Annotated in this window: 62 protein-coding genes and 1 other annotated feature (2 of these 63 only partly in view); of the genes, 49 read left to right on the forward strand and 13 right to left on the reverse strand. The window is 37.9% G+C overall.

The genetic code is table 11. The features are described from left to right. The 15 genes from murC to aroF form a co-directional block, all read left to right on the forward strand. Positions 1 to 567: the 3' end of a UDP-N-acetylmuramate--L-alanine ligase gene (murC, locus tag RDV78_03545; GenBank protein MDS1029577.1), read on the forward strand. 801 nt of this gene lie to the left of the window's left edge; only the last 567 of its 1,368 coding nucleotides appear in the window; its start codon lies off the left edge, out of view; the stop codon is at positions 565 to 567. A gap of 22 nt (positions 568 to 589) precedes the next feature. Then, positions 590 to 1,498, forward strand: a complete 909-nt coding sequence (murB, locus tag RDV78_03550; protein ID MDS1029578.1) for a UDP-N-acetylmuramate dehydrogenase — start codon at positions 590 to 592, stop codon at positions 1,496 to 1,498. Between the two features lie 23 nt (positions 1,499 to 1,521). Further along, entirely contained in the window at positions 1,522 to 2,790 is a 1,269-nt protein-coding gene (gene murA, locus RDV78_03555; GenBank protein MDS1029579.1) for a UDP-N-acetylglucosamine 1-carboxyvinyltransferase, read from the forward strand. 144 nt (positions 2,791 to 2,934) lie between these two features. Beyond that, complete coding sequence (locus RDV78_03560) at positions 2,935 to 3,675, forward strand: FtsQ-type POTRA domain-containing protein (protein ID MDS1029580.1); 741 nt, start codon at positions 2,935 to 2,937, stop codon at positions 3,673 to 3,675. Between the two features lie 33 nt (positions 3,676 to 3,708). Continuing rightward, the gene (locus RDV78_03565) at positions 3,709 to 4,038 is read left to right on the forward strand and encodes a small basic family protein (GenBank protein ID MDS1029581.1); all 330 of its coding nucleotides are present in this window, start codon (positions 3,709 to 3,711) and stop codon (positions 4,036 to 4,038) included. Between the two features lie 123 nt (positions 4,039 to 4,161). Further along, a complete protein-coding gene (gene ftsA / locus RDV78_03570) occupies positions 4,162 to 5,394 on the forward strand; it encodes a cell division protein FtsA (protein MDS1029582.1) in 1,233 nt (410 codons plus the stop codon). A 26-nt stretch (positions 5,395 to 5,420) separates the two neighbouring features. Next, on the forward strand, positions 5,421 to 6,464 hold the full coding sequence (gene ftsZ / locus RDV78_03575) for a cell division protein FtsZ (protein MDS1029583.1): 1,044 nt from the start codon (positions 5,421 to 5,423) through the stop codon (positions 6,462 to 6,464). A gap of 213 nt (positions 6,465 to 6,677) precedes the next feature. After that, a complete protein-coding gene (gene spoIIGA / locus RDV78_03580; GenBank protein MDS1029584.1) occupies positions 6,678 to 7,601 on the forward strand; it encodes a sigma-E processing peptidase SpoIIGA in 924 nt (307 codons plus the stop codon). Positions 7,602 to 7,618: 17 nt separating this feature from the next. Continuing rightward, positions 7,619 to 8,344 carry an RNA polymerase sporulation sigma factor SigE gene (gene sigE / locus RDV78_03585; protein ID MDS1029585.1) on the forward strand — a complete coding sequence of 242 codons (726 nt, stop codon included), beginning with the start codon at positions 7,619 to 7,621 and terminating at the stop codon, positions 8,342 to 8,344. Between the two features lie 195 nt (positions 8,345 to 8,539). After that, positions 8,540 to 9,310 carry an RNA polymerase sporulation sigma factor SigG gene (sigG, locus tag RDV78_03590; protein ID MDS1029586.1) on the forward strand — a complete coding sequence of 257 codons (771 nt, stop codon included), beginning with the start codon at positions 8,540 to 8,542 and terminating at the stop codon, positions 9,308 to 9,310. Positions 9,311 to 9,321: 11 nt separating this feature from the next. Then, a complete protein-coding gene (gene spoIIR / locus RDV78_03595; GenBank protein ID MDS1029587.1) occupies positions 9,322 to 9,957 on the forward strand; it encodes a stage II sporulation protein R in 636 nt (211 codons plus the stop codon). Positions 9,958 to 10,084: 127 nt separating this feature from the next. Continuing rightward, positions 10,085 to 10,348 carry a YlmC/YmxH family sporulation protein gene (locus RDV78_03600; protein ID MDS1029588.1) on the forward strand — a complete coding sequence of 88 codons (264 nt, stop codon included), beginning with the start codon at positions 10,085 to 10,087 and terminating at the stop codon, positions 10,346 to 10,348. Between the two features lie 173 nt (positions 10,349 to 10,521). Continuing rightward, positions 10,522 to 10,995, forward strand: coding sequence for a transcriptional regulator NrdR (gene nrdR, locus RDV78_03605; GenBank protein MDS1029589.1), 474 nt, complete (start codon positions 10,522 to 10,524; stop codon positions 10,993 to 10,995). A gap of 1 nt (position 10,996) precedes the next feature. Further along, the gene (nrdD, locus tag RDV78_03610; protein MDS1029590.1) at positions 10,997 to 13,009 is read left to right on the forward strand and encodes an anaerobic ribonucleoside-triphosphate reductase; all 2,013 of its coding nucleotides are present in this window, start codon (positions 10,997 to 10,999) and stop codon (positions 13,007 to 13,009) included. 305 nt (positions 13,010 to 13,314) lie between these two features. Next, positions 13,315 to 14,181, forward strand: a complete 867-nt coding sequence (gene aroF / locus RDV78_03615) for a 3-deoxy-7-phosphoheptulonate synthase (GenBank protein ID MDS1029591.1) — start codon at positions 13,315 to 13,317, stop codon at positions 14,179 to 14,181. Positions 14,182 to 14,319: 138 nt separating this feature from the next. On the opposite strand, the gene trpA is transcribed toward aroF, so the two are convergent. Genes trpA through trpE form a run of 7 tightly spaced genes read right to left on the reverse strand, consistent with a single transcriptional unit; the run spans position 14,320 to position 20,697 of the window. Then, entirely contained in the window at positions 14,320 to 15,108 is a 789-nt protein-coding gene (gene trpA / locus RDV78_03620) for a tryptophan synthase subunit alpha (GenBank protein MDS1029592.1), read from the reverse strand. Beyond that, positions 15,105 to 16,289, reverse strand: a complete 1,185-nt coding sequence (gene trpB / locus RDV78_03625; GenBank protein ID MDS1029593.1) for a tryptophan synthase subunit beta — start codon at positions 16,287 to 16,289, stop codon at positions 15,105 to 15,107. Before trpB ends, trpA begins: the two co-directional genes overlap by 4 nt. Beyond that, positions 16,286 to 16,891: a phosphoribosylanthranilate isomerase gene (locus RDV78_03630; protein ID MDS1029594.1), complete on the reverse strand. Its 606-nt coding sequence runs from the start codon at positions 16,889 to 16,891 to the stop codon at positions 16,286 to 16,288. The genes trpB and RDV78_03630 overlap by 4 nt, the downstream gene beginning before the upstream one ends. A gap of 6 nt (positions 16,892 to 16,897) precedes the next feature. Beyond that, entirely contained in the window at positions 16,898 to 17,671 is a 774-nt protein-coding gene (gene trpC / locus RDV78_03635) for an indole-3-glycerol phosphate synthase TrpC (GenBank protein ID MDS1029595.1), read from the reverse strand. Then, positions 17,668 to 18,684, reverse strand: coding sequence for an anthranilate phosphoribosyltransferase (trpD, locus tag RDV78_03640; protein MDS1029596.1), 1,017 nt, complete (start codon positions 18,682 to 18,684; stop codon positions 17,668 to 17,670). Before trpD ends, trpC begins: the two co-directional genes overlap by 4 nt. A 16-nt stretch (positions 18,685 to 18,700) precedes the next feature. Beyond that, complete coding sequence (locus RDV78_03645) at positions 18,701 to 19,264, reverse strand: aminodeoxychorismate/anthranilate synthase component II (protein ID MDS1029597.1); 564 nt, start codon at positions 19,262 to 19,264, stop codon at positions 18,701 to 18,703. Beyond that, positions 19,261 to 20,697, reverse strand: a complete 1,437-nt coding sequence (gene trpE, locus RDV78_03650) for an anthranilate synthase component I (GenBank protein ID MDS1029598.1) — start codon at positions 20,695 to 20,697, stop codon at positions 19,261 to 19,263. Before trpE ends, RDV78_03645 begins: the two co-directional genes overlap by 4 nt. 594 nt (positions 20,698 to 21,291) lie before the next feature. Between trpE and nrdG the strand changes: the two genes are divergently transcribed. From nrdG to RDV78_03710, 12 genes are all read left to right on the forward strand, one after another. Continuing rightward, positions 21,292 to 21,780 (forward strand): anaerobic ribonucleoside-triphosphate reductase activating protein, encoded by a 489-nt coding sequence (gene nrdG, locus RDV78_03655; protein MDS1029599.1) that lies wholly within the window; start codon positions 21,292 to 21,294, stop codon positions 21,778 to 21,780. A 28-nt stretch (positions 21,781 to 21,808) separates the two neighbouring features. Beyond that, positions 21,809 to 22,630: a peptidoglycan editing factor PgeF gene (pgeF, locus tag RDV78_03660; GenBank protein ID MDS1029600.1), complete on the forward strand. Its 822-nt coding sequence runs from the start codon at positions 21,809 to 21,811 to the stop codon at positions 22,628 to 22,630. A 110-nt stretch (positions 22,631 to 22,740) separates the two neighbouring features. Further along, positions 22,741 to 23,751 carry an HlyD family efflux transporter periplasmic adaptor subunit gene (locus tag RDV78_03665; GenBank protein MDS1029601.1) on the forward strand — a complete coding sequence of 337 codons (1,011 nt, stop codon included), beginning with the start codon at positions 22,741 to 22,743 and terminating at the stop codon, positions 23,749 to 23,751. Positions 23,752 to 23,794: 43 nt separating this feature from the next. Next, on the forward strand, positions 23,795 to 24,490 hold the full coding sequence (locus RDV78_03670; GenBank protein MDS1029602.1) for a YggS family pyridoxal phosphate-dependent enzyme: 696 nt from the start codon (positions 23,795 to 23,797) through the stop codon (positions 24,488 to 24,490). Positions 24,491 to 24,502: 12 nt separating this feature from the next. Further along, positions 24,503 to 24,934: a cell division protein SepF gene (locus RDV78_03675; protein ID MDS1029603.1), complete on the forward strand. Its 432-nt coding sequence runs from the start codon at positions 24,503 to 24,505 to the stop codon at positions 24,932 to 24,934. A gap of 13 nt (positions 24,935 to 24,947) precedes the next feature. Continuing rightward, the gene (proC, locus tag RDV78_03680; protein MDS1029604.1) at positions 24,948 to 25,745 is read left to right on the forward strand and encodes a pyrroline-5-carboxylate reductase; all 798 of its coding nucleotides are present in this window, start codon (positions 24,948 to 24,950) and stop codon (positions 25,743 to 25,745) included. A gap of 18 nt (positions 25,746 to 25,763) precedes the next feature. After that, on the forward strand, positions 25,764 to 26,015 hold the full coding sequence (locus tag RDV78_03685; protein MDS1029605.1) for a YggT family protein: 252 nt from the start codon (positions 25,764 to 25,766) through the stop codon (positions 26,013 to 26,015). A gap of 21 nt (positions 26,016 to 26,036) precedes the next feature. Then, entirely contained in the window at positions 26,037 to 26,798 is a 762-nt protein-coding gene (locus RDV78_03690) for a YlmH/Sll1252 family protein (protein ID MDS1029606.1), read from the forward strand. Positions 26,799 to 26,891: 93 nt separating this feature from the next. Then, complete coding sequence (locus tag RDV78_03695; protein ID MDS1029607.1) at positions 26,892 to 27,362, forward strand: DivIVA domain-containing protein; 471 nt, start codon at positions 26,892 to 26,894, stop codon at positions 27,360 to 27,362. A gap of 70 nt (positions 27,363 to 27,432) precedes the next feature. Then, positions 27,433 to 27,653 (forward strand) — a binding site (T-box leader). Positions 27,654 to 27,699: 46 nt separating this feature from the next. After that, positions 27,700 to 30,474, forward strand: a complete 2,775-nt coding sequence (ileS, locus tag RDV78_03700; GenBank protein ID MDS1029608.1) for an isoleucine--tRNA ligase — start codon at positions 27,700 to 27,702, stop codon at positions 30,472 to 30,474. A gap of 10 nt (positions 30,475 to 30,484) precedes the next feature. Further along, positions 30,485 to 30,835, forward strand: a complete 351-nt coding sequence (locus RDV78_03705) for a glycine cleavage system protein H (protein ID MDS1029609.1) — start codon at positions 30,485 to 30,487, stop codon at positions 30,833 to 30,835. After that, positions 30,835 to 31,446: a SurA N-terminal domain-containing protein gene (locus RDV78_03710; protein ID MDS1029610.1), complete on the forward strand. Its 612-nt coding sequence runs from the start codon at positions 30,835 to 30,837 to the stop codon at positions 31,444 to 31,446. Before RDV78_03705 ends, RDV78_03710 begins: the two co-directional genes overlap by 1 nt. A 70-nt stretch (positions 31,447 to 31,516) precedes the next feature. Here the strand turns inward: RDV78_03710 and RDV78_03715 are convergent, their stop codons facing one another. Further along, positions 31,517 to 32,038 carry a DUF3793 family protein gene (locus RDV78_03715; GenBank protein MDS1029611.1) on the reverse strand — a complete coding sequence of 174 codons (522 nt, stop codon included), beginning with the start codon at positions 32,036 to 32,038 and terminating at the stop codon, positions 31,517 to 31,519. 156 nt (positions 32,039 to 32,194) lie between these two features. Here RDV78_03715 and RDV78_03720 point away from each other — a divergent pair, with 156 nt between their 5' ends. The 5 genes from RDV78_03720 to RDV78_03740 all read left to right on the forward strand — a co-directional run bounded on the left by RDV78_03720 (position 32,195) and on the right by RDV78_03740 (position 35,522). Continuing rightward, positions 32,195 to 32,491 (forward strand): DUF5665 domain-containing protein, encoded by a 297-nt coding sequence (locus RDV78_03720; protein MDS1029612.1) that lies wholly within the window; start codon positions 32,195 to 32,197, stop codon positions 32,489 to 32,491. Between the two features lie 12 nt (positions 32,492 to 32,503). Beyond that, on the forward strand, positions 32,504 to 33,184 hold the full coding sequence (locus RDV78_03725) for a TraR/DksA C4-type zinc finger protein (GenBank protein MDS1029613.1): 681 nt from the start codon (positions 32,504 to 32,506) through the stop codon (positions 33,182 to 33,184). Between the two features lie 283 nt (positions 33,185 to 33,467). Further along, entirely contained in the window at positions 33,468 to 33,917 is a 450-nt protein-coding gene (gene lspA, locus RDV78_03730; protein MDS1029614.1) for a signal peptidase II, read from the forward strand. Between the two features lie 12 nt (positions 33,918 to 33,929). After that, the gene (locus RDV78_03735) at positions 33,930 to 34,856 is read left to right on the forward strand and encodes an RluA family pseudouridine synthase (GenBank protein ID MDS1029615.1); all 927 of its coding nucleotides are present in this window, start codon (positions 33,930 to 33,932) and stop codon (positions 34,854 to 34,856) included. A gap of 3 nt (positions 34,857 to 34,859) precedes the next feature. Continuing rightward, the gene (locus RDV78_03740) at positions 34,860 to 35,522 is read left to right on the forward strand and encodes a YkgJ family cysteine cluster protein (protein ID MDS1029616.1); all 663 of its coding nucleotides are present in this window, start codon (positions 34,860 to 34,862) and stop codon (positions 35,520 to 35,522) included. On the opposite strand, the gene RDV78_03745 is transcribed toward RDV78_03740, so the two are convergent. From RDV78_03745 to ytaF, 3 genes are all read right to left on the reverse strand, one after another. Next, positions 35,519 to 35,878 carry a hypothetical protein gene (locus RDV78_03745; protein MDS1029617.1) on the reverse strand — a complete coding sequence of 120 codons (360 nt, stop codon included), beginning with the start codon at positions 35,876 to 35,878 and terminating at the stop codon, positions 35,519 to 35,521. The two genes, RDV78_03740 and RDV78_03745, sit on opposite strands and share 4 nt — an antisense overlap. Before the next feature lie 41 nt (positions 35,879 to 35,919). Then, on the reverse strand, positions 35,920 to 37,023 hold the full coding sequence (locus RDV78_03750; protein ID MDS1029618.1) for an AAA family ATPase: 1,104 nt from the start codon (positions 37,021 to 37,023) through the stop codon (positions 35,920 to 35,922). 259 nt (positions 37,024 to 37,282) lie between these two features. Beyond that, the gene (ytaF, locus tag RDV78_03755; protein ID MDS1029619.1) at positions 37,283 to 37,930 is read right to left on the reverse strand and encodes a sporulation membrane protein YtaF; all 648 of its coding nucleotides are present in this window, start codon (positions 37,928 to 37,930) and stop codon (positions 37,283 to 37,285) included. Between the two features lie 275 nt (positions 37,931 to 38,205). Here ytaF and RDV78_03760 point away from each other — a divergent pair, with 275 nt between their 5' ends. Continuing rightward, positions 38,206 to 38,406 carry a hypothetical protein gene (locus RDV78_03760; GenBank protein ID MDS1029620.1) on the forward strand — a complete coding sequence of 67 codons (201 nt, stop codon included), beginning with the start codon at positions 38,206 to 38,208 and terminating at the stop codon, positions 38,404 to 38,406. Positions 38,407 to 38,438: 32 nt separating this feature from the next. Here the strand turns inward: RDV78_03760 and RDV78_03765 are convergent, their stop codons facing one another. Beyond that, a complete protein-coding gene (locus tag RDV78_03765; GenBank protein MDS1029621.1) occupies positions 38,439 to 40,307 on the reverse strand; it encodes an LTA synthase family protein in 1,869 nt (622 codons plus the stop codon). Between the two features lie 276 nt (positions 40,308 to 40,583). Here RDV78_03765 and pyrR point away from each other — a divergent pair, with 276 nt between their 5' ends. From pyrR to pyrE, 7 genes are all read left to right on the forward strand, one after another. Further along, on the forward strand, positions 40,584 to 41,132 hold the full coding sequence (gene pyrR / locus RDV78_03770; GenBank protein ID MDS1029622.1) for a bifunctional pyr operon transcriptional regulator/uracil phosphoribosyltransferase PyrR: 549 nt from the start codon (positions 40,584 to 40,586) through the stop codon (positions 41,130 to 41,132). A 123-nt stretch (positions 41,133 to 41,255) separates the two neighbouring features. Continuing rightward, entirely contained in the window at positions 41,256 to 42,194 is a 939-nt protein-coding gene (locus RDV78_03775) for an aspartate carbamoyltransferase catalytic subunit (GenBank protein MDS1029623.1), read from the forward strand. Further along, on the forward strand, positions 42,178 to 43,467 hold the full coding sequence (locus RDV78_03780) for a dihydroorotase (protein MDS1029624.1): 1,290 nt from the start codon (positions 42,178 to 42,180) through the stop codon (positions 43,465 to 43,467). The genes RDV78_03775 and RDV78_03780 overlap by 17 nt, the downstream gene beginning before the upstream one ends. 10 nt (positions 43,468 to 43,477) lie before the next feature. Further along, positions 43,478 to 44,269 (forward strand): dihydroorotate dehydrogenase electron transfer subunit, encoded by a 792-nt coding sequence (locus RDV78_03785; protein MDS1029625.1) that lies wholly within the window; start codon positions 43,478 to 43,480, stop codon positions 44,267 to 44,269. Next, on the forward strand, positions 44,262 to 45,176 hold the full coding sequence (locus RDV78_03790) for a dihydroorotate dehydrogenase (protein MDS1029626.1): 915 nt from the start codon (positions 44,262 to 44,264) through the stop codon (positions 45,174 to 45,176). The genes RDV78_03785 and RDV78_03790 overlap by 8 nt, the downstream gene beginning before the upstream one ends. A gap of 44 nt (positions 45,177 to 45,220) precedes the next feature. Then, positions 45,221 to 45,946 carry an orotidine-5'-phosphate decarboxylase gene (gene pyrF, locus RDV78_03795; protein ID MDS1029627.1) on the forward strand — a complete coding sequence of 242 codons (726 nt, stop codon included), beginning with the start codon at positions 45,221 to 45,223 and terminating at the stop codon, positions 45,944 to 45,946. Beyond that, positions 45,940 to 46,515, forward strand: a complete 576-nt coding sequence (pyrE, locus tag RDV78_03800) for an orotate phosphoribosyltransferase (protein MDS1029628.1) — start codon at positions 45,940 to 45,942, stop codon at positions 46,513 to 46,515. The genes pyrF and pyrE overlap by 7 nt, the downstream gene beginning before the upstream one ends. Before the next feature lie 49 nt (positions 46,516 to 46,564). Here pyrE and RDV78_03805 read toward each other — a convergent pair whose 3' ends face one another. Then, positions 46,565 to 48,349 carry an NFACT RNA binding domain-containing protein gene (locus RDV78_03805; protein MDS1029629.1) on the reverse strand — a complete coding sequence of 595 codons (1,785 nt, stop codon included), beginning with the start codon at positions 48,347 to 48,349 and terminating at the stop codon, positions 46,565 to 46,567. 133 nt (positions 48,350 to 48,482) lie between these two features. On the opposite strand from RDV78_03805, the gene RDV78_03810 reads away from it, so the two are divergent. From RDV78_03810 to coaBC, 9 genes are all read left to right on the forward strand, one after another. Continuing rightward, a complete protein-coding gene (locus RDV78_03810) occupies positions 48,483 to 51,236 on the forward strand; it encodes a calcium-transporting P-type ATPase, PMR1-type (GenBank protein MDS1029630.1) in 2,754 nt (917 codons plus the stop codon). A 196-nt stretch (positions 51,237 to 51,432) separates the two neighbouring features. Then, positions 51,433 to 52,302: a diaminopimelate epimerase gene (gene dapF, locus RDV78_03815; protein ID MDS1029631.1), complete on the forward strand. Its 870-nt coding sequence runs from the start codon at positions 51,433 to 51,435 to the stop codon at positions 52,300 to 52,302. Continuing rightward, positions 52,280 to 53,452, forward strand: a complete 1,173-nt coding sequence (locus RDV78_03820; GenBank protein MDS1029632.1) for an LL-diaminopimelate aminotransferase — start codon at positions 52,280 to 52,282, stop codon at positions 53,450 to 53,452. The genes dapF and RDV78_03820 overlap by 23 nt, the downstream gene beginning before the upstream one ends. A gap of 40 nt (positions 53,453 to 53,492) precedes the next feature. Next, positions 53,493 to 54,746, forward strand: coding sequence for an adenosylhomocysteinase (locus RDV78_03825; protein MDS1029633.1), 1,254 nt, complete (start codon positions 53,493 to 53,495; stop codon positions 54,744 to 54,746). 133 nt (positions 54,747 to 54,879) lie between these two features. Further along, positions 54,880 to 55,758 (forward strand): YicC/YloC family endoribonuclease, encoded by an 879-nt coding sequence (locus tag RDV78_03830; GenBank protein MDS1029634.1) that lies wholly within the window; start codon positions 54,880 to 54,882, stop codon positions 55,756 to 55,758. A gap of 44 nt (positions 55,759 to 55,802) precedes the next feature. Beyond that, complete coding sequence (locus RDV78_03835) at positions 55,803 to 56,075, forward strand: DUF370 domain-containing protein (protein MDS1029635.1); 273 nt, start codon at positions 55,803 to 55,805, stop codon at positions 56,073 to 56,075. A gap of 1 nt (position 56,076) precedes the next feature. Further along, complete coding sequence (gmk, locus tag RDV78_03840; GenBank protein MDS1029636.1) at positions 56,077 to 56,691, forward strand: guanylate kinase; 615 nt, start codon at positions 56,077 to 56,079, stop codon at positions 56,689 to 56,691. A 35-nt stretch (positions 56,692 to 56,726) separates the two neighbouring features. Then, entirely contained in the window at positions 56,727 to 56,930 is a 204-nt protein-coding gene (rpoZ, locus tag RDV78_03845) for a DNA-directed RNA polymerase subunit omega (GenBank protein MDS1029637.1), read from the forward strand. Between the two features lie 16 nt (positions 56,931 to 56,946). Next, positions 56,947 to 57,671 carry the 5' portion of a bifunctional phosphopantothenoylcysteine decarboxylase/phosphopantothenate--cysteine ligase CoaBC gene (coaBC, locus tag RDV78_03850; protein ID MDS1029638.1) on the forward strand. The gene runs 490 nt beyond the window's last position, so only the first 725 of its 1,215 coding nucleotides appear in the window; its start codon is at positions 56,947 to 56,949; its stop codon lies off the right edge, out of view.

A 57,671-nucleotide genomic window follows, 5' to 3' on the forward strand; every position in this document is an offset into this window, starting at 1 on the left:
TTGGAACTCCTTATTCCTGGCCGCCATAATATAAGTAATGCATTAGGGGCAATTGCCGTTGGACATCAATTGGGAATAGAATTTTCAGCAATGGCACAGTACCTAAAAAGTTTTCACGGAGCCGGTCGCAGATTTGAAACTGTAGGAGAACATCAGGGAATACATATTGTGGATGATTATGCTCACCATCCTACAGAGGTTAAAGCGACACTGCAAGCTGCAAAACAGCTTAATCCCAAAAGGTTGTTAGCTGTTTTTCAGCCTCATAGGTACACAAGGACAAAACAGCTGTTTAAGGAATTTGGTACTTCTTTTGCTGAAGCTGATAAAGTTATTGTGACCAATATTTATGCAGCCAGTGAACAGCCAATAGTGGGAGTGTCAGCTCAATTAATTGTCAATGAAATGAAAAATCAGGGTAAAGATGTTTTGTTTTTGCCTACGAGGGAAGACGTTATAGATTACTTGAGCCAAAATGGTTCTCCAGGCGATTTAATCCTGACCATAGGAGCCGGTGATATTTGTACAGTCGGCCCCGAACTACTGGCAAAACTTAATGGCGCATAATTGACTTTTTGGAGGTTTAAGGATGGATTGGGAAAAGGCTGCTAGTTTGCTTAGACCAAGGTTGAAGGGTGAATGCAGGCTAAATGAGCCCTTAAAAAAGCATACTACCTGGAGAATTGGAGGTCCTGCTGACTTACTTATTTTTCCTAAATGTAAAGAGGATATCATAGCTGTATTACAATTCTCTAATGAGCAGCAGCTGCCTCTTTATATTCTGGGTAACGGCTCCAATGTTTTAGTTCTCGACAAAGGTGTACGAGGCATTGTTTTAAAAACTTGTGGTTTAAACAGCCTTAATGTTAATGGCGAAATAATTAAAGCAGGGGCAGGGGTTTTGTTGCCACATTTAGCTAAGGTTGCATTAGAGCATAGCTTAAGCGGTCTTGAATTCATTGCGGGTATTCCAGGTACTGTAGGCGGAGCAGTGACCATGAATGCAGGTGCATACGGAAGTACTATAGGTAATGTGCTTCAGTCTATCCAAGTTACGGATTTAACTGGGAAAGTTTTTACTTTAAACAGGGAAGAAGCTAATTTTACTTACCGTTCCAGTTCTATTAAAGATTTAGGTTATATTGTGCTGGAAGCTGAATTTATACTGAAACATGGCAACAAGGAGCAAATCAGCCATGTGATGCAGCTGAACATGGAAAGCAGAAAAAAGAAGCAGCCTTTAAACCTGCCAAACGCCGGCAGTACATTTGTAAACCCGCCTGGGTATGCTGCAGGGTATCTAATTGAACAAGTAGGTGCTAAGGGCTTAAAGAAAGGTGGTGCACAAGTTTCAGAGAAACACGCTAATTTTATAGTAAACTACGACCACGCCAGTGCCAAAGACGTGTTAGAACTAATAGCCCAAGTAAAAGACAGAGTTTATCAAAGGTACGGTATACATCTACAGACGGAAATAAAAGTATTGGGAGAGGGTTAGTTGACAGCTGGGGGTGAAAAGCTGTGGGTAAACTAATTGTCATGGGCGGTAATAGGCTAGTAGGTGAGATAGGCGTAAGTGGATCTAAAAATGCTGTTCTGCCAATTATGGCAGCTAGCCTCCTGACTAAGGGTACGTGCACATTATTTAATGTGCCGCTACTCAAAGATGTTTTAGTAATGCAAAAAGTGCTGGAACACCTGGGGGCAAAAGTAACATTTGAAAATAAAGTAATGATCATCGATTCCCGCCATGTCGAGTCTAAAGAAGTTGGGGAAAACCTTATGCGGCAGCTGAGGGCTTCCAACTTGGTAATGGGTTCTTTGTTAAGTAGGTTTAAAAAAATAAAAGTATCTTACCCTGGTGGATGTGCCATTGGTTCCCGCCCTATGGATTTACATATTAAAGGGTTTATGGCAATGGGAGCAAAGGTTACTGAAAAATATGGATTCATAGAAGCAGAGACAGAGCATTTACGCGGGGCAGATATTCAACTGGATTTTCCAAGTGTTGGCGCTACTGAAAACTTAATAATGGCGGCAAGTCTTGCTGAAGGAACAACTATTATTCGCAATGCAGCTAGGGAACCGGAAATTGTAGATCTGCAAAATTTCTTAAGCAATTTAGGGGTACGAATTAATGGAGCAGGTTTAGATATAATTAAGATTGAAGGAGTTAAGGAATTAGGTTCCATAGAACATACCATTATTCCAGATCGGATTGAGGCAGGAACCCATTTAATTGCAGCGGCTATAACAGGCGGGGATGTATTAGTTAAGGAAATTATTCCCGAACATCTGGAGTCTGTAATAGCTAAGCTGAAAGAAGTTGGCTTAAAAATAACCAAATATGACGAGGCTGTACGTATTACGGCTGTAAAAAGGCCGCAAGCAGTTGATTTTAAAACAATGCCTTATCCCGGTTTCCCAACGGATTTACAGCCCCAATTAATGGCCTTAATGACTATTGCTAATGGTACTTGTATTGCATCAGAAAGTATTTTTGATAACCGTTTCAAACACATCGATGAATTTAGGAGAATGGGTGCTGATATAAAACTTGAAGGTAAAGCAGCTATCATTAAAGGAGTACCTTCATTGACAGGGGCATTTGTCGAAGCTACAGACTTAAGGGCAGGAGCGGCTTTGATTCTAGCGGGCATGATTGCTGAGGATGCTACAGTTATCGAAAACGCAGAACATATTGACCGTGGCTACGAGAATATTGAAAATAAATATAATGCCTTGGGAGCAAAATTGTTCCGAGTTAATAATTCAAAAAATGGCAGCTGAAAAAGCTGCCTTAATTTTATGCATTAATTCATCTAATTAATTATATTTACCCGCAGATGTCTTGGACTGGCTGTAAGAGTTTGTTATAATTATAAAAACAATAAATGTAATTTTTAGTAAGTTGGAGGGATAAAGTTGACAGTTGTGCGGCGGACTAAAACCTTAGGCCGAGTTCAAAGGAAGTTGTTAAGGTTTTTATTTGTTTTGCTTCTTTTAACTTTAGCCTTATATTTTTTTGCCCAATCTAGCTTTTTTAATATTTCTCAAATCGAAACAAAAGGGTATAGTTATTTATCTTCTGCCGAAATTAAGCAACTGGCCAACATTCCATTGGGCATGAACATATTTAAAATGGATGCTCAAAAAATAGAAAAGAATTTATTACTCCATCCTATGGTAAAGAATGTTAAAGTAGCTAGAAAGCTGCCTGCCACAGTTGTTGTCTCAATTCAAGAACGCAGCCCTGCAATTATACTTTCTAGCGCCCAGGGTTTTTTTGTTTTAGATGGTTCAGGAGTTTTTCTAAAAAAAATAAATAAAATTTCCGACTTAAAATTGCCTGTAGTAACGGGAATAAATTTACCAAATCAATATGGACCAGGTCAGACCATAGTTAATGAGAAACTTGCCAAAGCTTTAAGCTTTATTTCCAAAGTGCCGGTGGAGCAAAGAAAAACAATTACAGAACTAGACATAAATGATGATGAGCACTTGGTTATTTACATAGATAATGGATTAGAAATTCGCATGGGCGACGAAACAAGAATACCTGAAAAAATGCAAATTGTAAGTAAAATAACTAAAAGCAGTACGTTGTTAGCTAGAAAAATTGATTATATAGATTTAACTGCTGTTTCTACCCCCATTATCAAATATAGTAGATAAACATGCTAAATATTCTAAATGAAGGTGATAAAAATGTGGCTTCCTATTTTAGGCTTAGTAATTGGAGTAATAGTAGGCGTAATGTTTCCCTACCAAATACCAGTTGCTTATGCAAAATACATGTCTGTAGCTGCCTTGGCTGCTTTAGATTCTGTCTTTGGCGGCCTTAGGTCAGGTATGGAAAATAAGTTTGATAGTATGATTTTTTTGACAGGTTTTTTTAGTAATACACTTTTGGCTGGAGTCTTAGCTTATATTGGAGATCAGTTAGGTGTAGAGCTGTATATGGCTGCTGTTTTTGCCTTTGGAGTTAGACTATTTCAGAATTTAGCCATTATTAGAAGATTTTTATTAAAAAAATAGTTAAAAAACTAATTGCAAAAAAAGGGAAATGCAACAGTTTGTTGAATTTTCTAATATGTAGTTATATCTTGGTCTGGGCAGGTCTGTACCAAATATCAAGCAGATAAGCTGGAGGTGCAAAAATTGCCCGAGAAAAATGTAGTAATTGGTTTAGATATTGGCAGTAGTAAAATTGTCGTAGTAGTTGGAGATATAGGTGAAGAAGGCCAGGTCGATGTAATTGGCGTTGGGGAATCAACAACTTCTGGTTTGCGCAAAGGGACTATTGTTGATATCGAAAATACGGCTAAGGCTATCGAAAAAGCGGTAGAAAAAGCTGAGCAAATGAGCGGAGTGGAGATAAATTCCGTCTACGTTGGAATAACTGGTCCCCACTTAGCCTCTCAAAATAATCGTGGAGTAGTAGCCGTAATTAGCAATAACAAAGAAATTTGCTCGGAAGATGCTGCTAGAGTGTTACAAGCTGCTCAAGTTATTGCACTTCCTTCTGATCGTAAAATTATCCACGTAATTCCAAGAGAATACATTGTCGACGGGTATGACGGCATTGTCGATCCTGTTGGCATGTGTGGGTCCCGTCTCGAAGTGGAAACAAACATTATAACGGGTGCCAGTACTTCCATCCAAAATACAATTAAAAGTGTTCACCGTGCAGGCCTGGAAGTTAACGCACTAGTTTATAATGCTCTGGCCTCGGCTGAAGCTGTATTGCTGCCAGCTGAAAAGGATTTGGGCACTCTTTTAGTAGATATAGGAGGGGGAACCACTGAGTTAGCCCTCTATGATCAAGGCAGTTTATGGTACGCATCAATTATACCCATAGGTGGAGATCATGTTACCAGTGATTTGGCGGTGGGGTTACGAACTCCTATTACTGAGGCAGAGCGAATTAAAAAGCAAGATGGATGTGTCTTACAACAATTAATGACTGATGATGATTATATTGAAGTCCCGAATGTAGGCGGCAATAATGTTCGCAGAGTTTCTAGAAAGCTAATAGCATCAATTATCGAACCCCGGATGCAAGAACTGTTTCATATGGTTAAAGCTGAATTGAATCATTCCGGGTACAAAGGAGTACTGCCTGGTGGAGTGGTGTTAACTGGCGGTACGGCGCTGATGGATGGTTTAGTACAACTTGCTGGCGAAGAATTAAACATGCCTGTCCGTATAGGAGTTCCCCGCAACGTAGGTGGAATGGCAGACATTGTAAATTCGCCTTGCTATGCAACAGCTTTGGGTATTTTAAGTTATGGAACCCGCAACCTTGCAGTGTTGCATGAGGCACCAACTGCAAACCCTCTAATTGGTGGTTTGCTGTCTAGGTTTTTTGCATGGATTAAAGAAATATTTTAAATTGTTAGTTAAGTGGAGGGTTTGTAATGCTGGAATTTGAGGATATGGACTATAATCAGTTTGCCAATATAAAAGTTATTGGTGTAGGTGGAGGAGGCAGCAATGCAGTCAACAGGATGATATCCGCTGGGCTGCAAGGTGTCGAATTTGTTACCGTTAATACAGATGCACAAGCCTTACGTTTTTCCCAGGCTGCTACAAAGCTGCAAATAGGAGGTAAACTTACTAAGGGCTTAGGTGCCGGTGCAAATCCGGAAATCGGTAAAAAGGCTGCCGAAGAAAACAGAGATGAGATTTATAAAAGTTTACAAGGGGCAGATATGGTGTTTGTCACAGCAGGTATGGGCGGCGGTACCGGAACAGGTGCGGCACCAGTAGTTGCTGAAATTGCCAAAGAAATAGGTGCTCTTACAGTTGGCGTGGTTACTAGGCCATTTACTTTTGAAGGACGAAAAAGGGCTGATCAAGCGGAAAATGGAATTAGCGAATTTAGAACCAGAGTTGATACCCTAATTGTTATTCCTAATGATCGACTATTACAAGTTGCCGATAAGCAAACATCAATTACGGAAGCCTTCCGAATTGCTGATGATGTTTTAAGACAAGGTGTACAAGGTATCTCAGATTTAATTGCTGTACCAGGGTTAATTAATTTAGACTTTGCCGATGTAAAAACTATTATGAAAGATACAGGCTCTGCTTTAATGGGAATTGGCCGTGCTAATGGTGATAAAAGGGCTTCTGATGCTGCCAAAATGGCTATCTCCAGTCCTTTACTGGAAACCTCCATTGAAGGCGCCAAGGGTGTTTTGCTGAACATCACTGGAGGTGCCAACTTAGGGTTATTTGAAGTCAACGAAGCTGCAGAAATTATTTCTGCAGCAGCAGATCCAGAGGCAAATATTATTTTCGGTGCGGTGATTGATGAGAGCATGCAGGAAGACATTCGGGTAACTGTAATTGCCACAGGTTTTGATCAAAGACACGTTCAACAGCAAATTGAAAAAGAAGATTTAAAACCTTTCTCCGCAGATGATTTGGATATCCCCGCATTTTTGAGAAGAAAATAAAAAATAGGGATATTAATTAGTAAAGCATCACTTTCTAAGTGGTGCTTTTTTTTGGTAAATTTAGGGCATATTTAGGTCGAAATCTTTTACTTCTTTAGTCTATAAAATTACAATATTTACCAAGAAAAGATAGTATAATTAAAGAAGAGTTCTATATTTATGAGTTCAAGAATAAGATGATAATAATTTAGCTCCTTAGTGGGGTTGAAAAGAATGGTAAAGCATAATTATATTATTTACTTAGATATTGTATTTCTAATTAACTTTGCAATGGATTTCATTTTACTTTGGGCAGTTTGGAAGTTTGGGCATTTCAAAACCTCGTTAAAACGCCTTTTATGGGGGGCGGCTATTGGATCTTGCTATGCTATTGCAATTTTTTTGCCGGAGCTAAATTGGCTTTTAACTTGTGGGATTAAACTGCTCTTTTCATTAATTATTATATTTATTACATTCGAATTTATTTCTTGGAGAAACTTTTTAATGGCTGTTGGCTGCTTTTATCTAGTTTCTTTTGTGGCTGCTGGCGCAATGTTAGGAGCAATTTATTTTTTTAGTACTTCCTCGAGTGCTTATAATTCCGTCAATGGAGTGTTGACTTATTTGGGCAACCTTCAATTGGGTTGGTTAATTACAGGACTGTGCATGATACTCATTTTAGGTTATTTTACTGTTCCCTATTTGCGACAGTTTATGAAGCCGGAATGCTTTCTGATGCCTGTTGTTATCAAGGTGGAAGGACATTCTCTGTCAGTTCAGGCATTACTTGATACTGGTAATCATTTAAGAGACCCATTTAATAAAAAGCCGGTTATGATTATTGAATATGCTGCAATTAAAGAGATATTACCATCGGAAATTTGCCAAATTCTTAAGGGTGGAGAAATTGGTTATGAACAATTTGCACAATTAGACTCTAATAGCAGTTGGTATAGCCGTTTAAAACTAATTCCATATGGTTCTATAGGGGAAAGCGGCTTGCTGCTGGCTTTTCGCCCAGATCTAGTTTCTGTGCAGCAAGGTGAAAAGCAAGTAAACTTAAGTGATGTTGTGGTGGCCATTAGTAATAAAAACCTTTCTTCCCAGGGTACATACCGAGCATTGCTGCATCAGGATATGTTTCCTGGAAAAATTTAAGGTAGGAGGTGGGTAAAATAAGTCAGGTACTTAAAATAAAATGGCAAATTAAGCTATTTCTGATACAATTGCTGAGAAAACTTAAAATTCTAGATGACGTTTACTATGTAGGCAGCAGCGAAGCTCTTCCGCCGCCATTATCAAATGATGAGGAAAGTGTCCTTATTGGACAGCTGGAGGGGGGAAATTTAGCAGTTAAAGGGGTTTTAATTGAGAGAAATCTGAGATTAGTTGTTTACATAGCGCGTAAATTTGAGAATACAGGTGTAGGTATTGAGGATTTAGTTTCCATTGGAACAATTGGACTAATTAAAGCAGTCAATACTTTTGACCCCAAAAAGAAAATCAAACTTGCCACATACGCATCTCGCTGCATAGAGAATGAAATTTTAATGCATTTAAGAAGAAATAATAAAACTAGAGTTGAAGTATCTTTCGATGAACCATTGAATATAGATTGGGATGGCAATGAACTTTTACTCTCCGATGTTTTAGGTACGGAAAATGATGTAATTTATAAATCATTAGAAGAAGAAGTAGATAAAACACTGCTTCAGCAGGCTATGAAAAAACTTTCCCCTCGGGAGAAAAAAATAATGGAATTTCGCTTCGGACTATTGGATGGGTTGGAGAAAACTCAGAAGGAAGTTGCCGATTTGTTAGGTATTTCTCAATCTTACATATCTAGGCTGGAAAAGAGGATTATCAAGCGTTTGCGCAAGGAAATAAACCGTTTAGAATAGCGATTTTAAAGCACTTATAATATTTATTTCAAAGACTTAAGAACCGCATGAGCTGTTTGGTTAAGCAGCTTGTGCGGTTTTTTCTTTTGCATTTGTACTTTTAGTTCAGTATAAAACCAAATTGCGCTGGCAATAATTAAAAATGACTTAGAGTTAAGGATTGATAAATTATCTACTTGGAGGCAGGCACGTTAAATGGTAAATAAAGTAGAAATATGTGGAGTAAATACCTCAAAATTACCTGTTTTATCCAACGAAGTAATGCGGCAATTATTTCAAGACATTAAGAACGGAGATCAATTTGCTCGCAACAAACTGATTAACGGAAACCTGCGCTTAGTGCTAAGTGTGATTCAACGTTTTACCAATAGAGGTGAATTTGTAGATGATTTGTTCCAGGTAGGGTGTATTGGCTTAATGAAAGCTATTGATAATTTTGACCTAGATCAAAATGTTAAGTTTTCTACTTACGCAGTGCCAATGATTATTGGTGAGATTAGGCGTTATTTACGTGATAATAACCCCATCCGGGTAAGTAGATCTTTACGAGATGTGGCTTACAAGGCGTTACAAGTAAGAGATGCTTTAGTCAATAAAAATTCAAGGGAGCCATCAATCTCTGAAATTGCTGCAGAGTTAAAAATACCGAGGGAAGAAATTATTTTTGCCTTAGATGCAATTCAAGAGCCTATATCCTTATTCGAGCCTATTTATCATGATGGGGGCGACCCAATTTTTGTAATGGATCAAATTGGCGATGAAAAAAATCAGGATGGCAATTGGCTGGAAGTAATTGCAGTCCGGGAAGCTTTAAGTAAGTTAACGGAAAGAGAAAAACTTATTTTAACTTTAAGGTTTTTTGAAGGAAAAACGCAGATGGAAGTAGCTGAAGAGATAGGTATATCTCAAGCTCAGGTGTCAAGACTAGAGAAAGCTGCTTTAAATCATATGCGTAAATACGTCTAGGGGGAGCGAAAATGTTACGGAGAGGGTTAATAATTACGGGGATTGTTTTTTTTGTGGGGTTATTTTGTTGGGCTTACAACCAGGAACAAGCTATATCTGCTTTTGACAGCTCAAACTTAATACGTTTTCACGTTATTGCCAACAGCGATACTGTTGAAGACCAGGCTTTAAAAAGAAAAGTACGGGATGTTATTATTACCAAAGTAGGTCGGGATTTTGCCAATGTAAGTTCTGTAGAGGAAGCTAAAGCTGAAGTTATGGCAAACATGCAGGACATTGAGAAAATTGCCCAAGATGAGGTAAAGGCTTGGGGTAAAGATTACGATGTTCAAGTATTGTTAGGCAATTTTGATTTTCCTACCAAATCCTATGGTAATTTTACTTTACCGGCAGGAAAGTATGAAGCTTTAAAAGTAGTTATTGGCAGTGGCCAAGGACACAATTGGTGGTGTGTGCTTTTTCCGCCCTTATGTTTTATAGATATTTCTAAAAGTTTGGCGCAAGGTGAGTCACCTGAAGTTGCTGCTTTAAATTCGGCAACAGACTCTCCTCCTAAGGTAGAAGTAAGATCTAAATTAGTAGAAATTATCCAAGAGAAAATAGAACAGCAAAAGGAAAAATTTAGGTTATCCAGAAATTCCATTTAAAAATCATTTAGGGCAGATAGTTATTTGAAAAATAGCTATCTGCCTTTTTTAATTTGGATTAATTTTATTGACAAGATTTAAAGTTAGTTTTCATATATTTATACGGGCAGTAAAAGGAGGGTTGATAATGATAAAAGTCTCCGATTTGCGGACTCTTGATGTGATTAATGTGTTAGATGGACGCAGTTTAGGAGTTATTAAAGATATAGATTTAGATATTGAACAAGGAAAAATAAATGCTTTAGTTTTACCAGGTACTAGTACTAGTAGGTTTATGGGTCTTTTCGGCAAGAACGAAGATATGGTAATTTCCTGGGATAAAATTAAAAAACTAGGAGTTGATGTGATTTTAGTTGAGGTTAGTACATTTGTTGACCCAAGACACGAATAATTTCTAGCTTCTGCCGAAAAAGCAAGAAAAAAGCTAGAAAGAACCAATATACTGTGAATATTGTCAGGAAATGCTTGTCATGTTGACTAAATCTTACACCTTCTTCAATTGACATACTAGATATGGTAGGGATATAATTGTTTGTACACTAGATATAGAGGTGGGGGAGATGAATGCGTTGTCCTTTTTGCAATTATAATGATTCAAAGGTACTTGATTCCCGCCCGGTGGAAGAAGGAGCAGCCATTAGACGGCGTAGGGAATGTTTAGAGTGTAACAGGCGTTTTACTACCTATGAGAAAGTTGAAAATATTCCCTTAGTAGTCGTTAAAAAAAGCGGTCAAAGAGAATTCTTTGATTCCCATAAACTTTTGGTAGGTTTAATTAGAGCTTGCGAAAAGAGACCTATTCCTTTAGAAAAATTAGAGGGAATTACTGCGGATATTGAAAAAGAACTCCTTAACGATGTAGAAAGGGAAGTAAAGAGCGAGAAAATTGGACAATTGGTAATGAACAGGCTTAAAGATTTAGATCCTGTTGCTTATGTTCGCTTTGCTTCAGTATACCGTGAATTTAAGGATGTGCAAACTTTTATGCTAGAATTACAAAACTTATTAGAAAATCTAAATAAAAAACAGGAGGACTAAAATGTTCACTCAAATTAAAAAAAGAGACGATAGAATTGTCCCCTTTGACGAGACAAAAATTACTGAAGCTATTTTTAAAGCGGCCAAAGCAGTTGGTGGAGAAGATAAACAAACAGCCATGGAGCTTACTTTGGAGGTCTTAAAAAGTTTAAAAAAAACCTTTAACGGTAATATATTTACAGTTGAGGATGTTCAGGATGCAGTGGAAAAAGTTTTAATTGAAACTGGACATGCTAAAACGGCTAAAGCTTACATATTATATAGGGATAAAAGAACAAGAATTAGAGATGCCAAATCGGATTTAATGGATGCGGTTGAAGAAATTTTAGTTGAGACCAGCAAGGAAAATGCTAATGTTAGCAATTCACCTTCGGCGAAGATGTTACAGATTGCTAGTGCTGCCAGTAAAAAATATTATCTAAGCCGTTTAATTCCGGAGGAATTCTCCACTGCTCATATTGACGGAACTATTCATATTCACGATTTGGATTTCTATGGAAAGACCTTGACTTGTGTACAAATTCCTTTAGGGGATTTGTTAAAAAATGGCTTTAACAATGGACATGGCTATATTCGCCCTCCTAAACGTCCGTCTTCAGCAACAGCTTTGGCGGCTATTATTTTGCAAAGCTGTCAAAATGATATGCACGGTGGACAATCCTTCCCATTCTTTGACAAGGATATTGCTCCTTATGTAGCTGATGCAACAGAAGAAGATACATATCAAGCCATGGAAGCTTTTATTTACAATTTAAATTCCATGCATTCCAGAGCAGGGGCTCAAGTACCTTTTAGCAGTCTTAATATTGGTACTGACACCAGCGAAGAAGGCAGAAAGGTGATTAGAAATCTTTTACTTGCCTATGAAAAAGGTTTAGGCAGAGGGGAAAACCCTATTTTTCCAAATATAATTTTCCGCTTAAAAGAAGGAATTAATTTTAATCCAGGTGATCCAAATTACGATTTGTTTCTACTAGCAATGCGTGTAGCTGGCCGCAGAATGAACCCAACCTTTAGTTTTATGGATGCTTCTTTTAATAAGGAATACGGAGACCAAGTCAGTTATATGGGCTGTCGTACCCGCGTTATGGCTAATCGCCGGGGGCCGGAGGTAGCTGAAAAAAGAGGTAATCTTTCCTTTACAACTATTAATTTACCTAGGTTGGGGATATTGGCCCAAGGCAGTCTAAGCAAGTTTTACGGATATTTAGACGAGGTACTGGATTTAACTGTCCGTCAATTATACCATCGTTTTTGGGTTCAGGCTAAATTAAAAGTGAAAGATATGCCTTTTTTAATGGGACAAGGTATCTATCTTGATTCTGAAAAATTAGAAGAGGACAGCCCCATTGAACCCGTGATTAAGCATGGCACTTTATCTGTAGGTTTCATTGGATTGGCTGAAACTTTGACAGCTTTAATCGGCAAACATCATGGTGAAAGCCATGAAGCCCAAGTAATTGGGCTGCAAATTGTGGAATATATGCGCAAGAAAATCGATGCTTATGCCCAGGAGTATAATTTGAATTACACACTGTTGGCAACACCGGCAGAAGGACTTTCTGGACGGTTTGTTAAGCATGATCTTGGTAAATTTGGCAGAATACCTGGGGTAACGGATAAAGAATACTATACAAATTCTTTCCATATTCCTGTTTCCTACCCTATTACTGCTTTTGAAAAGGTTTCTTTAGAAGGACCTTATCACAAATTTACTAATGGGGGACATATAAGTTACATAGAATTACAATCTCCACCTATGGCTAATATTGAAGCTATCCAAGCATTATTAAAGCAAATGAAAGAAAGTGATATGGGGTATGCTGGAATCAATTTTCCCATTGATTTTTGCACTGCTTGCAGCCATCAAGGAGTAATTGCCGAAGAAACTTGTCCAGTTTGTGGCAGCGGTCCTATCCGCAGGGTACGAAGAATAACAGGGTATTTCAGTACAGTTGACCGCTTTAATGATGCTAAAAAAGCAGAGCTTAGAGACAGAGTTCCTCATAAATAATTTTTTATTTTAATCTGATATTAACTTGACATTATCTAATTTCTTTTAATATACTATAATATAGGTTAAAAGTTTTTTAGGAGGCATTTGTAATGCATAATCCTTTGGCAAGCAAAATAAATCAAGTAAATAACTTTTATTTTAAGAACTGGTGCTTTTATTTTAGCACTGGTTATTTGCGTTGCCAAAAGAATATCCAACAACCGCCTAATGAGCTAACCTTTGAATAATTTTAACTTAGATTAGTAAGTTTCTATCTAAAGAAAATTAATAAGACTCATTGGAGTCTTATTTTTTTTACATTCATTTTTAAGGAGGAGATTGAAATGAGCGTAGTTTTAAAAAACGATACTACTTTATTTAGTATCAATTGTTTACAGAATCCAGAACCTACAGTTATTAAAGTTAAGGATAAAACTATTGGTGGTAAAAAAATTGCGGTTATTGCTGGTCCATGTTCTGTGGAAAGTGAGGAACAAATCGTTGCTATTGCCGAAGCAGTTAAAAAAGCTGGGGCAACTTTTTTAAGAGGAGGCTCATTTAAGCCTAGAACCTCACCCTATAGTTTCCAAGGTCTACGGGAAGAAGGATTAAAATTATTGCAGATTGCTCGGGAGCAGACAGGGTTACCGGTAGTAAGTGAAATTATGGCTATTAGTGCCATTGAGACTTTCGTGGAATGTGTAGATATTATCCAAGTAGGTGCCCGGAACATGCAGAATTTTGAGCTGCTGAAAGAACTAGGTAAAATAAAAACTCCTATTTTACTGAAACGGGGTTTAAGTGCCACTATTGAGGAATGGCTTATGGCTGCAGAATATATTTTAGCAGAAGGGAACCCTAATGTGATTCTGTGTGAAAGAGGTATTCGTACTTTTGAAAATTACACTCGCAATACCTTAGACTTAAGCGCCATTCTCGCCGTGAAGAAACTTAGTCATTTGCCTGTCATTGTAGATCCAAGTCATGCTACAGGTAAGTCATGGATGGTTGAGCCCTTGTCTCAGGCTGCCATAGTCACTGGTGCAGATGGTTTGATTATTGAAGTCCATAATGATCCGGAAAATGCCAAGTGCGATGGTCCACAATCGATTAAACCAGATGAATTTGCATCTTTGATGATCTCTTTAAAAGAATTAGCGAGGATGAAAAATAGGGTCATTAGTAATTAATTAGTTAGAAAGGAATTGTTAAATTAGTAAAAAGCAGCTGCTTTATTTATTTAAAATAGAATATAAAAACGACCACATTGATTTACTCAGATGTGCTCGTTTTCGTGCGGCCTTTAACTGCCATTTAAAGATTAGTTGCTATAATACATGATTAATTGCACGTACTAAATGTGTAACATTAGCGATAACTTCACCTTTATCCTTACTTTTTTCCATTTCATGAACAATGGCACTGCCTACGATAATCCCATCACAATAGTCTTTAAAATCCTCAGCCATTTCAGGACCAGAAATTCCAAAGCCCAAAGCCCTTGGTAAGTTGGTACATGCTGCAACTTCTTTCATATATTCTTTAATATCCGTATTAATTTTACTCCTTTGGCCGGTAACACCTGTTGTAGAAATACAATAAACAAAGCCTCCAGCGTTGGCGGTTATTTGTTTTATTCTCTCATGGGAAGTAGGCGCTACCAGAGGGATTAAGTGTAGCCCATAGGCACCCATATTGCCTAACAACTCATCTCGTTCTTCTAAAGGTAAATCCGGCACAATTAGCCCATCGATGCCTGCAGCGGCGGAAGCTGCTAAAAATCGCTCCACACCATAGGTGAAAATGGAATTATAGTAGACGAGAAAAACTAAGGGAACGTTGCTTAACTGTCTAATTTTCCTTACAGCTTCCATGATTCCAGCTATGGATGTTCCTCCTTCCAATGCTCTATTGGCTGCCCTTTGGATAACAGGCCCATCTGCAATAGGGTCGGAAAAGGGAATGCCTAGTTCGATAATATCTGCCCCTGCTTTTTCCAGCTCCAAGGTTAGAGCATAAGTAGTTTCTAAACCTAGGTCTCCCCCCATAATATAGGTAATCATGGCTTTTTTCCCCGTATTTTTTAAGTGATCAAATTTTTTAGTAATTCTATTCATAAGTCTTCCCCCAATACTTGTACAATAGTATCTACATCTTTGTCCCCTCTGCCGGAAAGGTTAATGACAATTATTTTTTCCCGGGAAAGTTGAGGCGCCAATTGTAAAGCATAAGCAACGGCATGGGAACTTTCAATGGCAGGGATAATCCCTTCTAGTCTTGACAATTTGACAAAGGCAGCTACAGCTTCTTGATCCGTAATCGGTACGTACTGTGCTCGGCCAGTTTCCTTATAAAAAGCGTGTTCAGGGCCAATGCCCGGATAATCTAGACCGGCGGAAATAGAGTACACAGGCATAATCTGACCTTCCTGGTTTTGCAATACATAGGTTTTCATACCATGAATAACCCCAATGCTTCCTTTAGAAATAGTAGCAGCATGCTGATCTGTGTCTACTCCTAAGCCTCCTGCTTCCGTACCGATTAATTTAACTTCCTCATCTTCATAAAAAGGAGCAAACATACCCATAGCATTGCTGCCTCCCCCCACACAGGCAATAATGTAATCAGGAAGACGTTTTTCCCGCTCTAAAATTTGTTTTTTAGTTTCGTCACCAATAATTCTCTGAAAATCCCTAACCATAGTAGGGTAGGGATGAGGTCCCATGGTAGAACCGATGACATAAAAAGTGTTAGCTACATTAGTAACCCAGTCTCGAAAGGCTTCGTTGACTGCGTCTTTCAGGGTGCCTGTGCCTAATGCTACACAGTTTACCTTAGCGCCTAAAAGCTTCATGCGAGTTACATTGAGGGCTTGCCGGCGAATATCTTCCTCACCCATATAGATTTCACATTGCATCCCAAACATAGCTGCTGCCGTAGCTGTGGCTACCCCATGCTGCCCTGCTCCTGTTTCAGCGATTATCCGTTTTTTGCCCATTCTTTTGGCTAAGAGTATTTGCCCTAAAACATTGTTGATTTTATGAGCTCCAGTATGGTTTAAATCTTCTCTTTTCAAATAAATCTTAGCACCACCCAGCTCATTAGTTAGGTTATGGGCAAAGTACAAAGGAGTTGGCCGACCCGAATATTCTTTAAGGTAATAGAGATACTCAGCCTTAAAGGTCTCATCCCCTTGGACTTTCTCATAATTTTTCTCAAGTTCTAACAAAGCATTCATTACGGTTTCAGGTACATATTGTCCTCCAAAAATGCCAAATCTGCCTGCCGGATTTGTCATTTGGCTCTCACCCTTTCTATAAATGTCTTTAGTTTTACGTAGTCTTTACAACCATTTGTTTCGACTCCACTGCTAACGTCAACGGCAAAAGGATTAACACTGGCAATTGCCTGCTCCACATTGTCTGGATTTAAACCTCCTGCTAAAATGAGGGGTGCCGGTAAAGATATCTCTTTAGTAAGATTCCAATTGAAAGTTTGGCCAGTTCCTCCCATGCGACCTTTGACGGCAGTATCCAATAAAATACCATTAACTTGATAGGACAGTGCTTCCTCTAAACTGAATAGATTTTGAACTCTAATGGCTTTCCATATGTCTGGAGTATAGTATTTCATGGTCTCAGGTGGTTCTGAGCCATGTAATTGGACAATATCTAGTTGTAATTCTTTAGCTACCTCATTAACCACATGGTAGTTTTCATTTACGAATACTCCCACCTTTTGAATATCTGTTGCTAAATTGGCTACTAGTTTTTTAGCTAAACTTAAATTAACTTGCCTGGGACTTGGGGCAAAAACAAAACCCGCATAGTCAACTTGTAATTCATTGGCATAAGCAATATCCTCTAACCGCCTCAGACCGCATACTTTAATTTTTACCACTTAATTTCACCCCATTTTCAGCTCTGCTAATAAGTCTTTAATCTGCCCAGCTTTCATAAATGCTTCACCAATGAGGACAGCGTCTACTCCCAAGGAATTTAAATACTGCATATCTGCGAGGTTATGAATGCCGCTTTCCGATACTTTTACAACTTCAGCAGGTATTGTAGTGATTAATTTCTCTGTATTTTTTAAACTCACTGTAAAGTCATGTAAATTTCTATTGTTAATGCCAATAATAGGAACATTGGCTTCCAGGGCAATTTCCAGCTCTTTTTCGTCATGGACTTCCACTAAACAGTGAAGTCCTAAAGCGGTTGCCAGCTGGTAAAAGTGCTTTAAATTTTTCCCAATTACAGCCACTATCAGTAGTACCGCATCTGCTCCCAATACTTTAGATTGATAAATTTGATATTCGTCAACGATGAAATCTTTACGCAACAGGGGGCAATCCACAAGGGGTTTTACCTCTCCAATAAATTGGTCAGCACCTAGAAAATATTTTTGCTCCGTTAAGATAGAAATGGCATCTACATTTCCCCTCTGATAGTCTTGGGCAATTTCTCTAGGTTGAAAATTTTCCTTTAAGATACCTTTAGAGGGGGATGCTTTTTTAATTTCACCGATAATATTAATTCCTTTATCCTTAGTTAAAGCTTTATAAAAATCTCTGGCAGGTTCCACAAAAGCTATTTTTTTCTGCAGTTCCTGAAGAGGAGTCTGTTCTTTTTCCAGTACTAACTGCTTTTTTTTGTGAAGTACAATTTCATCTAAAATCATAGTGCTATCTCCTGACTATATTCAATGAATTCATTTAATTTATCAAGGGCTGCTCCTGAATCAATAAGTTCTTCTGCCTGCCTAATGCCCTCATGTAAATCTTCCGCAACTTTGCCTACATAGAGTGCTGCTCCGCTATTTAAAAGCACAATATCCCTGGCAGGGCCCTTTTGGCCGGCTAAAACCCGGCTAATTATTTGGGCGTTAAAAGCTGCATCTTGACCAGCTATAGCGTCTAAGGTTCCATAGGAAAAACCATATTCTTCAGGATCAATAGTATAATTGATAATTTCTCCATTGCTTACTTCACTGACAACAGTTTTAGTAGTAATAGTAATTTCGTCTAGTCCGTCTAGGCCATGGACAACCATTGCTTTTTCGATTCCCAGATTATTTAAAACTTCTGCAATAACCCCAATTAAGTTTTGGTCATAAACGCCTAAGACTTGACCTTGCACAAATGCTGGATTGACTAAGGGGCCTAAAAGATTAAACACCGTTTTGATTCCTAATTCTCTTCTTGGGCCCACCACATTCTTCATTGCTGTGTGATAGTGAGGCGCAAATAAGAAGCCAATGCCTATTTCTTTAATACATCTTTCGGCGGCAGATGGGTCTAGATTAATGCGTACCCCTAAGGCTTCTAAAACATCGGCGCTGCCGCTTTTACTGGAAACAGCTTTGTTGCCGTGTTTAGCAACTTTCACACCTCCTGCGGCAGCAACAAGTGCTACAATTGTAGATATATTAAAAGTCTTTCCACCGTCGCCTCCAGTACCGCAAGTATCAATGGCGTAACTATCCATTTGGACTTTTTTAGCTTTACTGCGCATGGATTTAGCAAAGCCTGTTATTTCCGAAATATTTTCTCCTTTCATACAAAGAGCTGTTAAAAGACCACCAATTTGGGCCGGCGTTGCTTCCCCGTTCATAATTGCGTCCATGACCTGCATAGCCTCAGTTTCAGTTAAATCTTCTTTCCCTAAGATCTTTTTTAAAGCTTCATTTAACATTGTTTACACCTCCAATTTAAATAGCTAAAAAATTATTAATAAGCTGTTTCCCAGCTTCAGTCAGAATAGATTCAGGGTGAAACTGCAACCCATAAACGGGAAACTCCCGGTGCTTAATTCCCATTATAATTCCATCTTCCGTTGCAGCTGTTATTTCCAACTGCTCATTAAGGCTAGCCTCATTAATGACCAAGGAATGATATCTGGCAACGGAAAGAGGATTTTTGACCTTAGCAAATATATCTGTACCTTTGTGGGTTATTACTGATGCTTTTCCGTGCATAATTTTCGGAGCTTTAACGATTTCTGCCCCATAGGCGTAACCAATGGCCTGATGCCCTAGGCAAATGCCTAAAATAGGTATTTGCCCTTGAACTGCTTTAATCAGCTCCACGCAATTTCCAGCATTTTCAGGTCTGCCGGGACCAGGGGAGAGGACTATTTGGGAAAAATCCGCTTCTAGGATTTCGGCAATAGTTATTTGGTCATTGCGCCTAACTTCAATCTTAGGAGTGAACTCCCCCAGGTATTGATACAGGTTGTAAGTAAAAGAATCGTAATTATCGATTAAGAGAATCATAATAAAGCCTCCTTTAATACCATGGCCTTAGCTAATACTTCCTCATATTCTTTGTCGGGGATAGAATCATAAACAATGCCTGCTCCAGACTGAATGTACGCTTTACCGTCCTTAAAGACAATTGTCCTAATGGCAATACACATATCTGAGTTACCTGAATAGGAGAAATAGCCAACTGCACCAGCGTAAATACCTCGGCGGACATTTTCCAACTCATCGATAATTTCCATGGCTCTTACCTTTGGGGCTCCAGAGACAGTGCCGGCTGGTAAACAAGCTGCTAAAGCAGAAAAACAAGATTTATCTTCTCGAATCTTTCCAGCTACTGTAGATACTAGATGCATGACATGGGAATATAAATCTACTTCCATGTACCTTTTAACTTCCACTGTGCCAAATTGACTTATTTTCCCTAGATCATTTCTGCCTAGATCTAGCAGCATCATGTGTTCTGCCCGTTCCTTTTCGTCCGCCAGCAATTCTTGTTTTAAGAGCTCATCTTCTTCAGCTGATTTACCTCTCGGTCTAGTACCGGCAATAGGATTAGTTAGCACAATGCTATCTTTGAGGCTAACTAAGCTTTCTGGAGAAGAGCCAATTACTTGGTGGGTACCAAAATCTAAATAAAATAAATAGGGGGAAGGATTAATGGATCTTAACTTCCTATAAGCGTCAAAGGGATCCATTTCAGTTGCAGCCGTTAATCTCAGGGATAATACGGCTTGGAAAATATCTCCTTCGACAATATATTTTTTAATTTTTTCAACCATCTCCATATAGGCTTCTCGGCTATAGTTGGTTTGCACTTCCTTTAAGGGACCTGCAGTGCCTATGGGATGTATTTGCTGCGGTCGTAAAATGCAATCTTTAAGTTCAGCTAATTGCTCCAGAATCTCTGTATAACCAATGTTTTCTTCCGGCATGGTATTATAAATTAATAAAACTTGATGACGGTAATGATCATAGGCAATAACATTTTGATACAACATGAGACACGCTTCAGGTGCATTAATAGTGTCAGTGTTTTCATCGGGAAGTTTCTCATATTGTCTAATCACATCGTAGCCCACATAGCCAACTGCTCCTCCAAAAAAAGGTGGTAAAGTACTTTGCTGTTTAGATTTGTATTTTTGGAAAAGCTGCTCTATTTCTTCAAGAATGTTGCCTTCAATATGGATTATGGAATTGTCTTTTTCAATTTTAATTTTCTTGCCATAACTGCTCATAATCAGATAGGGGTTTGCTCCTAGAAAAGAATAGCGTCCCCAGGTGTTTCCGTTTTCTGCACTTTCTAAAAGGAACTTATGCTGTCCCTGTAAGTTATAAAATAAGCTGATGGGTGTAAATTCATCTGCATTAATAGTCAAAACAACTGATGTTAAATAGCCTTGCGATTTAATTGCTTCAAATTCTGCTTCCTTAGGATAAATCAAAATCCTCACCTCATTTACTATAAATAAAAAAGCACTTCATCCCAATTCATGGGACGAAGTGCCGTGGTGCCACCCAAATTAAGCATTAAGTATAGCATGAAAAATAAAAAGCATTTCATCCCTTAGGACGAAATGCTCAGCATTTACTATGCCACCTAAATAGCTTCTTTTCCAGGTACGGAATTATAAAAGAGAATTCGATACCCTGTCCTTGTAACGGCGGACCCCCGGTTTTTGCTACTAGAAAAATCTTTCGCATTACTTCTTGTGGAACCATTCAATAGCAATCGTAGTGCTGGATTTCCACCGTCACCAGCTCTCTATAACTCGTATCTTCTATCTACTCTTTCCACGCATTGAATTTACTATTTTAAATTTATAAATATAATATATAAATATAATAATTGTATTTAAATAAGATTGCAAGATTTATTTAAAAATTTATTATATTTATTTTATATTCTATCTTTCAATGATTTCATTTATACTTATTTCATTGTATTCTTTATTCAAGACATTGGTTCCTATTTGGTGATAAAAAGTTATAATTAAAATGAAAAGCCTATTTTACGAATTAATGAAAGTTGTGATTAAATGATTAGATATGCTGATATTGTAAGCTCATCTGTAGTGGATGGTCTAGGAATACGGGCAGTTGCCTATTTGCAAGGCTGCAGTATTAATTGCCCTGGCTGTCACAACCCCCAGCTGCAAAAGCACGACGGAGGAAGTGAAGTTACTGAAGAAGAATTTGCAGCATTGTTACTAAGTAAATTGACTCCCATACATAAAGGAATAACCTTCAGCGGAGGGGAGCCTACGGAACAGGCAGAAGCTTTGTTTAAGGTTATATCTTTGCTGAAAGCAAAACAGCCGAATATTGATATTTGGCTGTTCAGCGGCCACACCTTTGAAGAAATAAAGCACTTACCTGTATTAAAATTAGTTGATTATTTAGTAGATGGGCCATTTCTACTGCAGAAAAGAAACTTAAATTTAACTTTCCGCGGCTCGGAAAACCAAAGGATAATTGATGTGCAGAAATCCTTGGTACAAAAGGAAATAGTTGAACTTAAATTATAAGCAAACATAACAAGAATGAGGTGCTTTCATGTCTAAGGGTTTTAAATTACGTGAACATGGTGATCTTGCTTATTTAACTATTCCGGCTTTCGATGAGACTAATTTGGTAACTCATTGCTTTACCACTAGAAAAGGAGGCTTTAGCCAAGAGCCTTTTAGCAGTTTAAATATGGCATTGCACGTAAAGGATGACCCAACTGCTGTCTGCCAAAACAGGGCTAAGATTTGTAATGCTTTAGGTATTAGGGCAACTGATCTGGTAACTGGTGAACAAGTCCATGGGGAAAATATTTTGGTAATTACAGAACAACAGAAGGGGAAAGGTGCTTTGGATTATAGTTCAACTTGCAAGGCAGTAGATGCTTTTATTACAAACAAAAGGAGTATACCTCTAAGCACTTTTTATGCCGATTGTGCACCTATTTTTATTTTAGATCCTGTTACGCCGGCAATTAGTTTAGCCCATGCAGGCTGGAAGGGTACTGTTGCAAAAATTGGGGCTAAAGCTATGCTGAAAATGCAGCAGGAGTTTGGTACAAAACCTGAAGATTGTTTAATTGGAATTGGACCTTCTATTGGTCCCTGCTGTTACGAAGTAGATGAGAGGGTTATTAGTCAGTTCGCCCAAAAATTTAGTAATTATCAGGATTTTATACAAGCAAAAGCTCCTGGGAAATGGTTGTTGGATCTTTGGCAGGCCAATAAGACGGCGTTACTAGAAGTAGGTATCCGGGAAAAAAATATTACCAATAGTGGCTTTTGTACTAATTGCCACAATGACTTGTTTTTTTCTTATCGGGCAGAGAATGGCCAAACAGGAAGAATGGCTGCCTTATTGATGCTTAACTAAATGTTGCTTCTAGTAGCGGGACTAGAAGGATTTAGTATTTAAATGCAGAATTTTCTATTTTTAGTAGAAATATTTTGTGGGATTAAATTGGTCAATAAGGAGAATTTTTCATGGCAGAAGCAACTATGCCCCGCAGAGCTCGTTTGCAAAGACAAAGGCGGAATAGAAAGCGTAAACATTTTATTTCAAAAGTTATTATGTTTGCCTTGCTCGTTTTAACATGCTGGCTAATAGTTGGACAAGTCTATGATTTGATTTTAGAACATTTAATCAAAACAGCTGAGGTAAGGTATGGAGTACTGGAGCAACGGCTGCCTACTGATGCAATTGTAGCTCGGGAAGAAACGGTTTATACTGCCCCGGTTAGCGGAAAAGTTCAGCTAATGGTAAAGGAAGGGCAAAGAGTGCCTAAAAACTTTGAGATTCTTAAATTAATAGGGGAAGGATCTAATCAAAATGAGACCCGGCCTGTTTATAAAGTTATGGCCACTAGAACAGGTATTGTTTCTTTCCATCTTGATGGCTTAGAAAATGTAATTACACCGACGACTATTTTGCAGCTTGGGGAGAGTAATTTAAAGCAAAATGTAAAAAATCTGGAAACACAAAAAAAGCAACAAACTAGTACAGTTTCCGGAGGAACTCCTCTGGTTAAAATAGTGAACAATATTAAGCCTATTGTCCTTGATTTAAACCTAGATAAGAAACAAATCAAAACTTTGCCCAAAGAAGGGGAAACTTTGGCTTTTAGGATTCCCAAATACGAAGAAAAATGGTTTATGAAAATAACGAAAATAAACCAAACTAAAAATAGTGTACGGATTATAGCGGAATGTAATGAATGGCCTAACGAAATAATATACAAAAGGACAATCGGCTTAAATGTAATTAACGAAACTTACCAAGGGATAATTGTTCCCCAGGAAGCTATAGTCCATAAAAATAGTCGAAGTTATGTTTATAAGGTAACTGCTAATGGTTTTGCTTTAGTAGATGTCCAAATAAATGGACAAATCAAAGGTCAGGCTGCAGTTTCAGGCTTAGAGCCTGGCGATGAAATACTTGTTAATCCAAAAACTGTAGCTAAACATTTAAATAGAATCGCAATTAGCAGGAAATAACAAGAAAATGTAGAAAATTAATATAGTCTAGGAGGTGTATGTTTTGACACAGATATCAGCGAATATTCAGCTTATACGTGAAAAAGTCAATGCTGCAGCCAAGAAGGCAGGTCGGAATCCTGACGATATTAAAATAATTGCTGTGACTAAAACTGTAGAAGCTGCTCAAATAAACGAAGCTTTAAAATGCGGAATAACTGCTATAGGTGAAAATAGAGTCCAGGAAATACTGCGCAAGTATGATGATGTTGAAGGCAATGTTCAGTGGCATTTAATTGGGCACCTCCAAACAAATAAAGTAAAATACATTGTTAATTTGGTTGATATGATTCATTCTTTGGACAAAATAGAGTTAGCTCAAGAAATTTCCAAAAGGGCTTTGCAAAATCATAAGGAAATACCTGTTTTAGTCCAAGTAAATATTTCTGAAGAAGAAAGCAAATTTGGTTTAAAGGCGGAGGAAACGGAGTCCTTTATTCAGGAGGCAGCAGGATATCCAGGCCTCAAAATAATGGGCTTAATGACTATAGCTCCTTATGAAGAAGAGTCTGAACAAACTCGTCCAGTTTTTAGAGAATTAAAGGAATTAAGTCAATTTATTGCTGGTAAAAACATTCCGGGAGTTGAAATGCGTTATCTGTCTATGGGTATGACTAATGATTTTGAAATTGCTATAGAAGAAGGGGCTAATCTGATCAGGGTGGGGACAGCAATTTTTGGAGCCCGGAGTTATAGATAAGGAGGAAAAGAAATGGGTAAATTTGTTGATAAAGTATTAGGTTTCATGGGCTTTGAGGCTGAAGAAGTTGAAGATGCAGTTGTGCGGGAGGAACCATCTGCTTGGAATGAAAGAAAGGAAAAAAACAGCAAGAATAATATTGTTAGCTTGCCTGCTCCTAAGCCGATGAAAATGGTATTAGTTAAACCTACAGCATTTGAACAAGTGCAAGGAATTGCCGACCATTTAAAAGGCCGCAAGCCTGTTATTGTCAATTTGGAGGAAGCTGATCGGGAAATTGCCAAAAGAATTATCGATTTCTTAAGCGGAACAACATATGCTTTAGGAGGCAGCATGCAAAAAATTAATGCGGCGATTATGCTTTTTGTTCCCAGTAATGTGGACGTTTCCGGTGAGATAGGCAGTATTATGGATAAAGGGATTTTTAACTTGACTAAATGCTAATGGAGGCTTTAACTTGAAAGTTGGCTTAATAGGTGGAGGGAAAATTAGTGAGGCAGTGATTAGCGGTGTTATTGGGGCAAATTTTTTAACAGGAAAAGAATTACTGGTAAGTGAACCAGATCAAGCTAGAGCTGCTTATTTAGTTGAAAACTATCAGGTTGCTATATTAAAGGATAATCAATCCGCTGCTGCTTCAGCAGATATTTTAATCTTAGCTGTAAAGCCTCAGATTATTAAAAAAGTATTAACTGAATTAAATTCAGTTTTAGAACCAGGAAAATTGGTTATATCTATGGTTGCGGGTATTCCTCTTGCACTTCTTGAAGAATTTTTACCCCATAGCCCTGTTATTCGAGTAATGCCTAACACACCTTGCTTAATTGGCAAAGGCATTTCCGCCTTTTCCTTAGGCAGTAAAGCTACAGAAGAAGATCAGGCTGTGGCTCAAAAAATACTTATAGCACTTGGTGAAACTATTTGCTTACCTGAAACAATGTTAGATGCGGTAACGGCTGTTAGTGGAAGTGGCCCTGCTTACGTGTATTTGTTTATTGAAGCCTTTATCGATGCAGGCGTAAAGATTGGATTGCCTAGGGATATTGCCCAAAAATTGGTGCTGCAAACTATTTTGGGCTCTACGGAGCTAGTAAGCAAAACAGGTAAGCACCCTGCAGAATTAAAAGACATGGTTACTTCTCCAGGAGGTACAACTATAAGTGCCCTCTGCGAAATGGAAAAAAGCGGTTTCCGTGCTAGTATCTTTAATGGAGTTATGGCTGCAGAGCAGAAGTCCAAAGACTTAAGTAAATAATTGAGGTGATTTTACCAGTTGATATATACTATTGTTTATTATGCCTTTGAAATTCTAAGCTGGTTAATTATTGCTCGGGTATTGCTTTCTTGGATTCCACACGATCCAAGCAATAAGATTATCGGATATATTTATGAAATAACAGAACCTGTCTTAGCTCCTTTTAGACGGTTGATGCCTAGAAGTGCGATGCCGATTGACTTTTCCCCCCTTCTTGCCATTCTAGTGCTGCAATTGCTAGAAAGAATGGTTTTGTCATTTTTTCGCTAAATGACTAGGGAAAAATAATTTATGAATTTTCAGAATGCGGAGGAAAAAGGCATCCTAAGTAGAATCTTAGATTTGGCGGAACAAGTTTTAAAAACCCAGCAAGTCTTAGTTACGGACTTTTACGAGCCAAATTATCTTGAACTTGGTCAGGAAGCCCTTAAGAGGTATTCCGATTTAAAAATTTCCTTTGTAGGGGGGTACTCAGGGGCAGAGCGGCAAAGAATAGTTATTTTCCCCGACTACATAGATGCTGAAGCAATTCCTCAATTGGTTGATATAGTTAATCTCAAAGGTGGGAAAAATTTTCACCTCCTTAAACATCGTGACTTTTTAGGAGCTGTCTTAGGGCTAGGTATTCGCAGGGAAAAGATTGGAGATATTTTGGTTGGAGAAGGAATTTGCTCTATTGTAGCTGCTAAAGATTTAGCCCCTTATATCCAAAGCAATTTAAGCCGGGTGGGTTCTGTACAAGTTCAAGCAGAGCTAGGAATAATTTCTGAAGAATCCTTGGTTAAAAAATTTAAATTAATCAATACAACTGTATCTGCTTTACGACTAGATGCTGTAAGCTGTCAGGGATTCGGATTATCCAGAAGTCAGATGGTTAACGAAATAAAGTCTGGAAAATTAAAAGTTAACTGGAAAGAAAACAGCAAAGTAGATTTCACGGTCAAGGAGGGAGATGTTATATCCTGCCGTGGAAAAGGCAGAATTATTATCGAGGAAATAGTTGGGTTAACCAAAAAGGGCAGATATAGTATTGTCCTAAGGAGATTGCTTTAGTAATTTTGTTATAAGGGAATTGCTGTTTAGGTGCTTAAGCTTCTTCAAAGCTACGCTACTTTAAGATGAAAAAAATAATTGGAGGTGCCTAATATGCTCCTTACTCCTTTGGATATTCAAAATAAAGAATTTCGCAAGGTCTTACGTGGTTATAGTGAAGAAGAGGTTAATGTTTTTTTGGCTCGGGTTTTGCGTGATTATGAGCAAATGTATAGTGAAAATCAACAACTAAAAGAACAGATTAAAAGTATAACTTTAGAATTAGATCATTTTAAACAAATTGAAGGAACTTTAAATCAAACTATGATTATTGCTCAGCAAACAGCGGAAGAAGTTAAGGAAAATGCCCGTAAAGAGTGTGAACTTCTAGCTAAGGAAAATCAATTAGCTATTCAGCAGCTGATTAAGGAGGCCGAGCAAAAAGTTTTAAGTTTAGAAATGGAATATGAAAAAGTTCGCAAGAATTTCCAAGGTTTTAAAGCGCAAATGAAAGGGTTGTTAGTTGCTCAACTGGAAATGCTCAACGAAGATGAACAAGCAGAGCTTAAACAAGAATTAGCGTAAAGTTAAGTAAATTTGACAACTATAAATCCTATGTTATAATTATTTCTATATGCAAAACCATAAAATATTTACAAAAATAATGAACGGGACAGTAAATTAAACAACATGTTGAAGCGAGTCTGGGAAAGTGGAAGCCAGGTAACAGTGTTTAATTGAAGATCACCCTGGAATTGGGATCTGAATTTAGTAGGATACCCCGGTAGGTTGCCGTTATAACTTGGAGCGATGCTGCGGATTTAACCGTAGCATAATTAAGGTGGTAACACGGGAAATAGTACTCTCGTCCTTTGGGGCGGGGGTTTTTATTTTGGCAATTTTTTAAAGAGGTGAAAAATAAATGGAATACGATAAGACCCTTAATTTACCTAAAACGGATTTCCCCATGAGGGGTAATTTGCCTCAGCGGGAGCCCGAGGTACTTAAGTTTTGGGAAGAAAAGAACATTTATAAAATGGTTCAGGAAGCAAATCAGGGAAAACCAAAATTTATTTTGCATGATGGACCTCCCTATGCCAACGGGGACATTCACTTAGGCACAACTTTAAATAAAGTCTTAAAAGATATTATTGTTAAGTTTTATTCCATGTCTGGCTATGATGCTCCCTATGTACCTGGTTGGGATACCCATGGACTTCCTATCGAACAGCAAGCAATTAAAAATTTAAAGCTTAACCGCCATGAAATTGATCCAGTTGAATTTCGTAATCGCTGTGCGGAATATGCCCTTAAGTATGTGAATATCCAAAGAGAATCCTTCAAACGCTTAGGCGTTAGGGGAGAATGGGATAACCCATACTTAACTTTAAAACCAGAGTACGAAGCAGCTCAAATAGGTGTCTTTGGTGAAATGGCAACTAAAGGCTACATTTATAAAGGATTAAAACCTGTTTACTGGTGTTCTGACTGTGAAACTGCTTTAGCTGAAGCTGAAGTTGAGTACCAAGATAAAAGATCAGCTTCTATTTATGTTAAATTTGCAGTTAAAGATGCTAAGGGTTTGTTCCCAGAGGAAAACAGCTATGTTGTTATTTGGACAACTACTCCTTGGACTATTCCTGCCAATGTGGCTATTTCACTGCACCCCGAATATGAATATGTTTTAGTTAAAGTTGGAGCGGAAAATTTACTAATGGCCAAGGAACTTTATGCAGGTGTGCTGGAACATTGCGATTTACCAAAGGGAGAAATTCTTCAAACCTTTAAGGGCAGTGATTTAGAAAGAATAGTTTGTCGTCACCCCATTTTTGACCGGGAGTCTTTAGTTATTTTGGGTGATCATGTAACTTTAGATGCGGGTACTGGTTGTGTGCATACAGCACCGGGACATGGTTTAGAAGACTATGAAGTTGGTCGTAAGTATAATTTACCTATTATTTCTCCTTTAGATAATAAAGGACGTTTTACGGAAGAAGGAGCCCAGTTTAAAGGTTTAAGCTACAAAGAAGCAAATAAAGCCGTGGCCAAAGAATTAGAAGAGCGGGGAGCGTTATTAAAACTCAGTTTTATTCAACACCAATATCCACATTGCTGGCGTTGTAAGCACCCTGTTATTTTCAGAGCTACTGAGCAATGGTTTGCCTCTATTGATGGCTTTAGAGAGGCAGCACTGCAGGCTATAAAGGATGTACAATGGATTCCTGCCTGGGGTGAAGATAGAATTCATAACATGATTGCCGAGCGCAGTGACTGGTGTATTTCCCGCCAAAGGACTTGGGGAGTTCCCATTCCTATTTTCTACTGCGCAGAATGTAATGAGGCGATTGTCAATAAAGATACTATTCAGCATATTCAAGAGCTATTTAAACAGCATGGTTCCAATATTTGGTTTGCCAAGGAAGCTGATGAATTAGTACCACAGGGTTTAAAATGTCCAAAATGCGGTCATGAACATTTCCGTAAGGAAAAAGATATTATGGATGTATGGTTTGACTCAGGTTCAAGCCATGCTGCCGTATTAAAAAATAGACAAGATTTAGCTTGGCCTGCAGATTTATACCTGGAAGGCAGCGACCAACACAGGGGCTGGTTTAACTCTTCTTTGTCTACAGCCGTTGCTACAGAGGGGCGTGCACCTTATAAAAGAGTATTAACCCATGGCTATGTAGTTGATGAAAAAGGACGGAAGCAATCTAAATCTTTAGGAAACGGAATTGATCCTTTGGATGTAATTAAACAAATGGGGGCGGATATTTTACGCTTGTGGGTAGCATCTGCTGACTATAAAAGAGATGTTTCAGCTTCACCTAAAATTATGAAGCAAATGACGGAAGCTTACCGCAAAATTAGAAATACTTGCCGTTTCTTATTAGGTAACCTGTATGACTTTGAACCTGCTATGCACCAGGTTAATTACGATCAATTATTAGAAATTGACCGGTGGGCATTGCTGAAGCTTCATAAATTAATTAAAAAAGTTACTGAAGCTTATCAGAGTTATGAGTTTCACGTTGTCTATCATAGTATCCACAACTTTTGTGTAGTAGATATGAGTGCTTTTTATTTAGATATTATTAAAGATAGAGTTTATACGGCAAAACCCGATTCCTTAGAGCGTAGAGCTGCCCAAACCGTCATGTATGAAATTATTATGGCCTTAGTTAAATTAATTACTCCTGTTTTAGCTTTCACTAGCGAAGAAATTTGGACCTATATTCCTAAGTCTGCTGAAAGCCCAATTAGTGTTCAGCTAGCCGGCTGGCCTGAAGTAAATGAAAATTATTTAGATGAAAAGTTAGAAAGTAAATGGGACAAATTAATTGCTCTACGTGAAGAAGTAGCCAAGGTTTTAGAAGTAGCACGACAGGATAAAGTATTAGGAAATTCTTTAAATGCTAAAGTTAATCTTTATTTAGCTAAGGATTGGTATGATTTCTTAAGTCCTTTAGAAAATGAATTAGCTGCAATATTTATTGTTTCAGCAGTAGAATTAAGAACTTTCGCAGAAGCTCCTCAAGAAGCTGTTGCAGCTATGGAACTAGACGGAATAAAGCTACTAGTTAGCACCGCTCCAGGGGAAAAATGTGAACGCTGCTGGACCTATAGCACTACTGTAGGTCAAAATGCCCAGCATCCCACTATTTGTACCCGCTGTGCTGAAGTGATTAACAGCTAGGGTGAGAGCTTTGGACCCAACTGACCGTTTATACACGAAAGAACAAGTATGGCTGTTAATTTTAGATAAAGAAATTGCAGTTGGAGTTACCAGGACTGCTTTACAACAGTGCGGAAAAATTTTATATGTGGATTATCCTCAGGAAGACCAATATGTTCAATTAAATGAACATATTGTTGTGATCGAAGGGGAATTGGCTAACATTGTGGTGCAGAGCCCTGTGCAAGGGCAGATTACCGCTGTTAATGAAGGGCTAGCTGACAGCCCTGAACTGTTAAAGCTAGACCCATATGATCTAGGCTGGCTGGTCAGAATAGAATCTGACGGTAAAGTCGTCCTAGATAAGGAGTGTGATAAATAATGACTGGGGAAGGGGAAAAACAAAAGATTAACCCTCTAACTTATCTTGTAATGCTCATGGTATTATTAGGGGTTGTGCTGGCCATTGTAACTTTTTATACCAAGCAAGATGTGGTTGCCAGAGTTAATGGGGAAGATATAACTAAGGAAGAGTTGTATAATTATCTTGTAAAAGAAAGTGGACAGGATGCATTGAATACTTTAATAGCCGAAAAAATTACTGAGCAGGAGGCTAATAAACAAAACATTAAGATTACGGACCAAGATATAGAAAAGGAAATGCAAAAAATATATAAAAGCTATGGAGGACAAGCAACATTTGAACAATTTGCTGCTTCAAATGGTTACTCCATGGAAGATGTAAAAAAAGACTTAGTCATGAGTCTAAAGTTGCAAAAGCTTCTTGGACCGCAAATTAAAATAACTGAAGCAGAAATGAAAAGTTATTTTGCCAAAAACAAAGACAGTTTCCCTAAAAATGCAAATTATGCAGATAGCAAGGCTGAAATTAAAGAGGCTTTGTTTAATGAAAAAATACAAACGGAATATTATACTTGGCTGCAAAAAAAATACCAAGAATCTAAGGTTGAGAATTTCCTTGAAAAAAAATAACTTTATACAAGCTAATTTGCTCTAAAAATTAAACCCTTAAAGTAGAGATGATAATAATTTTTTATCTACATTAAGGGTTTAAAATTTTTTTAAACAACTCTCTGGCTGCCACAAATTTTTGGTACTGTAATTGGGATAGTTTTTCGTTTCCGTAGTAACGCCAACCTTTAGTACCTACTAACTTCAGTGGATATTTGCCCATATAGCCATAAACATCTTTAAGAGGGTAACCAAGGAAAACTCCGATTTCATGAGGAAATACACCAGAGCGCAGCTTCCAGGTGAGAATGTCTACATATTTTTCTAGGTTAAATACCTGTGGATAGCCTAGCTGTTGTAAAAAGCGAAGGTTATATTTTTTTTTCAAAATCATTTCTAAGGACTGTCGATGATAAAAGAGCATCTGCATCCTTGGCAGCTTTTTTAATAACCTAATTTCCTTATATTCCAAATAAGGGTATTGGGTTATTTTTTTTTTAGTTAAATCTAAATTATTGATTTCAATATTTAAAAGCTCACTTGGTTTTACGCCAATTATTGTAGCTCCGATTTTAACTAAAAATTCAGTTAAGTCATTATTTTGGCTATACATAAGTTGGCTCCTTTAATTTAGACCATTATTTCTTGGTGCATTACTTTCGTTCTACTAACTATGATAACCTTTAAAGGTTTATTTATGAGCATTATTTATTTTTTGTTACTCTGCTGCTTTTTTGGGTACATTAAGGTAATAATATGAGGTGAAAAAATGCTGAAGCAAAAAAAATCGACTAACTTAGTTGCTTTACAAAGTAAAACCAATGAACTTATAAAGCGGATGGAGAAGCTAAATTTAGCCGAATATGTTGAAATGCTGAGGGATCCCAAAAGGCTCCTTTGGACTAATTTTTTGGCGGGAGCTGCTCGGGGAATAGGTATGGCAGTAGGTTTTACACTTTTGGGTGCTTTAGTAATTTACCTTTTACAACGTGTTGTTTTATTAAATTTGCCTGGCATAAGCAATTTTTTAGCAGATATTATTCGGATGGTACAAGAGCAAAGTTGATGGGAGGATATTATGGATAAAAATAAATTAGAGATATACAAGCAGAGATTGGAAAAAATGCAAAAAGAAAATGAGGAACTAATTAATAATATGGATGAAAGGGGACTAGATCTGCCTTTGCAGGATAGTATCAGCGAACTATCATCTTATGATAATCATCCTGCTGATTTAGGCTCAGAAGTCTTTGAAAAAAGTAAGGATTTAGCTTTACGGGAGAATACATTAATTCAACTTCAAAAGATTAAGGATGCGCTGCAAAAAATTAACGAGGGCACCTATGGCAGGTGCAGTCAATGCGGCCAGGAAATACCTGAAGACAGGCTAGAAGCTATACCAGAATCTACTTTATGTCTAAAGTGCCGCAAGGATTATGAGGGCGAGGGAGATAGACATCCTAGGCCTCTTGAGGAGGATGTTGTTGTACCACCTTTCGGAGGGCGCACCCATGACCAATCAGAACGTGAACTTGGAGATGCAGAAGATGATAATGCGTATGATGGAGAAGACGCCTGGCAAGAAGTAGCTCGTTATGGTTCTTCCGATACACTTTCCGATAATCCTAATACCAGTAACTATCCAGATATTTATCCCGATAGTGATGAAGATATTGGATTTACAGAAGATGTGGATCATATTCCTTATGAAAAAGGTAAAGACGGCGTTATTTATGAAGACTATGGCAGGCAGGATTAAAACAAGAGGCAGGTTAACCTGCCTCTTGTTTTAAATAAAATAAAGGGAGGATATTAAGTGCGCATTTTGCGAACTTTCTTCGCCAGCCTACTTCCAAGCATAGCGAGAGGATAAGCTAAAACTAAAAGCCACTTCATATTTTTATTATTAATCATAATAATGCCCCCCTTCTTCAAATTTAGTTTTTCCTAAAATCCAAAAACTATTTATCCGCTGCCACGTTGAGGCAAAGAATAGAATGTGCTAAAATTAACAAGATTAAGAGAGCCAGGAGGGGAGATTTTTGTTGCTGTTTTGGATTGCAGGGGTAATTTTAGCCCTAGACCAAATAACAAAATATATTGTTATTAGAAATATGCTGCCTGGACAGTCAATACCTGTATTTCCCGGTATTTTTCATCTCACTTTTGTGGAAAACCCAGGTGGAGCTTTTAGTTTATTTGCCAATCAAACTGCTTCTTTTGTTGTCCTAGGCACAATTATTACTGCTCTGATTATTTTTGTTTATTTTCGCTTAAAACCTGAGCAAAAGCTTTTTAAGGCAGCTTTAGCTTTGGAAGTTGGAGGTGCCCTAGGCAATTTAATAGATCGGGTTAGGACAGGATATGTTACTGATTTTTTTGATTTTCGGATTTGGCCGGTATTTAATATAGCTGACATGGCCATAGTTTTAGGTGTAATTATTTTATGCTGGGAACTACTACGCAGGCCTGAGGAAAAAGACACTGTTTAAAAGGTGAGTGACATGGAAATAGTCAAATTTTTGGCGACAGACTTAGAACAGGGAAGACGCTTAGATCATTATTTAGCTGAAAACATAGCTGATTTATCCCGCTCTAGAATCCAAAGTTTAATTGCAGAAGGACAAGTTAAAGTTAATGAGCAGATTGTTAAAGCAAATTATAAGCTTAGAGTAGGGGACCATATAACTTTAAAGATACCTGACCCCCAAATTCTAAAAGTTGTTCCGGAAAATATCCCGCTAGATATTCTCTACGAAGATGATGATGTTGTGGTAGTTAATAAATCTCAGGGAATGGTTGTTCATCCTGCCCCAGGTAACTACTCGGGAACACTGGTTAATGCTTTGCTTTACCATTGCAAAAATTTATCGGGAATAAATGGAATACTGCGTCCTGGTATTGTCCATCGCATTGACAAAGATACTTCCGGTGTGTTGGTAGTTGCAAAAAACGATTCTGCCCATCAAAATTTAGCTGTCCAAATTAAAGATCATACTGTCCGGAGGATTTATTTGGCTATTGTTCATGGAGTAATTAAAGAACAAACTGGAATGATTGATGCTCCCATAGGCAGAGATCCTGCAGACAGGAAGAAAATAACTGTAATTTCTAGAAACAGCAAGGACGCTATAACAACTTATGAAGTTCTAGAAAGGTTTGCAGATTTTACATTTTTGCAATTAAAACTGAAAACAGGGAGAACACATCAAATTAGGGTACATATGTCTTATGTAAAACATCCTGTTCTAGGCGACCCTCTTTATGGACCACAGCAGAATAAACTGAAAGTTAGTTTAAAGGGCCAAGCGCTACATGCAGCAAAACTAGGCTTCATCCATCCTAGTACCAATGAATACATGGAATTTTCTGCACCATTACCTGTATATTTTGCTGATATTTTGACTAGACTGCGTGAGGAGAAGAATTAAAAAATGAGCATTAAAGTATTGCCAAAAAATTTTTCCAAAGGAATAGGATATGACTTACAAGTAGCAAATGAAGATGCCACTGTCCAAGATTATTTAGATGCAATTAACCAATATATTCTTGAAGGCAATTTTACACGGTTGCGTCAGCAAGTAAAACAGTGCGAGGGCTGTGAGGGTTGTTGTGCTGAGAGAATTCCGCTGACTATAATCGATTTGTATAATTTACAAAAAGCTTTAGAGCTTGGCCAAGGGGAATTACCCATGGATAAGATTATCAGTAAATACACTTATGTCCAAGCCGAGGGGCCGGTTGTAGACATTGCACTGGGACAAAACAGTGCTGGAAATTGTTTGTTTTTAGATCCTAAAGAAAAAAGATGCACCATTTATGGCAATAGGCCTTTAGTATGCCAAACTTATATTTGTGCTCCTGCAAGTCCGAGAGCTCAAAAGCTTCGGGAAAAAATAGTAAATATGGGCGAAGATCAGTTGGTGAAATGGTGTCTGGAAAATATTCCCCAAGACAGATTGTTTCATGAAGCCTGGGAACCAAGGGTGAGGATAGAGGATTGGGAAAATACACCTTTTGCAGATAAAAAGAATTACTCTGAAGTTCCTTTGAAAAATATATGCCCACCAAAATTCTGGCAGGCATTAAAGGGTTAACGCTCTTTTGTAGGTTGTTGGCGCATACGCCAGGCCAGAATTGCTCCTAGAATACTATAGATTATAACCATTATGTAATCTAAAGCAATATAGTTCCATTTTGGAAAAGGTTGGCTGTATGCGTAAGCAAAAAGATAAGTGACTGTATTGAAAGCTAAAGTAGTTGCTAAAACGTTGGGTAAAGCATATTTTAAATTGGGTTTTTGGTAAGCAATTACCCAGGCAATACCAAAAAAAGTTAGAAAATTCATTGCTTGGTTAGATAAAAAACTTTGACCTCCTGCGGTCAAGGTCCCTGCAAAGTAAAATAAAATAAAAGTCACACCTTGATAAAAGAGAAACTGCCGAAAACTCATTTTTTGACTCCTTCCTACCATAACCATAACATCATTTTAACTTATTGAGCTAAGTTTTGTCTAATAAACATCTTTTTAACATAGTCAAAAAATGATTTATTTAATGTTCCTTCTGCTACGGGTACAAGCTTTTGAGCTATGGCCTCAATGCACTGGGAGGAAGGAGCATTAGGACTGTAGATTACATGGGAAGTATAATGCTTAATGGCACGAATTACTGCCTTGTCCTCTAAAATGTAACCTAAATTATCGACTTTAATTGGCAAAAACTTGTCTATAACATGGAGAAGGTGCTGGGCTGCTTTTCTAGCTTCTCTCCGATTGTCAGCATGGTTAATAACAAGTTTAATAGGTAGATTTTGATCATGTATGGATAGAACCTTGACTAAGGCATAAGCGTCTGTTAAGGCAGTAGGTTCAGGAGTAGTTATTAAAATAACTTCATCTGAGGCTAGGACAAAATTAATTACATTATGACCTATTCCGGCACTGGTATCTATGATAATAACATCAGCCAGGTTTTCTATTTTTTGAAATTTGGCAATTAGTTTTAAAATCTGGGCATTGCTTAAATTAGCTAATGTTTTTGATCCCGAGTTTCCCGGTACTAAAAAAATTCCTTCTGGGCCTTCAACTATAATATCAAAAATATCCATTTCTAAGCTTAATAGATGCTCTAGATTATAGCGAGACTTAATGTTAAACAGAATATTTGTATTTGCTGTACCTAAATCCGCATCAATAATAAAAGTGCGCAATCCTTTGCGAGCTAAGCTGATTGCTAAATTGACACAAAGATTCGTTTTACCTACTCCCCCTTTGCCGCTGGTCACAGAAATTACTCTTGGTCCTTTTAGTTTTAACCTAGAATTTGTATTTAATACTCGTGGCAAAAGGAGTACTAGGTGAGCATTTTTACCATGCTTTCTTTCGATAACTTCAGCTGTAAGGCAGGAGCCATCGGCGATAATAATTGTTACTTTAGTTCCAATCCCAATAATAACGATTTTACCTGAATCATAGGGTTGGCTGATGGTTAAAAGGTTTCCTTCTAAAGCTAATATTTCTGTGGGATAAATTCCATTATAGAATTCTGACTGAGGTTTCAGTAAAATTTGTTCGCCTTTTTGAAAGTACTTTTCCATTTTTTCACCTTCTAAAAAACCTAAAAAACTAATTAATAAGAATATTCCACTATATACTATTTTTTCCTTTATTGTTAAAATGTTAAAAAATGAGCCTATTTGACAATGTTTTCTGTAAAATAATTTTAATTTATGGAAAAGTTAAAGATTTAGGCGACGAAAACTAAGCTAAATTAGGGAATTGAGCAATTTTTGTCTGTTTTAATCAAACGATTTTTAGCTAAACACTATTTTCTTGGATAATTTGACATAATAGTGATTAGATAATTCTCAGAATAGAAAGCACTATTAAAATAAGCCCTGGCAGCAAAGCAAACTGTTCACCGATTTGTTGGATCCTACTTTGGCGGGCAGTTATATTACCTATGCCGATTAATATAAAATGGGTCAGGCCAAATAAAAAAGGTGTTGTAAAAGGATTATAACCCATTAATGATAATGAGAAAGCTGCTATGGAAGCATCCATAGCTACTGCGAAACCTAGTAATAGTCCTTCAAAGAACTTAATATCGTTTTCATGGTCGATATCTGCTAGCAGCGGATTTTTGAGAATACTAATTAAATTACCCGCTGCCAAATGTTCAGTTATTCTTTTATGATGCTGTGGAGATTTTTCTTTATGCTGCTGCTTATGATTTTGCTTTTGTTTATAGCCTTGCTTTAAAATAAAAACTCCTAAAAAAAGCAAAAGTGCTGCACCAAAATATTGTGCTGATTGAAAAGTAATATACTTTTGTAGAGTATAGCCAATGAGCATTGTTAACATAGAACAAACGATGGGGCAGATGTTAATTGCTAACAATGAAACAAAAGGTATTTTGATTTTTTTTAAGCCAAAGGCAAAGCCGCTCCAAAATCCGTCAATGCTTACTGCTATGGCTAATAAAACAACACTCCAAATATTCATTTTAATCACCCCGCTGCAAATTTCTATAACATACTATGAATGAGTAAATGGAGATGACATACGGAATTGCTGTTAAGTATTGCGTTAATTTATGGATATTAATTTTCTAAGTAATTTGATTAAAAATCATAGAAATCATAGTAATAATAGTAAAAGCAGAGGGGAATTGTAATTAGTTAGCTTGGAAGGTTAATTTTACCTCCTGGATTATTTGGTTCCCGTCGTTACATAATACTTAGGAGGGTTTTTATTTTAGCAGACAGGAGCTGATGTATGTGAGCGAAAAGGATCATGAAACTATTGAAGTTTGGAGAAAGGAAGCGGAGAACCTAGAAGACAGCCGTGAAGAAATGCGAGAAAAGTTTTTGCGAGAAGTTGGGCAAAGGACAGAGGGCATATCTGCAGATAGAGAAAAATTTATTCATGGTTTATATACCGGAAGCCATAAAGTTTTACCGCCAAATAAAGAAAATTAAATTAAAGGCAGGAATTAAATTCCTGCCTTTAATTAATATTTATTACTTGTCAAATATGGCATTAGATTGTATTCCAGCACTTGGTCTGAAATTAATAACTTTTCCTTGACGAAGTTAACTTGCTGCTGATATTGTGTCAGGGGCAGTACTTGTCCTGTGGTAATATTGTAGATGCTTTTGGTATCAGGTAAGTAGCGGATATTACCGTCAACAAATGAGCCGGAACGAAAGATAGTTAAATTATTTTGGGCATTGAAAAGATCTACGCCCATAGCATAAGGATATTGGATACCAAGCAAATTAGCTACAGTAGGCAGTATATCTACTTGACCTCCATTAATATTTTTAATTCCTGTTTCTTTTTCCCCAGGTAAATGTATAAACAAAGGAACTTTTTGGAGCTCAGACCACATTAGGGGTGTATCAGGGACTTGTAAAAAATTTAGTAACTCTTGTTTTTCTGTTTTTGTAATGCCATTATGATCCCCATAAATAACCACAATTGAATTATCCCACAGACCTTTTTGTTGCAGTAACTTGATAAATTCACCTAAGGCAGAATCAGTATAATGAACTGCTTCTAAATAATTCCCGATAAAACTGTTTTCAAACTGACCTAAATTAAGGTTATTGCTTTTTTGAAATGCATCATATGGGTAATGACTGGATAAAGTAATTAAAAAAGAATAAAAGGGTTCCTTTGTTTGTTCCAGTTTATTTACAGCTTGTTTCAAAAAAGATTTATCACTTAAACCCCAGCCTAAAAGGTCATCTTGGGTAAAATTATCTCTACTATAAAATTTCTCAAAGCCTATAGTGTGATACATAGCTGCCCGATTCCAGTAAGTGGGTTTATAAGGATGCATAACTAAAGTTTTATAGTTTTGTGCTTCTAACAACTTAGGTAAAGTAATTAGTTCATTAGTTGTAAACTGAAAGTATGCTGATCCTTCTTTAGCCGGATAATAGGAAACGTTTGTTAAAAATTCAGCATCGGAAGTATTGCCCTGGGCAGTTTGATAATAAAAATTTGGAAAATAAGCTGCTTTTTTAATTAATTGATTTAAGTTTGGAGCAATTTCCTGCCCGTTTACTTTCTTGTTAATTACAAAGTTTTGGAGAGCTTCTACCTGAACAATAATGAGATTTTTGTTTTTAAAAGCACCAAAATATTGAGCCTTATCCTTGTTTTGCAAATTCTTTTGCGCTTGCTGTACAAACCAGGCTTGAATGTTATCCTTATCTTGTGCAGCTAAAACAGGTTGTACAAGCTGTTTTTTAGTAAATTTATAGACATCAAAAACATGGTAGTTTAAGATATTTAATTTTTCGACTAAAAATGTTTGGTCTAAAATATTTACAAAAATGTTTTTGCCCATGATTTTTTCCAAAGCAAGCACATTGTAAGAAATTAGGCCGGTGCCTAAGACTAAAAAAATACCAGCTAAACCTAGCTTCTTTTTCAAAGATACACTCTTTATGGCAGCTTTCTTTTTTATCCAATAGATTAGTGGCAAGTAAAAAAGCAAATCAAAAAGGTAAAAAAGATCTTGTACTTTAAATAAAGAATAAATGCTTTGCTCTAAAGTGCCAACTTGGTTTGCTTGGAATAGGACTGGGATGGAAATAACACTATTGTAATACCTAAAAAATAACAAGTCCGAAATTAAAATAAAGGTGATTAAGGCATCTAGCACAAATAAGACAATGCTGCGTACTTTTAAAGGCAAAAGAATAGTTAAACTAACTAAAATGAAAACCGTAGCAAAGGAAATGAGTACAAGGTTAAAAGAATGAGCTCCCTCAATATTTTCGTTAAAAAGAATGAGTTTTGCTGTAATCAACGCAAAAAACAAAACTAAATCTAAAAAATAACATGATAAAGTTTTTGACTTAAGCACTGAAAGGATCCTTTCTGTATTAAGTATTTGTAATCTTTTATGAACCTTAATCTAGATAGTAACATTATAGATTAAATTACTCTCTTCGCCAAGAACCTTGACAGTTTTTAAAGGATAGTTTACACTACGTATAAGCAAAATCCTTTAAAATGGTACTGTGAGACCAGGAAGGAAGAAATACATTGCCGTACGATGGTAATTATTTTAGCCCGCCCTGGTTTTAGGCAGGCTTTAATTTTATCTTCTGAGCAATAAATAATTTCAGGAGGTGCGGTAATGAATTTAATTGAAAAGGCTAAGATTATGGACGCTGATAAAATGCGTCGATCTTTAGTTCGAATTGCCCACGAAATTGTGGAGAAAAACAAGGGCACCGAAAACTTGGCATTAATTGGCATTCGCCGTCGGGGTGTACCTTTGGCAGAGAGGATAGCTAAGCTGGTTAAAGATATTGAAGGAGTGGATTTGCCTGTAGGTATTCTAGATATAACACTCTATCGTGATGATTTAACTACTCTAGACTATCAGCCTATTGTCCATAAAACTGAAATTCCTTTTCCTGTTTCAGGTAAAAAACTAATTTTAGTTGACGATGTACTTTACACAGGAAGGACTGTGCGTGCCGCTTTAGATGCTATTATTGATTTAGGTCGTCCACAAGTTATTGAGTTAGCAATTCTAATTGACCGTGGTCATCGGGAATTGCCGATTAGAGCCGATTATGTTGGGAAGAACGTTCCAACTTCAAATAAAGAAGTCATTGCTGTTAATTTAACGGAAATAGACGGCGTAGATGAAGTTAAAATTTTAGAAATTGCAGATTGATATCTTCAGAACTCCTTTAAAAATAGTCCCGTGAGACTAGCAAGGGGTGTTAGGGAAGAAGTAGCTAAACCCGAACCTCTTGTAGAGGTTCTTTTTTTATATTCCTATAAGGAGGATTAGCAAATGTGGAAACGCAAAGACTTGTTAGGCCTTAAAGAATTAAGTATTGACGAAATTAATATGATTTTAGATACTGCGGTACCAATGAAAGATATTATTAAACGTACTATTAAAAAGGTGCCTACTTTAAGAGGACGTTCCATGGTAACTCTTTTTTATGAGCCAAGCACTCGTACCAGGACTTCTTTTGAAATGGCTGCCAAATATTTAAGTGCTGATACATCCAGCCTTACAGTGGCTACAAGCAGTGTGGCCAAGGGTGAAACTTTAATTGATACAGGCAGAACCATCGAGGTTATGGGGGCCGATGTAATTGTGATTCGCCATGAGTCTGCAGGGGCTCCGCATCTTCTGGCCCAAAGTGTAGTAGCAAGGGTTATTAATGCAGGGGATGGAATGCACGAACACCCTACTCAAGGGCTCTTAGATCTATTTACTATGCGGGAAAAAAAAGGAGATCTAAGCAACTTAAAGGTAGCTATCCTTGGCGATATTTTGCATAGTCGAGTAGCACGCTCCAACATTTGGGGTTTAACTAAATTTGGGGCTGAAGTTCGAGTCGTAGGGCCAAGTACTTTACTTCCTGGGGAATTTAAAAAAATGGGTGTACAAGTTTTCCATAACGTGGAAGAAGCACTCCGTGGTGTTGATGTAGTCAATGTACTTCGTCTCCAAAAAGAAAGACAAAAGAAAGGGCTTTTGCCTTCCTTACGTGAATATGCCAAAATATTTGGCCTGGACCAAAAACGCTTGTCGCTAGCCAAACCAGATGCTTTAGTTATGCACCCCGGCCCTATGAACCGTGGCGTAGAAATTATGCCGGATGTTTATGACTCCACCCAATCAGTTGTAGATGAGCAGGTTACTAACGGCGTAGCAGTTAGAATGGCAATCCTTTACTTGTTAATGGGAGGGGGAACTGGTAATGAGATTATTAATTAAGGGTGGAAGAATCATAGATCCAGCCAATAATCTAGACAGCATAGGGGATGTTTTAATAGTTGATGGTAAGATAGCTGAGATTAGCGAAAATATTGAAGTTCAAGTTAATAAAACCGTAGATGCTGAAGGAATGATAGTTACGCCTGGTTTAATTGATATGCATGTACATTTTAGAGAGCCTGGATATGAACATAAAGAAACTATTGCTACAGGAACAAGGGCAGCAGCAGCAGGTGGTTTTACTTCCGTAGCATGTATGCCTAATACTAACCCTATTAATGATAATCAAGCTGTTTGTTCTTTGATTAAACAAAAGGCCAAAGAAGAGGGTGTAGTAAAAGTATTCCCCATTGGAGCTGTAACTAAAGGCTCTCAAGGGGAGGAATTGGCTGAAATAGGTGAATTAAAGGAAGCAGGTGTGGTAGCTCTTTCCGATGATGGCAAACCAATTTCTAATGGAGAAATAATGCGCCGAGCTTTAGAATATGCTCAAATGTTTAATCTAACAATTATCAGTCATGCTGAAGATTTAAACTTAGCAGTTGGTGGATTTATGCATGAAGGTTATGTTTCAACTGTTTTGGGTTTAAGGGGTATTCCTTCTGCAGCTGAAGAGACTATGGTAGCCAGGGACATTATTTTAGCTGAACTAACAGGCAGCCCTCTGCATATAGCTCATCTTAGTACAGCAGGCTCTGTCAGAATGGCAAGAGATGCTAAGGCAAGGGGTCTCATGGTGACAGCAGAGGCCACACCTCATCATTTTACCTTAACAGATGAAGCAGTTGTTGGATATCACACAGCAACTAAAGTTAATCCTCCTTTGCGCAGCAGTAGTGACCGAGATGCAATTCTAGCAGGGTTAAAAGATGGAACTATTGACGTAATAGCAACAGACCATGCGCCCCATGCCCGTGAAGAAAAAGAAGTGGAGTATGCTTATGCCCCTAATGGTATGGTAGGTTTAGAAACGGCAGTTCCTTTAGTAGTAAGCCAATTGATTAACCAGGGAATACTTACTTGGAGCGAAGCAATTGCGAAATTAACTGTTAATCCTGCAAGAATTTTAGGACTTCCTTTAGGAACTTTAAGTATTGGCAGCACTGCCGATGTTACCATTATTGACCCTCAGCAAGAAGCAGTTGTGGATACAGCTAAGTTTCAGTCTATGGGCAAAAATTCGGCATTTTCGGGCTGGAAACTGCAAGGGTGGCCAATTTGTACAATAGTAGATGGGCAAATTGTAATGCAATCTGGAAAAATATTAGCCTAGGGGGAGCGCCATGAGCAATCAAGTTCAAGGAAAAATAATTAACCATGTTTATTTAGCCGCTGATGTATATTTAATGGAAATTCTGGCTCCCGAAATTGCCCATATGGCAGTTCCTGGTCAATTTGTCCAAGTCTTATGCAGCCGGTCTTACGAACCTTTATTGCGACGGCCTATCAGCCTCCATTACATTGATGGAGAAAAGGGGCAGATAAGTTTACTTTACCAAGTTAAAGGCAAGGGCACTAGGTTACTGAGCACTATGCCGGTGAATGGTGAAATAGATTTAATTGGGCCTTTAGGAAATGGCTTTACAGTTAGGGGTCAAGGAAAAAAAGTATTAATAGTTGGTGGCGGGATAGGAATTGCTCCTCTTTTACCTGCCGCCAAGGAATTGCAGCTACAAGGAAACCAAGTTACGACGATTCTAGGATTTAATAGTGAGAAAGAAGTGTACAGAACCTCTGAATTTCGAGCTTATGCTCAAAAAATGCTTATTGTGACTAGAGATGGTAGTTTGGGAGAACAGGGTTTAGTTACGGAGCCATTGGAAAGGGAATTACAAAGTGAAGTATACAACAGTGTTTTAGCCTGCGGTCCAGAGGCTATGTTAAAAGCAGTTTGCAGTCTAACCCAAAAATATGCTGTAGAGTGCCAGGTTTCCCTAGAAGCTTACATGGCCTGTGGTATCGGGGCTTGTCTAGGGTGCACTTGCGGAATAAAAAAAGGCCATGAAGAAATTTTAGCTAGAGTGTGCACTGAAGGACCTGTTTTCCCCAGTAAGGCGGTGGTCTGGCATGAATAAAGTAAACTTACAGGTGGATATTGGAGGGTTAATTTTAAAAAATCCCGTTGTCACAGCTTCGGGCACCTTTGGCTCAGGTTTAGAATTTGTGCCTTATTTAAATCTTAATGAATTAGGGGGAGTTGTAGTTAAAGGTACTACTCTTCTGCCCCGTCAAGGAAATGCCGGACAGCGTTTAGTAGAAACTTCAGCTGGATTATTAAACTCTGTAGGATTGCAGAACCCGGGAGTAGATTATTACCTAAAGGAAATTTTGCCAGAACTTAAAAAATACGAGACCAATTTTATTGTTAATATCTCCGGCAATACTGTTGAAGAATATGGGCTCCTAGCTGAGAAATTAAATGTGCCGGGAGTAGCGGCTTTAGAAGTTAATATTTCCTGTCCCAATGTAAAAGCAGGTGGAATGGCTTTTGGCACTGACCCCAAGGAAGGGGCCAAGGTAGTCAAAGCAGTGAAGCAGAATACAAAGCTTCCAGTCATAGTAAAGCTATCTCCTAATGTTACAAATATTGTAGAAATTGCCCAGTCAGTTGAAGAGGCAGGGGCAGATGCTCTTTCCTTAATTAATACACTTTTAGGCATGGCTATTGATGTGCAAAGAAGAAAACCGATCCTGGGTAATATTATGGGAGGGTTATCGGGACCCTGCATTAAACCTGTAGCACTGCGCATGGTTTGGCAAGTTTTTAAAGCGGTGAAAGTACCCCTTATAGGCATGGGAGGAATTACAACGGTAGAAGATGCTTTAGAGTTTATTTTAGCCGGCGCAACTGCAGTATCTATTGGTACGGCTAATTTTAGGAATCCAAGAGTATCTGCAGAAATAGCAGCAGGTCTAGAACAATACTGTTTGGAAAACGGCATCCAAGATATTAAGGAACTTATTGGAGCAGCCCATTCTTAAAGCTAGTAAGGCCGCTTCTAAAACATATAGTAGGGGGATGGATAATGTCTAAGATAAAAGAACGTTTAATTGTGGCTTTAGATGTAGATACTTTGCAGGAAGTAGAGACACTAGTAAAAATGTTAGGCCCCCATGTGGGTATGTTTAAAGTTGGTTTGCAATTATATACAAGTTTAGGTCCCCAAGTACTTAAAACTATTCACGAATTAGGCGGAAAGATTTTTGCTGATTTAAAACTCCATGATATCCCAAATACAGTAGCCCAAGCCAGCCGGGTTTTAACAAGCTTTGGCGTCCAAATGCTCAATGTCCATGCTTCTGGTGGTTTAAAAATGATGACAGCTGCGGCTCAGGCAGTAGAGGAAGAAGCAGCAAAGAAGGGTATAAAAAAGCCACTTTTAATAGCAGTTACAGTTTTAACCAGTTTAGGCCAAGAAGATTTGGCGGAAGTAGGTTTGCCTGAATCTCCAGAGAATACTGTAGTCAGATGGGCCAAATTAGCACAACAGGCAGGTTTAGACGGTGTTGTGGCTTCGCCGCAAGAGACTTCCTTAATCCAATCAGCTTGTGGTGCTGAGTTTTTAACTATTACCCCTGGTGTCCGTCCCTTAGGCGCTGAGGCAGGAGATCAAAAAAGAATTACCACGCCCAAAGAAGCAATTAAAGCTGGGTCGTCTTACTTAGTAATCGGCAGGCCCATAACAAAGTCTAAAAATCCCATAGAAACAGTAAAAGCAATTCTTGCGGAAATGGAGGAAGGTTTATGTTAAATCAAAAAGAAATTGAACAAATATTTCTAGATTCAGAAGCTTTACTACAGGGACATTTTCGTTTAACTTCGGGGAGACATAGCGACCGTTATATTCAATGTGCAAAAGTGTTGCAATATCCTGAGTATACAACTAAATTATGCGGCGAATTAGCAAGGCGTTTTCAGAATACAGGAGTTGAATTAGTTGTAGGTCCTGCCATGGGAGGAATAGTAATAGCTTATGAAGTGGCCAGGCAGCTTAATGTCCAAACATTTTTTGCAGAACGGGAAGACAATGAAATGAAATTTCGCCGGGGATTTGCCATTAAACCAGGGCAAAAAGTCCTAATTGTAGAAGATGTTATTACTACTGGAGGCTCTGTTTTGGAAGTAATAAATCTTGTACGTGCTGCAGGAGGAGAAGTAGTTGGAGCCGGTGTACTAGTTGACAGAAGTGCTGGGAAAATTAATTTAGGAGTTCCTACAGAAAGCCTGCTGTCTTTTGAAGTTCAATCTTATCCTCCGGAAGAGTGCCCTCTTTGTCAAGAGGGGATAGAATTAGTTAAGCCAGGCAGTAGAAAAGTATGATAAAAGAGCCCTGCAATTTAAGCTAATTTTAAAATTGCAGGGCATATTTTTAATTGTTACTGTTGTTGGTAAGTTTAGAAATTAGATCTTCTGTAGGAGTAATATAAATTGTTTGGTTATGTTCAAAAATTACCATGCCTGGTTTAGCCCCGGCAGGTTTTTTTACATATTTTTTTAAAGTATAGTCTACAGGAACTTGACTGGAGTGCTGGCCTTTACTGTAGTAAGCTGCTAAATGAGCTGCCTCGAGTAAGGTTTGGTCGGGAACTTTTTTCCCTTCAGTTTTGATGATCACGTGGGAGCCCGGTAGATCCTTTACATGAAGCCATAAATCATCGTCTTTAGCAAATTTAGTAGTTAACCAGTCATTTTGCTTATTATTTTTACCAATATAGATATGGAATCCTTCGCTTGAAGTGAAAACCAAAGGCTCTATTTTTTGCTGCTTTTCTATTTTGCTTTTCTTACCTGGCTTTAAATTAGGAGGAGAAATGTAATTGGCAGCAATCATTTCATTTTTAATTTCTGCTAATTCTGCCAGCTGTGTTGTTTGTTCTACACTTTGCAAGATACTATCTAAATAATTTATTTCTGCCAGCGTAAAATTGAGTTGCTCCTGTGCTTTAACAGCTCCTGCTTTAGCTTTATTATATTTTTTAAAATATGCTTGGGCATTCTGGACAGGAGAAAGTTCCGGGTTGACTTGGATTTGGACCTTTTTATTTTCCGGATGGTAAAAATTTTCTACAGTTATTACCTTTTCTCCTTTGGCAATGCGATAGATATTAGCTGTTAGGAGTTCACCATAAATCCGAAAGGGCTCTGCTTTTTTAGCTAGTGCTATTGTTTCTTCTTGTAGTAAACGTTTCTTGTGATTCTTTTCCAACTCCTTCTGCAGTACTTTGGCTAAAGTGTGCTTTTCTTTAGCCAAATCTTCCTTCTCTTGCTTTTCTTTAAAAAAAGCATCAAGTGCTTCGCTCATGGAAGGAAATTTTACGGCAGCAACATTAGCTAAGTGCTCCAAGTTCAGAAAGGAAAAATCTTTTGGCCCTTCATGATCATAATACAAGGTAGGTTTGGATTGTTTGGTGCTTACTAAAGTAGTTATTTGCTGTAATCCCTGCCAAAGCCTAGTTAAATCGTAATCACCTATGACATCAAGAACCACGTCTTGCTCCAATCCTGCCCGGAAAACTACTTCTCTGGCCAGTAAGGAGCTAAAACCGCTAAAGTTGTTGACTAAAGCTTTTTGTACCTTAATGTTATATTCGTTATTTAGTAAAACAGACCGAAATTTATCCTCAGTTAATTCCAAGGGATTTATTTTACCTTGATTAGGTGGTTCAATGTAAGTTCTGCCAGGCAGTACTTCCCTGTGCCTGCTTACAGCATGGGTATAGCGTTTCATTCCATCGATAATAGTGTTTTTTTCTTTATCCAGCAAGATTACGTTGCTATGTTTGCCCATTATTTCAATTACTAATTGTTTTGCTTTAAGCTGTCCTAATTCATCTAGGGCTTCGATAGTAATAATTAACTGCCTTTCTAAGTTTTGCTGCTGCAAAGCAATAATTTTTCCGCCTTCTAAATGCTTTCTCAAAACCATACAAAATATTGGAGGGTTTAAGGGATTGGGAAAATTGACAGAAGTTAAATGAATTCGGCAGTTATAAGCATGAGTTGAAATCACTAATTTATAGTTACCTGAGCGTTGGCGAATATGTAAAATCAATAAGTCAGCATTAGGTTGATATATTTTATCAATCCGTCCTGCTAATAATTTATCTGTTAACTCTTCCTTGACTGTAGACATGACAAATCCATCAAAAGCCATAAATTTTCTCCTTAGTATAACATTTTTACCTTATTGTAGCTAATAATTTTAACTGCTGCAACTTATAGGTCATGTTTATATTCCTACTGGAATATGATACTAAAGGTGGAAGTCCTTACTTGGAGGTGGAGTCATGAGGGAAATAAAGTGGTTTCAGCTTGATGTCAGCAAAGTATTATCAATACTTGGCAGCGACCTGGAGCAGGGGCTAAGTAGCAAAGAAGCTCAAATAAGGTTAGATGAGGTTGGACCTAATTTACTTCAACAAAGAAAAAAAATAGCGCCCTTGTACATTTTTTTAGAACAATTTAAAGATTTTATGGTATTAGTTCTAATTGCTGCAGCCTTAGTTTCTGGTATGCTGGGAGAAATTGCTGATGCCATAACTATTTTGGCCATTATAATATTGAATGCAATTTTAGGCTTTGTGCAAGAGTTTAGGGCAGAGAAATCTATGGAAGCATTAAAAAATTTGGCTGCTCCTACAGCTACTGTGCTTCGGGATGGAAAAATTCAATCAATCGCAGCCAGAGATTTAGTTCCTGGTGATGTTATTGAATTAGAAGCTGGGGATCGTATACCTGCTGATGCCCGGATTTTAGAAGCGGTTAACATGGAAATCGATGAATCCCTTCTAACTGGTGAATCACAAACAGTCAGCAAAGAAAACAAAATACTTGAAGAAGATGCTGGCCTTGCTGATCAAAAAAACATGGTGTTTTCTGGAACTGCTGTTGCCACTGGTCGTGCCAGAGCAGTTGTAGTTGCAACTGGAATGCATAGTGAAATGGGTAAAATTGCGGGAATGATGCAAAGTGTGGAAGAAGAAGAGACACCTTTGCAAAAGCGGTTGGCTCAGTTGGGCAAATGGCTGGTTGTTTTTTGTTTATTAATTTGTGCCCTTGTTGTTCTAACGGGTATTCTGAGAGGCGAACCTATCTATCAAATGTTTTTAACAGGAGTCAGCTTGGCAGTTGCGGCAATTCCAGAGGGGCTGCCGGCCATTGTAACGGTTGCTTTAGCTTTAGGTGTGCAAAAAATGATTAAAAGAAATGCTATTGTACGTAAATTAACAGCTGTAGAAACTTTAGGCTGTGCTACAGTTATTTGTTCTGATAAAACAGGAACCCTAACCCAAAATGAAATGACTGCTCGAGAAATTTTTTGTAGCGGAAAGATAATTAAGATAACCGGTCAAGGCTATGAGCCCCGGGGTATTTTTCAATGGCAAAACGAAATTTATGATTATAACTCAGATCAAACTTTAAATCGACTGCTTAAAACTTGCGCTCTTTGTAACAATGCCCAGTTGAAAGAACCAAAGAAAAATGGAATCTTTGCGCGAGAAGGGAAAAAAGAAAATTGGCAGATTGTAGGGGATCCTACAGAAGGAGCTTTATTAGTTGCAGCGGCCAAAGGTAATTTATTAAGAGAAAAAATTGAACAGCGAGAACAAAGGGTTTGGGAAATACCTTTTGATTCAGACCGAAGAAGAATGTCCGTTGTTTATCAAAATACGGAAAACAAACTAGGCTCAAAGATTGTTTATGTTAAAGGGGCTCCCGATATAATTTTAAATTTATGCCAGAATGTTGAAATGGATGGAAACTCTATTCCCTTAACAACAGATGCTAGACAGAAAATTTTACAGGAAAATGATCGAATGGCCGCCGAAGCTTTAAGGGTTCTGGGGGTTGCCTACAGGAAGCTGGAAGGGAACGAAGGAGAAGAAATGGAGGACCTAGAATCTAAGTTAACTTTCCTAGGTTTAATTGGTATGATTGATCCTCCACGACCTTCTGCCGTCAAAGCTATAGGCGTATGTAAAAATGCAGGTATAAAAACAGCTATGATTACAGGGGATCATCAGGTAACTGCTCAAGCTGTTGCTCAAGAATTAGGTTTGGCTGTTAGCCCAGACCAAGTTATAACAGGTAAAGAATTGGATCAGTTAAGTGATGATGAATTAAACGAAAGAGTGAATAATTTAGCAGTATATGCTAGGGTTTCACCTAAACATAAGCTGCGGATTGTAAAAGCTCTTAAATACAACGGTCAGGTTGTAGCTATGACAGGTGACGGAGTTAATGATGCCCCAGCCGTAAAAGAGGCTGATATCGGTGTAGCCATGGGGAAGACAGGGACAGATGTAACGAAAGAAGCTTCTGCTATGGTTTTGGCGGATGATAATTTTGCTACTATTGTGGCGGCAGTTGAAGAAGGCAGAGCTATTTATGATAATATTCGCAAATTCATTCGCTATTTATTAGCCTGTAATGTAGGCGAAGTTTTAACCATGTTTTTAGGGGTCTTATTTTCTCTGCCCTTACCCCTTTTACCAATTCAGATTTTATGGGTTAATCTAGTCACTGATGGCCTGCCGGCATTAGCTTTAGGAGTGGATGATGCAGATGAGGATATTATGCAGCGTAAACCTAGGCATCCGAAGGAAAGTATTTTTTCTCATGGCTTATGGGCAAAGATAATCATCAGCGGTTTGGAAATAGGCTTGGGAACTCTGCTTGTCTTTGGGCTGGCAATCTATTTAAGTAATGGTGATCTGGTTTTAGCTAGGGCCATGGCGTTTACAACTCTGGTAATTTATCAATTATTCTATGTCTTTGATTGTAAATCAGAAAAGCATTCGGTTTTTGAAATAGGTATATTGAAAAATCCGTATTTAGTGCTGGCTGTTTTATGTTCTCTACTCATGCAATTAGCAGTTGTTTATATTCCTGCCCTGCAGCCAATATTTAAAACAACCTCTTTAAATGCTTATCATTGGCTATTGATTTTATTGCTGCCAGGTGGAAAAATGTTCTTAAAAGCTATTGCTCATTACATAGTTAAACCTATTTGCCGTAAATTAATTTATCTTAAAGCATAATTATCTTAGATAACAATCTTACTGTTGACAGTAAATTGCATTCTATGTTACTATTACCACAACTTTTTTAGAATTGTAAAAAATTATATTGTTTTTAATGAAGGGACATACTTCTTTGTGGGAACATTGAAGTTGTCCCCTATTTTCAATTTAGAGGTTCTAGGTGTAAGCTTAGCCTTAAGGTGGAGATGAAAAAATGAAATTTACGAAAATGCATGGCTTGGGTAATGATTTTATTATTATTGAAGAAAAAGAACTTAGTCAGGATACAAAGCTGCCTGAACTGGCGGTACAGCTTTGTAACCGCCATTTTGGTATAGGGGCAGATGGTTTAATTATAGTACTTCCTTCCGATACTGCTGATATTCAAATGCGGATTATAAATTCCGATGGCAGTGAACCTGAAATGTGTGGTAATGGTATTAGGTGTTTTGCTAAATACGTTTATGAGCAAGGTATTGTAAGTTCGCCTAAAATAAAAGTTCAAACTTTAGCAGGTATTATAGTACCAAGTTTAGAAGTTATAGAAGGAGAAATAACCGGAATTTGTGTGGATATGGGAGAGCCTTGTTTGACACGTTCTAAAATTCCTATGTTAGGAGAACCGGGACAAGCTACAACTGATTATCTCAATATTGATGGCAAACAGTATAAAATAACAGCTGTTTCCATGGGAAATCCCCACTGCGTTATCTATGTAGATAACATTTCCGCTGTACCCTTGGAAGAATTGGGTCGCAAAATCGAAACTCACCCTATTTTCCCTAAGAAAACCAATGTGGAATTTGTGCAGAAAATAAACAACAATGAAGTAATGATGAAAGTCTGGGAGCGGGGAGCTGGCGTAACATTAGCCTGTGGCACAGGTGCATGTGCAGTTGCTGTTGCTGGAGTTTTAAATAATGTTAATGGACGGAAAGTTACTGTTCATTTAGCAGCAGGAAATTTAGAGATAAATTGGGATGAAGAGAATAACCACGTTTATATGACTGGTCCAGCAGAAACTGTCTTTACTGGCGATTATTATGTAGGAGGAAACAAGAATGAAAGAAGCTCAAAGAATTAAAAAATTACCCCCTTATTTATTTGCTAGAATTGAAAAAAAAATAGCTGAAGCCAAAGAACAAGGAATTGATATAATTAGTTTAGGCATTGGAGATCCTGACTGCCCAACACCTGATCATGTAATTAAGAAATTAGTTGAAGAAGCTCATAATCCGGAAAATCATCAGTATCCATCTTCTGTTGGAATGCTAACCTACCGTCAAGCTGTAGCAGATTGGTATCAAAAGCGTTTTAATGTAGAGTTGGATCCAAAAACAGAAGTTGTAACTCTAATCGGTTCCAAAGAGGGAATTGCCCATATTAATTTTTGTTATGTAGATCCGGAAGATATAAACCTAGTACCTGACCCCGGTTATCCTGTCTACGGAATTGGCACATTGCTGGCTGGGGGAAGCCCTTATCTAATGCCTCTAAAAGCAGAAAATAAATTTTTGCCGGATTTAGGGGCTATTCCAAGTGATGTGGCTAAAAAAGCCAAATTAATGTTTCTTAATTATCCTAATAATCCAACAGGTGCATTAGCTTCTCTTGATTTCTATCAGGATGTTGTAGCTTTTGCCAAAGAGTACGATGTCATTGTTTGTCATGATGCAGCCTATAGTGAGGTTTGTTTTGAAGGTTATCATGCACCTAGCTTTTTAGAAGTTCCTGGTGCGAAAGAAGTTGGTATTGAATTTAATTCTCTTTCCAAGCCTTATAATATGACTGGCTGGAGAATTGGCTGGGCTGCTGGCAGGTCTGATGTCATTGAAGCTTTAGGCCGATTGAAGTCTAATGTGGATTCAGGTGCTTTCCAAGCTGTCCAGTACGCTGGCATTGAGGCTCTTACTGGAAGCCAGGAATGTGTAAAAAAAATGCAGGAGATTTATCGTGAACGTCGAGATATAGCAGTAGACGGACTAAACGCCATGGGCTGGAATCTAGAAAAGCCAAAGGCAACCTTCTATTTATGGGTACCAGTGCCTAAGGGCTATACTTCTGCAAGCTTTGCTGAGTTGGTTCTTGATAAAGCAGGAGTAATAGTTACTCCTGGCAACGGCTATGGTGAGTATGGAGAGGGCTATTTCCGTATTTCTCTTTGTATTCCTAAAGAAAGAATTGCAGAAGCTTTGCAACGGATGCAGCAGGCTATTGGCAAAGTAGAATTTTAAAAGTATCTGTATACCTTAATTGGATGGAGGTAATTGAATAATGCCTGAATATTCCATTAGAGATCTTAATTTAGCTCCTCAAGGGAAGCTAAAAATTGATTGGGTAAAGGAACATATGCCTGTTTTAAGGGCAATTGAAGAAGAATTTAAGGAAAGTAAGCCTTTTGCCGGTAAAAAAGTAGTTATTTGCCTGCATTTAGAAGCAAAAACGGCTTATTTAGCAAAGGTTGTTCAAAGTGGCGGTGCGGAGGTAACTGTTACAGCAAGCAACCCTCTTTCCACACAAGATGACGTTGTGGCTTCCCTAGTTCAAGATGGCATTGGTGCTTTCGCTTGGTACGGAGCTACAGATCAAGAGTATAAGGAACATCTACATAAGGCTCTAGATTTTGCGCCGGACCTGATTATAGATGATGGCGGTGATTTGGTTTCCACAATCCATACAGAAAGACGGGAATTGCTGCCGAAAATCCGTGGGGGAGCTGAGGAAACAACAACCGGCATTCTGCGGTTAAAAGCACTGTCAAATGAAGGTATTCTCCGTTTTCCCATGATTGGTGTAAACGATGCCTTGTGCAAATATTTGTTTGATAATAGATATGGAACAGGACAATCTGTTTGGGACGGAATTATGCGCACTACGAATTTAGTGGTAGCCGGAAAAACAGTTGTTGTAGTAGGATATGGCTGGTGCGGCAAAGGCGTGGCTATGCGTGCTAAGGGATTAGGGGCAAAAGTTATTGTAACAGAAATTGATCCCATTAAAGCAACTGAAGCAATGATGGATGGTTTCCGAGTTATGCCTTTAATTGACGCTGCACCTCTTGGTGATTTCTTTGTTACCGTTACTGGAAATCTAAATGTTATTTCTAAAAAGCACTTTGAGGTCATGAAGGATAGAGCAGTAATGGCCAATGCAGGCCATTTCGATGTTGAAATTAGCAAGCCGGATTTAAACAGCCTAGCTGTTAGCAAAAGAACTGTACGAAAGAACATTGAAGAATATGCATTGCAAGATGGACGGAAAATTTATTTGCTGGCTGAAGGCAGATTAGTCAATTTGGCAGCAGGAGATGGCCACCCTGCTGAAATTATGGATATGACTTTTGCTCTTCAAGCTCTAGCACTACAGTATGTAGACGAAAATTTCGGCAAGTTAGACCCTAAATTACACTTAGTTAGTCCGGAAATTGATAAAAGGGTTGCTAATCTTAAATTACAAAGCCTAGGGATTAATATTGATTCTTTAAGCGAAGAACAGAAAAAATATTTGGCTGGCTGGGAAATGCAATAAGAGCTAGGAGCCTTGGAAGTAAGTTTGCTATTCCAAACTTAGACCAGGGCTCTTTTTCCTATAGATGAGATGATATGGTTTACATTTAATATGTCAATAATATGGACAGTTAGGAATGGAGGGCGGTAGATAAATGGCAAGCAGTATGACCGGATATGGGCGGGGAGAAGCAATAGGTTCAGGTAAAAAAGTAATTGTTGAAATGAAATCAGTTAATCATCGTTTTTTAGAAATTATGGTACGGCTGCCTAGAGTATATCACAAATTTGAAGAAAGAATTAAATCCTTAATCAAAGATACTTTTGTACGAGGCAGGATTGATATCTTTATTAATATTGAGGAAATGGAAGAAAAAAAGCGTCAGGTTAAAGTTGACAAGGAATTAGCGATGGCTTATTATAATTCTTTGAAGGAATTAACTGAAATTCTGGATATTTCGGAGAATATTGGGGTTCAAAATATTGCCCAATACCCTGACGTACTTCAAGTAAGTGAATTGGAAGAGGATAATGAAGCCTTTTGGCCTTTGATGGAGGACGCATTAAAAAATGCAGTTCAGGAAATGACTGTAATGCGTGAAGAAGAAGGCAACCGCTTAAAAAATGATTTGCTCCTTAGAAAACAGGAATTGGTCAATTATTTGCAAGAGATTAAAAAACGTTCTAGTTCCGTTGTTGAGGAATACAGGATAAAATTAGAGAATAGGATTCAGGAGATTTTAGGGGATGTGCCTGTTGATCCTAATCGGCTTGCCTTGGAAGTAGCCTTAATTGCTGATCGTTCATGTATTACGGAAGAGTTAGTCAGATTAGACAGCCATTTTATGCAGCTTGAAGAGATATTAAATGGTCATGGTTCTGTGGGACGCAAATTAGATTTTTTAATCCAAGAAATGCATCGTGAGATAAATACAATCGGTTCAAAATCCAGTGACTTGGAGATAAGCAAAAAAGTAGTTGAAGTAAAAAGCGAAATTGAAAAGATTAGAGAACAAGTACAGAATCTTGAGTAATTCGTAGCTGTTCCATGTTTCTATTTCAACGGGGGGGTGTATTTGTGGAAATAAAACTAATTAATATTGGTTTTGGCAACATTGTCTCGGCCAATAGAATTGTTGCCATTGTAAGTCCAGAATCAGCTCCAATTAAAAGAATAATTCAAGAGGCAAGAGAACGGGGAATGCTAATTGATGCTACATATGGACGGCGGACAAGAGGAGTTATTGTTACAGACAGCGATCATGTTATTCTATCTGCAGTACAACCTGAAACAGTAGCTAATCGGCTAAATACCAAGGAAGCAATTAGTTTGCCGGAAGGGGTAGAATAAAGTGAGTTCCTTTGGTTTATTAATCGTAATTTCCGGCCCTTCAGGAGCAGGGAAAGGTACTATTTGCCAGGAACTTTTATCCCAACTTCCTGAGTTGAATTATTCTATCTCAGCCACTACTCGTCACCCTAGAGTAAATGAAAAAGACGGCATCAATTATTATTTTTTAACTAAAGAAAAGTTTGAACAAATGATTGAACAGAAAGAGTTTTTAGAATGGGCGCGAGTTTACGATAACTACTATGGTACCCCGAAAAAAAAAGTATTAGAAGTGTTGGAACGAGGGGAGAATATTGTTTTAGAAATCGATATTCAGGGAGCCAAGCAAATTAAAGAGCATTACCCTGAAGGCATATTTATTTTTATTGCCCCTCCTTCATTAAAGGAACTAAAGAATAGAATTACCAAACGTGGTACTGATGCAGAGGAGGTTATTAAAAAAAGGCTTGGTTGTGCCCATGAAGAATTAAAGCAATTAGTAAATTATGACTACGTAGTAGTTAACGACCATCTACAAAACGCTGTGGAAAAAGTTAAAGCTATAATTACAGCAGAACAATGTAAGCCTGCTCACTTAAGAAGTAGAAATGTAGATAATTTACAAGGCGATGAATAAGTGCATAATAAAAGTTGCTTATTGGAGGTAAGTCAATGAATAAGCCAACAATAGATGAGTTAATGAGGTATGTGGATAGTAAGTATACTCTGGTAGTTGTAGCGGCTAAAAGGGCACGTTCATTTACTGAAAGTCCTGAAACTCTTAGCGCCAAAGGGATCAAGCCTGTCACCAGGGCACTTGAAGAAATTGCTGCTGGTAAAGTTTCTTATGAAAGAACAAAAACAGGAATTAAATAAATAGCAGGTGAGGGCAATGGAAAAAAGTTCAAAAACTATTATAGTTGGGGTTACTGGAGGTATTGCTGCTTATAAATCGGTGGAACTTGTTAGCAGCTTAGTTAAACTAGGCCACGAAGTACATGTGATTTTAACTAAGTCTGCTCAAGATTTTATTACTCCTTTAACTTTTCAAACTATTACAAAGCAGCATGTTTGGCTGGACCAACTTAATTTGGATAGGGAAGAATATGTGCCTCATGTAGATTTGGGAGCAAAGGCCGATTTAGTAGTTATTGCTCCTGCTTCTGCAAATACTATCGCTAAAATTACTTGGGGGCTGGCAGATAATATTTTAACTTCCACAATTTTAGCCACTAAAGCACCAATTTTATTGGCTCCTGCCATGAACGTAAATATGTACCAAAATACTGTCACTCAAGGTAATTTAAATAGGCTTAAGGAATTGGGATGCTATTTTGTAGAGCCTGAAGAAGGAATATTAGCTTGTGGAGTAGTTGGTAAGGGAAGATTAGCAGCCACCTCGAAAATTTTAGAAGCTATTGATAGAATACTTTATCCAAATCTTGATTTCCTTGGGAAAACAGTCTTGATTACAGCTGGTGGAACCCAGGAAGCCATAGATCCTGTACGTTATATAGGTAACAGAAGTTCAGGGAAAATGGGTTTTGCTTTAGCACGAGAAGCCCAAAGAAAGGGAGCCAGGGTGATTTTAGTTGCAGGGCCTACGCATATTGAACC

Source organism: Bacillota bacterium LX-D (genome assembly GCA_031628995.1).
Classification (GTDB): domain Bacteria; phylum Bacillota; class DUOV01; order DUOV01; family Zhaonellaceae; genus JAVLUO01.

Bases quoted from the DNA above. Each gene is read 5' to 3' on its own strand.
- murB (MDS1029578.1), top strand. From the start codon at position 590: ATGGATTGGGAAAAGGCTGCTAGTTTGCTTAGACCAAGGTTGAAGGGT.
- RDV78_03565 (MDS1029581.1), top strand. From the start codon at position 3,709: ATGTGGCTTCCTATTTTAGGCTTAGTAATTGGAGTAATAGTAGGCGTA.
- ftsZ (MDS1029583.1), top strand. From the start codon at position 5,421: ATGCTGGAATTTGAGGATATGGACTATAATCAGTTTGCCAATATAAAA.
- spoIIGA (MDS1029584.1), top strand. From the start codon at position 6,678: ATGGTAAAGCATAATTATATTATTTACTTAGATATTGTATTTCTAATT.
- sigG (MDS1029586.1), top strand. From the start codon at position 8,540: ATGGTAAATAAAGTAGAAATATGTGGAGTAAATACCTCAAAATTACCT.
- spoIIR (MDS1029587.1), top strand. From the start codon at position 9,322: ATGTTACGGAGAGGGTTAATAATTACGGGGATTGTTTTTTTTGTGGGG.
- RDV78_03600 (MDS1029588.1), top strand. From the start codon at position 10,085: ATGATAAAAGTCTCCGATTTGCGGACTCTTGATGTGATTAATGTGTTA.
- nrdR (MDS1029589.1), top strand. From the start codon at position 10,522: ATGCGTTGTCCTTTTTGCAATTATAATGATTCAAAGGTACTTGATTCC.
- nrdD (MDS1029590.1), top strand. From the start codon at position 10,997: ATGTTCACTCAAATTAAAAAAAGAGACGATAGAATTGTCCCCTTTGAC.
- trpA (MDS1029592.1), bottom strand. From the start codon at position 15,108: ATGAATAGAATTACTAAAAAATTTGATCACTTAAAAAATACGGGGAAA.
- trpB (MDS1029593.1), bottom strand. From the start codon at position 16,289: ATGACAAATCCGGCAGGCAGATTTGGCATTTTTGGAGGACAATATGTA.
- trpC (MDS1029595.1), bottom strand. From the start codon at position 17,671: ATGATTTTAGATGAAATTGTACTTCACAAAAAAAAGCAGTTAGTACTG.
- trpD (MDS1029596.1), bottom strand. From the start codon at position 18,684: ATGTTAAATGAAGCTTTAAAAAAGATCTTAGGGAAAGAAGATTTAACT.
- RDV78_03645 (MDS1029597.1), bottom strand. From the start codon at position 19,264: ATGATTCTCTTAATCGATAATTACGATTCTTTTACTTACAACCTGTAT.
- nrdG (MDS1029599.1), top strand. From the start codon at position 21,292: ATGATTAGATATGCTGATATTGTAAGCTCATCTGTAGTGGATGGTCTA.
- pgeF (MDS1029600.1), top strand. From the start codon at position 21,809: ATGTCTAAGGGTTTTAAATTACGTGAACATGGTGATCTTGCTTATTTA.
- RDV78_03665 (MDS1029601.1), top strand. From the start codon at position 22,741: ATGGCAGAAGCAACTATGCCCCGCAGAGCTCGTTTGCAAAGACAAAGG.
- RDV78_03675 (MDS1029603.1), top strand. From the start codon at position 24,503: ATGGGTAAATTTGTTGATAAAGTATTAGGTTTCATGGGCTTTGAGGCT.
- RDV78_03690 (MDS1029606.1), top strand. From the start codon at position 26,037: ATGAATTTTCAGAATGCGGAGGAAAAAGGCATCCTAAGTAGAATCTTA.
- RDV78_03695 (MDS1029607.1), top strand. From the start codon at position 26,892: ATGCTCCTTACTCCTTTGGATATTCAAAATAAAGAATTTCGCAAGGTC.
- ileS (MDS1029608.1), top strand. From the start codon at position 27,700: ATGGAATACGATAAGACCCTTAATTTACCTAAAACGGATTTCCCCATG.
- RDV78_03710 (MDS1029610.1), top strand. From the start codon at position 30,835: ATGACTGGGGAAGGGGAAAAACAAAAGATTAACCCTCTAACTTATCTT.
- RDV78_03715 (MDS1029611.1), bottom strand. From the start codon at position 32,038: ATGTATAGCCAAAATAATGACTTAACTGAATTTTTAGTTAAAATCGGA.
- RDV78_03720 (MDS1029612.1), top strand. From the start codon at position 32,195: ATGCTGAAGCAAAAAAAATCGACTAACTTAGTTGCTTTACAAAGTAAA.
- RDV78_03725 (MDS1029613.1), top strand. From the start codon at position 32,504: ATGGATAAAAATAAATTAGAGATATACAAGCAGAGATTGGAAAAAATG.
- RDV78_03735 (MDS1029615.1), top strand. From the start codon at position 33,930: ATGGAAATAGTCAAATTTTTGGCGACAGACTTAGAACAGGGAAGACGC.
- RDV78_03740 (MDS1029616.1), top strand. From the start codon at position 34,860: ATGAGCATTAAAGTATTGCCAAAAAATTTTTCCAAAGGAATAGGATAT.
- RDV78_03745 (MDS1029617.1), bottom strand. From the start codon at position 35,878: ATGAGTTTTCGGCAGTTTCTCTTTTATCAAGGTGTGACTTTTATTTTA.
- RDV78_03750 (MDS1029618.1), bottom strand. From the start codon at position 37,023: ATGGAAAAGTACTTTCAAAAAGGCGAACAAATTTTACTGAAACCTCAG.
- ytaF (MDS1029619.1), bottom strand. From the start codon at position 37,930: ATGAATATTTGGAGTGTTGTTTTATTAGCCATAGCAGTAAGCATTGAC.
- pyrR (MDS1029622.1), top strand. From the start codon at position 40,584: ATGAATTTAATTGAAAAGGCTAAGATTATGGACGCTGATAAAATGCGT.
- RDV78_03775 (MDS1029623.1), top strand. From the start codon at position 41,256: ATGTGGAAACGCAAAGACTTGTTAGGCCTTAAAGAATTAAGTATTGAC.
- RDV78_03780 (MDS1029624.1), top strand. From the start codon at position 42,178: ATGAGATTATTAATTAAGGGTGGAAGAATCATAGATCCAGCCAATAAT.
- RDV78_03785 (MDS1029625.1), top strand. From the start codon at position 43,478: ATGAGCAATCAAGTTCAAGGAAAAATAATTAACCATGTTTATTTAGCC.
- RDV78_03790 (MDS1029626.1), top strand. From the start codon at position 44,262: ATGAATAAAGTAAACTTACAGGTGGATATTGGAGGGTTAATTTTAAAA.
- pyrF (MDS1029627.1), top strand. From the start codon at position 45,221: ATGTCTAAGATAAAAGAACGTTTAATTGTGGCTTTAGATGTAGATACT.
- pyrE (MDS1029628.1), top strand. From the start codon at position 45,940: ATGTTAAATCAAAAAGAAATTGAACAAATATTTCTAGATTCAGAAGCT.
- RDV78_03805 (MDS1029629.1), bottom strand. From the start codon at position 48,349: ATGGCTTTTGATGGATTTGTCATGTCTACAGTCAAGGAAGAGTTAACA.
- RDV78_03810 (MDS1029630.1), top strand. From the start codon at position 48,483: ATGAGGGAAATAAAGTGGTTTCAGCTTGATGTCAGCAAAGTATTATCA.
- dapF (MDS1029631.1), top strand. From the start codon at position 51,433: ATGAAATTTACGAAAATGCATGGCTTGGGTAATGATTTTATTATTATT.
- RDV78_03820 (MDS1029632.1), top strand. From the start codon at position 52,280: ATGAAAGAAGCTCAAAGAATTAAAAAATTACCCCCTTATTTATTTGCT.
- RDV78_03825 (MDS1029633.1), top strand. From the start codon at position 53,493: ATGCCTGAATATTCCATTAGAGATCTTAATTTAGCTCCTCAAGGGAAG.
- RDV78_03830 (MDS1029634.1), top strand. From the start codon at position 54,880: ATGGCAAGCAGTATGACCGGATATGGGCGGGGAGAAGCAATAGGTTCA.
- rpoZ (MDS1029637.1), top strand. From the start codon at position 56,727: ATGAATAAGCCAACAATAGATGAGTTAATGAGGTATGTGGATAGTAAG.